Source organism: Methylomonas sp. PHL2-19, assembly GCF_059331595.1.
This window is the reverse complement of sequence record NZ_CP196839.1, coordinates 2,997,770-3,055,440: the sequence shown is the minus strand read 5'-3', so window position 1 is coordinate 3,055,440 and position 57,671 is coordinate 2,997,770. Positions and strand designations below refer to the sequence as shown.

Here is a 57,671-nt window from a genome sequence, read left to right as displayed (position 1 = left end):
TGCTCCAGCCGAACAGTTTTTCGGCGGCCGGATTGAACATCCGAATCAGCCCGCTGCTGTCGATGGAAATCACGCCATTCACGGCGGTTTGCACAATCGCTTTGACCTCGGTGGTGGCCATCGCTACAAGTTCTTCCAGGTGCTCGCGGTATTTCAGCAGCTCGGCTTCCGCTGCCTTGCGTTCGGTAATGTCGGTGATGGAGCCTACCATACGTACCGGCCGACCTTCGGCATCACGCAAGGCGTCGCCGCGATCCAGCACCCAGCGGTAGCTGCCGTCTTTGTGCCGCAGACGCAGTTCGGTAGTGTAACGCTCGTTATGTTCCAAGTGTTTGCGAAACGCTTCACTGGCGCGGGCTTTGTCATCGGGGTGGATTAATTCGAAGAAAATCGATTCCACGTTCGGCAATTCGCCGTCGGCATAACCCAGAATCTTGTTCCAGCGCGGTGATAAGTAGTATTCGTGATGCACGATGTCCCAGTCCCAGATACCGTCGTTAACAGCCCGCTCGGCAAGCATATAGCGTTCCTCGCTGGTACGCAGGGCGTGGGTGCGTTCGGCGATTTTCGCTTCCAAATTATGTTGGGCATCCGCCAGTGCATCGGTCATGTGATTGAAGGAGTTGGCCAATTCGGCGATTTCATCCAGACCTCGGACTTCTGCTCGCACCGACAAGTCGCCGTCGCGAATGCGTCGGGCGGTACAGGTCAGGCGCGAGATGGGCCGGACGATACGCCGGGCCAGGGCGTTGGCGATTATCGTCGTCAAGCCGACAAAAACCAGCACGGTGAGCAGCATTTGTTTTTCCAGGCGCTGAATGGGGGCCAGCGCCTCGGCCTGTTCGATATGCGCCATGATGCAGCCGCCGCCGATTTCCGGAATCGTACGGAAACCATGAATGACGGCACGCTCCCGGTAATCGCTGACCATCATTTCCGCGTTTTTCAGGGCCAGGCAGCTTTGCATGGGTTGCGCAGCGATAGCATGGCTATGGTCTTGTCGGCTGGCATAGCGCGGCTGGGTCACGAAAAAGCCGCTGCTGTCGGCCAGGAAAGATTCGCCGGATTTGCCCAAATCGGGGTGAGCCGTAAAAATACTTTGAATCAGGCTAACCGGATAGCTGATCAACAATTGCCAGGGCAGTTTGGCATCTTTGGCAATCACATAATAAAAACGTGGCTGGTCCGGAACCGGTTTGCTGAAGTCGGCCAGTTGTCCGGCTTGAAAATTTTTTAGGTCAGAAAGCGCTACCGGCTGCTCGCCGACGCTGACCGTGCCCGATTCGGAGTCGAGCCGGAAAAACACCGCGCCGGCAGCGCCTTCGGTGAGTAAATAGTCGTTTATGAAATCAGTGGCACAAGCGCGGTTCAATTGCTCCGCCGCCACGCATTTCATTAGCACCTCGGCCAGGAAGGCGTGGGCGCGGGTGTCGGCACGTGCCAGTACCAGTTTGAGTTGTTCATGGCGGTTATCCGCGACGCGGCTGACAATATTAAAGCGATCCGTGCGGATATTGTCGATGGCAAACCGATAGGCCATGTAACCGACCGATAAAGTCGGCAACAGGATCAGCAGCAACAGCAGGGCAATCAGGCGTTTTTGCAGCATGTTGGGCCTCCATGTCGGCAAGCAGGTCAGCCGACTTTATGCCATGGATGGTGGCGATGCGGCAATATCTTACGCCAGTCGACACTCACATAACGCTAAGATTCCTCGGGGTAGGGAATTGTCAAACTGTGGTGGTAAGGACACCTGGAACCAGAGAGCCCATCTTGTGATTGCTCCAAACTTAAAAGTCGCCGCTCCCGCGCAGGCGGGAGCAAAATTGTCGTAATCGATGCGCTCAGAGGCCCCAACTTTTGCGGAGAAAGCTGCGCAGCTTATTTGCGCAAGGCATTGAAAAAACTACACTCGGGTGCGCCGCCGTTACTGTCGAAAAACACAAAACAATCGTTAAACCATTTCACAAAACGGTCGGCGTGTTCGGCGCTGCCGATCGGGTATTGACGCATTTTCCAACGATTGCGGGCCGAGTCGTTACGATAGATGCCGCCTGCGTTGTAAGCGGTGCCGGCTTGAAGCGAATTGCAGGGGATTAAGGTCTCTAACTAGACTTGCCCGGCGCATGATATACCCCCTTATTTGCCGATCTGATATTTACGCTCCGCGACTGGTCGGTGTTCTTGAGTTTTTTAGTCTACAGTCTCGGGCTCGCGCGGCTGAGTTGGCGGTTTGTTGATGCTCATCATCGGCGAGGTCCATATCGGATGACGGCGCTCCTGGCGGTAATAGGTTTCGTAAAGCGCTTGATAAACCATTTCGGACGCGGCCCAACGTTCCTTGCAAAAACTGGAAAGCATTAATCCTGAAACGCCGCCGCATACCCATCCCAGTAATAGCAACTTCTCAATAAACAAGACCACAGTAAAAATGGCCAGTATCAAAGTCAGGCTGCGCGCTAATTTGGATTGCAATTGCAACGCCTCCACCTTGGCCACCACGGGGTTGTCGTTGTCCCTAAGTCTATCCAAGGCTTCGTGATATTGACTCAACAACGGGTCGTTGGTGGTTAAAGCCAGATTTTGCGCGCGCCGATACCAACTATCCGTTTTCTGGCGTTTGCGGTTTCGATATAAATAATCGTAAGCGGTGTTCAGTATGTCGTGCGACAAGCGTTTGACGATAAGGGAGATCGCCAGTGTCAGCAGCATAAAAATTAACGCACCCGCCGTGCTGGCGTCAAACGGGTCAGGCAAATCCTGCAATGCAGGGTGAATCTGTTCGCGGTAATTAAAGAATACGGCTACCAAAGTAGCGGACGGCAAAGCGATGCCGACTTGTTCGATCGGGTCTGTGAAAAGTTTGCCGATCAGCGTATTGAGCGGGTTTGACATTTTGTCCCTCCTTCTAAGTTGGGAAAAATGAGTTGCGGGACACGGTGCGCCCGGTTGCTTTGACAGTTGGTCATTAGATAGCAAACGCGGCGAAACAGCAACTCAATTGATGAACCCATTATGCCGACATTGGCTTGTATGAGGATGTACGTAAATACCCAAGCTTTGGATGCATTTTTCACTTTGCTAACGGCAAAAAATAGTGCATCGGACCTTAAATCATTAACCCGCGTCTCAAATGCCGGCGTTCGCTTGAAGCTGGGGCTAGAGGTAGTTGATATCCGGATTTCCGTATATTTAAGAAAATATTTCCGGCTCAGTACATTTGCTTACTCGTTAAAAACCGGTAAAACTGGCGTACAGTGAACGAACAAAGAGGCCCAAAACAGGTATCCCCATTTTGGCTGGAATGGCGGATTAGGGACCCTGCAATGGCCTCGATAACTACAAGAGGGGAGTGCGTCATGATAGACCAGCAAAAACTAACCGAGCTTTATCAGACTTTTATTAAATGGTTATGCGTGTTTTTGGCGTGGCTCAAATCGACGTGGCAAAGCCTATCCAAACCTAAACCGGGTACCGACCAGCCCGACGGCAGTGAGCCTAAGCGTTCGCCGATATGGTTATACGTGCTGTTGGGGATTTTTGTAATGTCGCTATTCGCCGGCGGCGAGCGCATCCAGGGCCAGGAAATACCGTACAGCCAGTTCTTAACTTTGGTTAATGACAATAAAGTCGAAAACGCCGTGGTTACCCAGCGATTCATCAACGGCACATTAAAAGAAGAAGATAAGAAAATCGGCAAGCATTTTTTCACCGTGCCCTTGTGGGACGAGTCGCTGGTTAAAAACCTGCAAGAGCATGAAGTCGAATACGTAGTCAGAAGCGGTGACAATTGGTTGAGCAATTTGCTGTTTAACTGGGTGATTCCGCTGGCGATTTTTGCCGGAATCTGGATTTGGCTATTGCCGAAAATGACCGGCGGAGCAGGGCGCGGCTTTTTGAACTTGGGCAATAAAATCCGTATTCAGCAGGAAACGTCTAAAACCACCTTCGACGACGTGGCCGGTGCGGAAAGCGCGAAGCAGGAATTGAAGGAAACCATCGAATTTTTAAAATCCCCGGAAAAACTGCAAAAGTTGGGTGGCCGCATGCCGAAAGGGGTGTTGCTGGTCGGCTCGCCGGGTACCGGTAAAACCCTGTTGGCCCGCGCGGTGTCCGGCGAAGCCGGAGTGCCGTTTTTTAACATCAGCGCCTCCGAGTTTATCGAAATGTTTGTCGGTATCGGCGCGGCGCGCGTGCGGGATTTATTCGAACAAGCCCGGCAAAAAGCCCCGTGCATTATCTTCATCGACGAACTGGATGCGATTGGCCGCTCGCGCGGCGGCCCGGCGATGCTGGGCGGCAACGACGAACGCGAGCAAACCTTGAATCAATTGTTGACCGAAATGGACGGCTTCGACGCCACCTCCGGCGTCGTGGTGATGGCAGCCACCAACAGGCCGGAAATCCTGGATAAAGCTTTGCTGCGTGCCGGCCGCTTCGACAGGCAAATTGTGGTGGATAAACCCGACCTGATCGACCGGGTGGCTATCCTGAAATTGCACAGCAAAGCCATGCAATTGGACAAAGATATCGACTTAAACACGGTTGCTAAACGCACACCCGGTTTCGTCGGCGCCGATCTGTCCAACATCGCCAACGAAGCGGCGATATTGGCTGCGCGCGGCGGCCGCGACACCGTCAACATGGCGGATTTCGAAGCCGCCATCGATAGAGTGATGGCCGGACCGGAAAAGAAAAACCGCATTCTCGGCCCGGACGAAAAGCGCCGAGTGGCTTATCACGAAGCCGGTCACGCACTCGTGGCGGAAAACGTGCCGACCGGACAGCCGGTGCATAAAATCTCCATCATCCCGCGTGGTGTCTCTGCGCTGGGGTTTACGTTGCAATTGCCGGTTGAGGAAAAATATCTTTCCACCGAAAACGAGCTGAAAGACCAATTAGCCATCCTGCTCGGCGGCCGGGTGGCCGAACAATTGGCGCTGCAAAGCGTCTCAACCGGTGCCCAGAACGACTTGGAAAAAGCCAGTGAAATTGCCCGCAACATGGTCTGTTACCTGGGCATGAGCAAAAAACTGGGTCCACAAATCTATGGCCAACGCCAGCAATTGCAATTTCTGCCCGGCGACGTCAACGAGCAACGCAACTACAGCGAAGAAACCGCTCGCTTAGTGGATGCCGAAATCAAAGCCTTAATTGAGGAGGCCGAGCGTCGCGCCCACAAAATACTCAGCGAAAAACGCGGCTACCTGGACAAACTGGCCGAGCTGCTGCAAGACAAAGAAGTCATTCAACGGGAGGAGATGCAGACCTTGTTTAGCAGTAAAAATTAAAGAAAACGGACTATCTGCTCAAAACATGCTGAGATACAGCCCTGTTTGCGTGCATCCAGCAGGGCAGTGAGGGATTCCGATCACCGTTTTATTTAGGAGATGAATGGGTTTAGCCTATTTCTGAATTACGGGTTATTCGGGTTTCCGCAGCGGCTGTCCCGACGTAACAACTGAGCATTAATCAGCTTTCGATAGCTAGTGGCGTGGTGCTGCAACAGAATGTCAGGCTGTTTACCGATTGTGTAGCAGTCGCCGCCTTCCTTGACACCGAAAACCGGTATCAATTGTCCGGCCAGCGTGTAATTCAGTGATTTGGCGTGGATTTCCGGGTTGTTGGCCGGCGCGTTGCCAAAATATTTGGCTACGCTGGCTTTTACACCGGTGTTTTCAAAGTCGTCGGCAACGTGCCCGGTAAATAACTCTGCTATTGAGCCCCGCACGGATTCCTTGGCGTCACCAAAGAAATCGGACACATGATTCAAAATCCCGCCGACGCTGACATTATCTTCCGTCACGAAACGGGTGACTTCGGATACGGTTTCCAAGCTTAAAGGTACTTGCGGCACTGGGTCGCGGTCGTTGTTGACCACAAAAGCGGTAGAACCGGCGATTCTTGCAAAGTCTTGGGCAAACTGTAAGTTGCCGGGTTTGGGCTGTGCAAATAGGTAGGATTTGAGTATCGGTTTACTCTTGAGCGGCAATTGATAGGGGTTCTGCTGATCGACGGTGGCGTAGTATAAAAAGGCGTGGATTAGCGTTGCGACCGCTGCACCTTGGCTGTGCCCGGTTACTGTAATTCGGTTTATCGGCTGCGTTGCCAAGCGCTGTTGCAGTTGCTCGAGAATGCCTCGCTGCTGATCGAATAGCAGCGAGAATGCGGCGTAGGCAAATCCTAAATGTACTTCCGCACTCGGTGTGGCGGCAAAGGCGATGGGCAGCGAGCGGTTTTTAGGGAGTTCAATGCCGCCGAATGCTGGGATGGTGCTGGCATAGGCATCAGCCAGGATGCTGGTCCATTCGGCTACCGTGCCGCGAATCGCTATCGCAATGTGTCCTGGATTTTGCTTGGATTCTGCCATGATCCAGGCATTATTCAGTGGTTTGAGACCGTTGGTTTTGATGTCGTTGGGATTCTCCCCTTCACCATTCCAAGACCAAACTTTGTTCCAATCGGCGTTGCCTGGGTAGCGACTGTCATAGACTAGCCGCCAATCATCGGGCTTGGCCTGAAATTGGCCCTCAGGATCTTTAAACTTGGGATTGTTGCGGTCGTCCTGGTTGTTCAGTTCGATGCATAGCTCCAATAACGAAGCAGCTTCCGCCGCCGAGAACTCGGCTGGAATGATATTGGAAACGACAGCCTGATCGCGTAAGTTTTGATAGGGTGCCAAGGAATGAGGCGTAGGTGCTGTAGCACAACCCGAGGCGAGCAAGGACAGGCCAAGACAAGTTAAAGGTAGCTGCGGGTGTGGATAGGTAAACCATTTCATCACTAGCCCCCTTGTTGCGCTTTTAAGCACCATTGACCGCGTTCCGTTATGTGGCGGGCGACGACGCCGGCGGCAGTTTCCGCCAGTTTGGCGACCGCTTCGTTGTTCAACGCACCCCACGCCCCCCCGCGGATGGCCTTGCCAACTGCCCCGGCGACACTGGCTTCAGCTTTACGGGCCTGGGCTTCGATCGCTTGGAAGCCGGCTTCGTCGATGGTAATAGTGGCAGAGGCACCGTCGCGGCGGTCGTAAACCCAGTGCACCGGTTTGTTGAAATCTATGACGTAATCTTTCAAGCTGGCGGCGGCGTTGGTATTCGGCAGAACCGGCAACGGCGCGTAATGGTCGCGGAAGGCTTCCAAGGTGATACGCAAGGTGTCGGCGGCGATTTGGCTGTGATCGATGCTGACTTGGTTGCCGGTTTCGACGATGCCGGGATAGCCGTATTGGGTACCGTCGCGGCCGACGAAGCCGCGGCTTTTTTGCGCCAGTTTGCCGGTGGCTTTGCCGAGTTGCTTGTCGAACAAGGCCAGAACTTTCTCCAGCTTGGGATCATCAGGGTTCAGCTTTAAAACTGACGCGGCTTGTTGCCGCAGCTCGGTTTGTTCGGCGGGGTTTTTAATGGCTTGGGACAACCATTGCGCGCCGCCTTTTATGAAATAGGCCTTTAGATAGTCTTCTTCGAGTTTCAGAACTTGCTCGGTGTCAGCGGCGAGCAGGGCGGTTTCGGTTTTCAGGCGCTCATGAAGCTGTTTGCGGTGCTCTGTCAGACCGGTTTTGATTTTGTCGGCCAGGCCGGCAGGGCCGTCGAAGTGCGGCGAGGTGGTCAAGTTGTCCAACAGATCGGAAATCAGCGATGGCTTGCCAAGCAGATTGGCATCGTCCAAGTCGTGCAGTTTGTCGAGTTCGGCTTTTAGATTGCCTAGTGCCTTGACCAATCCGGGTTCGAGGCGCGAAGTTAAAGGCGCCATGCAGCCGACGAATCCGGCGGCGTCGATATGGGTTACCGGTTTGGGTAGCGTCAGATTCAACGCCTGTAGTTTGTCTTTAATTTTCTCGAAGGCCGGTAGGTGGCTTACCGTGGCCACTGGCGCTTTCGGCGTCTCGGCGCAGCCGACGACCAGACCGGTGGAGGCTGCCAGCAGCCAGGGTAAAAGGCGTGTAGTGGAGAAATAGGCGTTGTCCATGGTTTGTCCTGTGGCGTGAGTCATTATTATTTCGACAACCGATAAGGCCGTTGCCGAATCCGTTCCGGCGCGGCGCCATTCATGATTGCGTCGCGCCGCGTTTAGGTTTCGCGCGGATCGAGTATAAAAGCACTATTGAAAACTGTCGGCTGGCTTACATTTAAATTGGTGCGCCAGCCTGGGTTGCCGGGCCTCCCAACCCTTGGGATTGCAATCCCAGGTTTGTACTTCTACGCAATCGAGAAAGGCGCACCGCCTAGTCTAGCTTCTGGGTAGGGCGCGCCGGGTGCGCTTTAGACACGCCTATCGCAATCCGCAGCAACCTGTTCTAGTGATCGCTCAGTTGGCCAGCCAATGCCCGATCACTTTTCCGCTTACTTCACTAAGGGCTTGATCGATCTATACAAAGCCAGACGATCTTGTAAGCCGGCGGTGCCACCGTTGATTTTCTTCGTGATGGAAGTGAAGTCCTCGATATCGTTATCGTTGGTTTCATCGTCTGCCAATGCGTTCAAGCCGTGGCCAAACCAAAAGTAGGCCGCGCTCAACGCTGCCCATTTCGGTTCAATCAGCAATTCTGGCTGAGCGATCAAATCGACGCCCAGGGCCTTGCCGACATCCGCGTAGTTGCTGCGGCCGGTGATTTGAATCAAGCCCCGGCCGCGAAACCGATAGCCGTCGCCCGAACTTTCCGGGCCGTTGCCGATGCGGTTGGCGTAGATGTAATTTGCTAATTTCTCTTCGTTGGCGACATAGGGAGACGCGACGGCTTCGGTCGGAAAACGCTTGGGCCAGACCGCCACCAATCGGGCGGCCGTTTTGTAGTAAAGGCCTTCGGTCAAACGGTTGAACTGGCTGGATTCGTGGCCGGTCTGGGCCAGAAAGCAGGCGATGCGGCCGGGATTGTTGATTTGAAATTGCTCCATGGCTGGATTCAACGCGTCGGCCCAGATGTCAGGGGTTTTGCATTGGGGGAGAGCGGTTTTAAGTAACGTGGCGTCTATCATATGGTTACCTCTCATTTCTGTGATCGATAGCCACCGAGCGTGTGGTTCGGCGGCTTGGCTCTAACGCTATAGCAGGTCCGTCATCTGCCGACAGATTTTGTCGAGCTTATTGACCAGACGTTTTCGAGTTTCCCTCATTGCCAACAAGACCGCGAGCATCAGCACCGATATCCACGGATGAACCTCGACCACGTAAGTAATGAAGTTTTCGAAATAGACGGGCGTGACATAGCGAAGCAGGTCGCCTAGCAAACGTAATGGCCTATTAGTCGCCGCCGCGCAGAATTTCGGCTCACTCTCGTCCCCACAAGCTTGGTACTGAACCGAGTCCGGCACGTCCAAGACTTTTTGCGTGATGCTGAAATAATCGTTACCGGCCAGCGACGCCTTGTCGCAGGTTTGATTGCCGGATTCGATGTGAATTCGGGCAATCTGAACATGGGTTGCTTCGCAGTCGTTTAGCTCGATAACAGACTCGGGCGGATTTTTCCAAAAAACACTGGCGACGATGATGATCAGCATCGTGATTTCAACGAACGCTCGGTAAAGGTATTTCCGGGATTGAATGATTTTATTGCCGGCCGCATCTAGCGTAGGCCAGTCCGGTTTGCTTTCGTGCTGCGGTTTAGCGTGATTTTCGAGGGCATCGGTGGTAAAGCGTTGTAGCTGGCCCGATGCATCAACCACATCGACTACATCGAAGCGGGCCGGCATGCCGTCCGGCGCGTAGCCTTCGCTGAATTCCTTGAGTTTGCGGTAGGCGCTGAAATGCACGGCGATATTGCCCTTCAGCATCGGTTCGTCGGTATCGGGGTCCAGCGATAGGGCGCGCAGGTTGCGCGGCCCGTAGCGGTAATACAAGCCAACGCCGTCGCGGGAGTCGTACAGTTTATCGTAGACGTTGGCGCTTTCCCGATACGAGGTCAGCACGTCGTCATAAACAATCAGTCCGTGGGCCATTGCTTTTTCCAGCATCCAGACCAGCGCGACATCCGACATGCCTGTGCGCGGGTAACCGCCGCCGACGTTGGAATGCACGCCGGCAAACCAGACCTGTTCGACAGTGTTGTTGAAATGGCGCTCATCCCAGACCAGCGGGTGAAAGGTTTGCCGCTCGTCGTCTATCGACAATGCGTGATAGGCGTTTTGTATCGAGTTATTTAGTTTGAAGTCGTAGAAGTTATGCGCCAGTTTCGGGAATTGGTCTGTGAATTTATCCAACGCGCCGAAGAGATATTCGAGCGCCCAACTGAAATCTTTCGGGAAACCCAACGCCGATACCGTATCCCAGACACCGATAAAATGAATCGCTAAATTGCCGCCGGGCGCGTAACCGTCACCGGCAAGCGCGTATTGGTCCTTGAAGGCTTGCTGCTTGGCGGCGTCCTTGCTTCGGTAACAAGCAAAAGCTTGGTTGACCAAGTCTTCGAACCGGTCGGAATCAAAGCCGCTAGGCCCTTGGGCATGGCGGATATCGACCAAGCCGCACGCATTCAGAAACCCGGCAAAGGCGCGTACTGTCGCGGCGCCCCGGCTGAAACCGAATAAAAAAATCTTGTCGCCCGGTTTATAGCTACGGGCCAGGAAGTGATAAAGATGCAAGACATTGTCGCGAAAACCGAAACCGAACGCGCCGGACATAGCGGTCCAATATTTGTTTTTGCTGGTGTCGCTTTTGTCGGTGCCGACGCCCTGGTCGTAGAAGGTATATTGATGGGCGTTGCCGCTGGTGACATCCACCGCCTTATAGGTTTTGTACACGTTGCTGTCGCTACCGTACCCGCCCTTGTTGCCGGTGCCGTCGGAACAGAGAACGATGTTTTTAGTGCTCATGGTATACCTCTCTTGAATTGGCGGGTTTGCCGTTATTATTATTGACCGAGGCCTTGCTTAAACTGTCCCATATGTACGTTCCGACTCGGCAACTGCGTTTGCCTGGAGATCATAAATTCTTCTCGATATTTTGAATATATCGGTCGATGAAATGATGTTCGATAAAGGATGGAATTAAATCGAGTTTTTGGTTTAGCGAGCCTTTAATCCGTTCCATGAATTTAAACCAGTAACCGACATCCTCGTGTAATTTGCCTTCCGAATCGAAGAAGCGAATACTGCCGCCTTCCTGATATTTGTTTAGCCGGTCGGGTACGCGCGGCACGATGTCGTTATCGTTAACAAAACGGAAATAGCGCGGCTTCAGGGCTTGGTCCATTTCGGTGACGAAGCGGCGGTCGCCGACCCGTGGCTGGCCGAAGGTATACAAACCGTTGATGGATTTGTAGATGCGTTGGTCGATGTCCAGCGTCAGACGCGCCGCCGCCAGCACCGCCAACGCGCCGCCCAGGCTATGGCCGGTCAGCCACAACGACTGGCCGTATTGATGGACGCTTTCCAGGGTATCGATCAAGGTATCCCAAATGGCGTCGAGAGCATCGTCGAAGCCAGTGTGGATGTTGCCGTGTGGCGTGGAGCGAAATGCCATCTTGGCGTCGGCGCACCAGTCTTCCGGCACTTTTTCGGTGCCGCGAAAGGCAATCACGATGACACTGCCGCTGTGGGCAATAAAGGCCTGGGTATCCTGGCTGGAGCCGGCGATTTTGCTGCCGTCGATAAATCGGCCGCTAAAGCCTTGCACCGACAGTTTGTTCAAAACCTCGGCTTCCGTGGCATACGCCAATTTGGAAGCTAAAGCCAGCGCATAGGCGTTCGGCAGCGAAAACTGGGTGTTGTTGGGTTCTATAGTGAGTTGTTTCATTTTGATCACCAAAGGTTGGAGTGTTGGCCTATCGCGATAGTCAAATTCAATCACTAGGCAGTTCGCCGAATGTTCGCCAACATGGGCGCATCGTGAACTCGGTAGTTATTGCAGTAAAACAGCCACAAGTCGTTGGCGAATAGACTGAGCTTACCGTTCGCTGTCATCGTGACTTCGGCTGATGCGCCGATCGGAAAATTGTTCTTTTCATTCTCGTCGATTGCACCGCACAAGTAAAACAAGTCGTAGTCCGGTAAACGGCTAAATCGTGCCACATACTGAGTCCAGTCTTCTCGCCAACCCGTGGGGCCGCAAATATGCGAAGCATCTCGCCAACTGCCGGACGCAGTAAATTGATATTTCTCACCAACAGCAACGTCCAAGCCGGTGGGGTAATTGCGGTGATGAGGATCAACGTCTACTTGATGGGTGTGGTTGGGTTCTAATTTCATGCTTGCTTAGGGTTTAATGTTCAAAAGTCAGCGGATGGTATGTAAATGTCGGTAGCCGTGCAGCCAAGGCGTTACGGATATTTTGCTTTTGGCAACTCGAAATGCGGACCGTCAATGAAGGCCTTTTTCCCTGCCTTTTTACGTAATGCCGTGTAATCGGCAACCAAGTCTTCCGGCGCTTCGTCGGTATTGGTTAAAGTGACATCCCAGGCACCACCCCAGCGGATCGGCACATTCAGTTCTTTCGCGGCAGTGCGCACCGCGTCGGCAATTTTGTAAATAGGCTCCCACTCCCAACGCAGTTTGCCGTTGATATATGGTACCAAATCGACCGCATGTCCGGTGATGTGCCGGGAATCCAACGTCTGGGACGCGCCGGATTGAACCAATTTTTGCTGTTCGGCCAGTGTCCTAATGCCGTCGTGAACGGAGAAGTCCTGGCTGGTGAGTTCTATGGCCCGTTTGACAACGGCCACCAAATCGGCATGGACGCCGTTAAGTTCTTTAAGGGATTTTTCGCCCAATTTAAATCCACTCATGATGGTTCCTTAAAAGTTGTTAAATAATGAATTTACAGCCCCCACTCTCGCAAAGCCGTTTTTAACCAATCGTTGATTTTGGTTTGTAAACCGTCCTTGGAATTTTCGAACAAAGGGGCCAGATAGAGCTGGGGAAATACACCGTGCGGACTAATGCGGCCTTTGGCTTTTTCAATCAAACGGGCGATACGTTTTGCCAAGGGGGCTTGAAAATCGGCGGCATCCAAGTCAAATTCGTCTTTTGGATAAGGCTCTGTCTGCTCGGGAAACTGGCTGCTACCGCAAAGAGGAATTAAGCTAATTTTACCGTTTGAAATTAATGAGCTGGCAGTATGAGCGTTTGCCCAGTCTTTGACCAATAAATTGGAAACCGGCAAATTGAAGGTGCTGATCAGAAAGTCCTGGCAGTTTTTACGGCCCAACAAGAAATCGTGACGGCGGAAACGCTCACTTAAAAATCCACCAAAAGCAGAAGCACATGCCGTGGCGATGGACTTACCCCCTGCGACCTCGCCGTCGCGTTTGGCGGTAATCATAAAACGGCTGAAAATGTTGCTGTCCGCAGCCAGCATCAGATCGCGGCTATCGTAGCGGACCTGATTTTTCCAAGCACTCAGCAGGGGGGGAATCGATTTCAATAGCTCGGGCTGATCCTTTGGACCCAGCGAAGCCTGGTCGGCAAAGGGATCAATCAAAATCAAGGCGCGATGTGCATCATCGCCGCCACGAGGGTTGGAATTTAAAAAACCTGCCAGTGCGGATCGGCACAATTCGATAGGTTCGTTGTTGGTCATGCCGCCGTCGGCGGCGGCAAAATGGTACTCATCAGCGACGACGTCGGCGACCATGCCCTGAGAAGTAGTGATCGGCTCAACAGCCAATTCGGTCCAGATCGGGTCGATATGGCGAATGGGATCATTCGAATTAGGCAAGATAATGGCGCGGTAGCGATAATGCGTGATCGGTCGTGACAAAGCGCGCAACGGAAATCCGAGCGGGAAAGCAGAGGTACCCAAAGCATATTGCACGGCCTGATCCCATGGAATGGCGTTTTTTGTGTTGCCGCCTACCGTAAACTCATCCGGGCGAACCTGATAATTAGGATTCAGCCCTTGACTAAAAACTGCCATCCGCACATGGTCGGCATGATTGACGTATTCCTGCTGCAGGCCATTATCGCCCATGTCGATCCGGTAAGGGATGCCGCGCAAGTTGGTCAGGGTCAGATAAATTGGTAGCGGATTTTCGATAAACTCGCGGGTTTTGGCTTTGAGCGTCAGGCTGGGGAAGGCCTTGTCAAAATTGGCGATCATCCAAGCGCAGTTATCGAGCACACGTGCATTCAACAAGGAAACCGTCGGCTCCGGGCCTTCGATATCAGCGGTATCCAGCATTTTATGAATATCGACTTCCTTGACCCAGATTCGGTAGAAAGGGTTAGCTTCTTGATCGCTAGGGCTTGACGCTTTACGAACCGGCGGAAAATCGAAGGACAATGCTCGCGCTAACAACGCAGCCGTGACCCCACCACCGGAAGTGCCGGTCACCACTTTGAGTTTGACCTTCCAGTCCGGTACGTCTTCACCGTTTTCTTTAGCGGTTTGCCAGTTGTCCAACGCTTCGATCAGGAAATCGATTACGCCTGCGGTATAGGCGCCTGACGACACCGTACCGCCCATGACCAACCCAATTTCGAAGGTTTTCGAGGCGGGGTCGTATTTGACAACATCGGGGAAGCATTGGTCGAAATCTGTTGGTTTTCCTTGCAGATCTTTGAAATTGGCCATGGTACCGTTGCCCTGTTAATGTCCGCGTAGAAATTAATATTAAATGAAAAAGATCGAAACTTTGTTTGCCAATAAACTCGAAATTACACGATAAAACCCAGTCGGGTAAGGTCTTGATTGCTTTGCCGCCTCTTTTATTAACCCGGTCCTTAGATTCCCTGGTTCCCTCATTCCCGCGGAAGCGGGAACCCACCTTGAAAATTGGGCCCCGCATACGCGGGGCGGCTATATTTGAGCGCCGGTTTAATAATAGCTTTTGAGTGCTTGCTCAGCCAGATGTGATAGCCGTGAGCACAGGCTAAGTCGAGCCGGCAGCCAAGTTGGCGATGGATACTTGCCATGTCGGTGCCTCTTTGGTTTTGCCTATAAGGATTCTGGCCCAACGCAATTCCCACTGCCACTTGTTTTCCGTACTAGTACAAGTGTACTGGGTCTATTGTGGGCTGTACGGGGTTACAATCCGCCAATCAGGCTTGCTACGGGGATGAAGACTGTGAATATTTTGTTAATCGACGACCACTTTTGCGCGCGCGAAGGGGTGGCCTGTTTGTTGAAACAGATTTACCCGGACGCGCAGGTGTTCGAGGCGGAGAGTTTCGCCGCCGGTCTGGCGATTGCGCGGGTTCAGACTTTGCATTTGGTATTGCTGGACTTGCAGCTGCCGGATCGAAGTGGTCTGGACGGTTTAACCGAGCTGAAACAGGTGTTTCCGGATTTGTGCGTGGTGATGTTCTCCGGGGTGGAAGACCGGGACGTGGTATTTCAAGCCCTGAAATCCGGAGCGATGGGGTTTGTGGTCAAGACTGTGTCGCGGCAGGCCTTTGTCGAGGCTTTGCGCGACGTGTTGTCCGGCAAGGTGTATTTGCCGGCGGCTATGGCTGGTAAGCCGTCGGTAGCCGCAAGCAGTGACGACTCAATGCCCGGCATTCAGCCAAAAACCAGTCCGACCAGCTTGGGTCTGACGCCGCGCGAATTTGAAATTCTGCGTTGGATTGCCTGCGGGCATACCAATAAGTCGATTGCCAAGCGGTTAAACATTCAGGAGCAGACGGTCAGGAATCATTTGCGGCCTATTTTCCAGAAATTCGGGGTGTCACGGCGGACCGAATTGCTGGTGAAGTTGTTCGAGCAAGGGATTGTGTTTGGGTTGACCGGAGCAGGATTGTAGAAAATCTCCCCCTTTTCCCTATTTTTATAAATGGGGGGGAATTGGCAGCGTTTTTGCGGTCGCGTAGAGACGTAGGCGCGATGGCAGGCTCAAATAAGTTGTGCATTCTCCGTCTCGCGCTCTAACGCCTTAACTATCGTCGCCATTAGCACATTGGACTTCGCCGGCTTGCGCAACAACTGAGTACCGGCCGGCCAGTGGGCTTTGTCCTCTTCGCAGATGCCTTCCGCCGACAGCACCAAGATCGGCACCGGACCGCAATCGGCGTGGACGGCGGCGATAATGTTGTGGGCGGTTTCGGTGTTACCCAGGTAAAAATCGGTAATCAGTAAGTCCGGCACTTGTAGAGTGTCGGCCAGAGCCAGTCGGGTTTCGACAAGCGAAGTCGCGGTTTGTACGTCGCAGCCCCAGGCTTGTAGTCGGCAGCTCAGAGCTTCGAGTGTTTCGGCGTCATCGTCCACAACCAGGATCAGACGGCCGGCAAAGTCGCCGATAGGCGCCGGTGATTCGAAATTGGTCAAACTGGGTTGAGCGATGGGTACGCTCAGTTTAAAGTCGCAGCCGCGTCCCGGTTTGGAATGCAATGCCAGTTCGTGATCGGGTAGATGTTGGACGGCGGTGGATACATAAGCCAGACCAATCCCCAAACCATGCGCGCTGGGGTCGTTATTGCGGCGCTGGCCGCGGACAAATTCCTTGAAGATGTCGCCGCGTATGTCCGTCGAGATACCGGGGCCACTATCGCGCACATGGATTTGCAAGCAGTCCGGGCCGATTTTGACGGCCGTCAGTATGATCCAGCCGCTATTGGTGTATTTGATCGCGTTATCCAGCAGGTTGCCGATGATCTGGCTCAAAATGCTGGCGTCGCTGTGGACGTTATAAGGTGGGCTTCGACGGAGATGCACGATCAAATTCAGGCCGCGTTTGGCGGCTTGTGGGGCAAACTGGTTTTCTAATGCGGCCAGCAACAAATTGATGTCGACGGTAGTCAGCAACGGACGTTGCGTGCCGTTTTCCAGGTTGCCAATGTCCAAAATATGGTTGACGGCGCGGTTCAGTTCATCAATCGCAAAGCCCATACGCCCGGCGATATGTTGCAATGATTGAGTGGCAGGGTCCATACAGGCTGCCTCCATGACGGAGGAATAGCAACTCAGGGCCTGCAGTGGTTGCCGCAAATTGTGGCTGAGCTGCCGCAAGAAGCGGCTCTTACGCTCGGCGACCAGTTCCACTTTGCGCTTTTCACTGAAGGATTTGCGGGCGTAAGCTTCCAATTGGCAACGAGTGCAGACGCCGAAGATATTGACGATGCAAAGATTCAGCATAGACGGGATCAAGTCAATCATGGTCAGTCCAAGCCAATAGCCGGCCAGCGGCATGGTCAGCGCAGTACTCCAGCCAAAACTTATTGTCGCTCGCAACGACATGAACATTTGCCCGTAACTGAAAAAATACATGGGCAATAGGGCCGGCCAGGTTTCGGCGTAGTAGCGAGGATTACCGTCGTATAGCAAGATGGCGATTAAATTGGCTGCGGACAGTCCGGCGCTGAGTTTGGCGATGGTGTTGATTTTTGCCGCCGCTTCTACGCAGACATTTAGGTATCTGAATAAGCCCAAAAGTACCAGGACTATAGGAAGTCTTAAGATGGCTTCTGCGGTTGAGGTATTACCAGTATGCAGATCCAGCAGGATATAGACCAGGAATGCGACGGCTCCCAAGCCTAACGCCCATTTGAGGGGGCTTAGTAATACTAGGTAACGTTCTTCCCAAAACTGCCGTTCGCTATCTTCATCGAACTGCGGGATGGCAAACAGTTTGGTGAGGCTGAGCGATAGTTTGGTATCGAGAAAACGTCGGAGCGGTTGGTGGGTGGGAGCGCGAAAAAAAGCCTTGCTGGCAAGATGTTCGATGAATGGATTTGGTTTGCGCATGCCGCCGGTCCCGGTCGCCACCATCGTACTCGGTGCGGCGCAAAGGGCGCATCAGTGTTTCCGATAGCCAAGTTATTGTTGTTTTTGTAGCTGGGCTTTATTTTCTCTATTCCGGTAGGCCTAAGCAAGAAAAGTTAGCTAACGCACCAACAAATTCTATCGGCCTTAAACACTTTGCCGCCAGCGTTGATAAAGCAGGCGTAAAATCAGCGCACATTGCAGCGCGGCAAAAGCTAACGCCGAGAATGCGGAATCCGCCCATAGTGGAAAGAATAAGGCTGAAACGCCGGTCATGCCGACTGCGCCGAACAGGCCGGGGAGAATGCCGTACAGCAGCGCTGCGGACAGTAAACTCAGACTAAACGCGCGTTGCGGATTTTTGCCGTAGCAAAAAAACAGGTAAACGGCGCAATCGCGTAGTACTAATAGTACGACAGCCAGTGGGTAGGCATGCAGGGAGATGTCCAGCCAGGCAAAGCGTTGCTCTTGGAAGCTCAGAAATATCGCAAACGGCAGGCTTAGCGCAAAACTCAATGCGCTCAAGGGTAGTTCCTCACCCACTCGGCGCCAATTCGCTTGTCGCCAATAATCCAGTAAGCGTTTGATGCGCATTGGCTCGTGCCGTTCGACGATGACGCCAATGTAAGTTAAAGCGCTGCAAACGGCTAAAGCAGCCAGGGAAAAGGAATAGTGGGTATTGGGAATAAAGCCGCCCAAATAGACAATCAAAAACAGCGTAAAACCCAGCCAGGCCCAGGGCAAATTTCGCAAACTCAAGTCTTGCGCCAGCAAGCGATAATTGCCCATGACGCACCAGAATAAGGCGCAAAGCAGGCTTATTTGGTGCAAAGTCTGTGGGTTAACGGTCAGGTTATACCAGGTGTTACTTTGAAAATGACCGGGCAAATAATTGGCCGTTTCGGTTAAATCAGTCAAAGACGGCATGAAAACGAGGAAGCCCACCAATACCAAAATGAGTATCGAACCGGTTTTTAGCTGGCCGCGTTGCACTGCCAGCAATCCCAACAAAAGCCCGGCGCTTTGTACCAGTAATGCAGTGCCAATGGCGTAAAAAAACAATAAGGGTAGGGCGGCCGGATTGTCGGTAGCCAGCGCATAGACCAGTAAACAAATGCCCGCGCAGTACCAGACCATGCTGGTACTGCCCAGCAGTTTGCCCCAGGCCATTTGCCAAGGCCCGAGAGCCGACAGGCGTTGCGTATCCCAGGTGCGGTCGCGGTATTCTTCAACAATGCTCTCCAGGCTTTGCCGGGTGCCCCATAGCAGCGTGATCAGCATGAATAGCGTCAAAGCGGCTTGCGCGGTGATGCTGCCCAGCCGGTAGTCGTCCAAAAAATAGCTTAAGGTAAACACCGTGCCCAGCACGATTGGCGCACCGACCAGCCGAGCTGGCGAGCATTCCAAAATCAGCTGGCGTTCAAATTCGGGATTCAGATTCATGAGCTGTGGCGGATAGTTTGTAGGTAAGCGTCTTGCAGATTGCTGGGAACCGGGGCGAATTCGCAGACCGGTAAATCCAGTGCGATGAGGGCTTTCAACACTTGGTGTTGTTGAGTCTTGTCGCCATTAAGTTGCAGTAAGGCTTGTTGTTTATCGTCGCTATTCAACACCTTAACATCGGGTAGCGATTGCAGGCGTTGCAGCAGGTTTTCTATTGGATATGCCAGCAGTAATTTAAAGGGTTTTAGTAAGGACGGCGCTTTCACCGCAACCTGTTCGACGATTTTGCCGTGACGCAGCACCAGCATATCGGTGCAATAGGCCTCCAGCTCGGCGAGGATATGCGAGGACACCAGCAGCGTCATGCCTTGGGCTTGCAAGTCTAAAAATAGCTCGGCCAGTTCATGGCGGGCTTCCGGGTCCAAGCCGGAGGCTGGTTCGTCCAGCAACACCACCGGTGGTTTGTGGATGATGGCTTGGGCGATGGCTACCCGTTGACGTAAGCCGCGCGATAGCTCGGCCGGGCTGTTTTCCAATCTATCTTGAATATGCAAACGCCGGCTGACAGCTTCGATGGCGGCGGGGCAATCAGTTGCAAAAATGCCCTGGGCGCGGGCCACGAAATGCAGGCATTGCCGCACCGTCAAGCGTTGATAAAGCCCAAAAAAATCCGATAAGTAGCCGATGATGCGATGGCACTCGCGCGGTTGTTCCAATACGTCGATGCCGGCGATATTGATCGCACCGCTGACCGGTTGATCCAGCGCCGCCATGCAGCGCAGCAGCGTGGTTTTGCCGGCGCCGTTGGGGCCGACCAGCGCGGTGATACTACCGGCGGCGATGTCGAACGACACATCGTCCAATGCGCGTAGGCCTGGGTATTCGAAAATCAGCTTATCGACGGAGATCATGTTTAGCTTTGATGAAGGCTTGGGTAAAAAATGATGCGGGTTCGATGATACCGCTTTTTGGTTTGCCGGACGCCGATTATCGGCTTAAGCTGCTTGGGTATGAATTTTGCTGCATTTCTGGGGTGAGTTTGGCTGATAAACTCCGAGTACGCCCGAAATTAAGGCCTACACCAATCCCGCTTGACCATGCGGCGGGGCGCGAAACTGTGTATTATTACTCGCAATAACGGTGCTTTATCACGCGAATGAGTAACGACTCAATCGCGATTCAGATGAGTGCACGCAAAGACTGGTTATTTTTAAACATCAAGTAGGAGAAATGAATGCATAACGTCACGTTGATTAAAGGTGATGGTATTGGCCCTTCGATCATGGACGCCGCGGTGGCGGTGATCAACGCTTCGGGTGCGAAAATTCATTGGCATGAGGCGGACGCCGGCATGTCGGCTTATGAAAGAACCGGCACGCCGCTGCCGGATGCGACGATGGAATCTATCGCCCAGACTCGGGTGGCGTTTAAAGGACCATTGACCACGATGGTGGGCGAGGGTTTTAGAAGCATCAACGTAGAACTGCGTAAACAATACGATCTTTATGCCAACGTGCGGCCGGCGAAAAGCTGGAAAGGCGTAAAAACCCGTTACGACGACGTTGATATTGTCATCGTGCGCGAGAATACCGAAGGCCTCTATGTCGGTTTGGAACATTATCTAACCCCGGCTAAGGACATCGCCGAAAGCTTGGCGGTGGTTACGAAGGCCGGTTCCGAACGCATTGTGGAATATGCCTTTAAGTATGCTATCGATAACAATCGTAAGAAAGTGACGGTCTGCCACAAAGCCAATATTTTGAAATACACCCAGGGCTTGTTCCTCAGAGCAGCACGGGAAGTGGCGGCCAAATATCCCGATATCGAGTTCGACGAAAAAATCGTCGATGCCGCCTGCATGCACATGGTGATGAAGCCGGAACAATTTGACGTTGTCGTTACTACCAATATGTTTGGCGATATTTTGTCGGATTTGACTGCCGGTTTGGTAGGTGGCTTGGGCTTGATCCCTGGTGCGAACATAGGTGCCGATGCAGCGCTATTCGAAGCGGTACACGGCAGTGCGCCGGACATCGTCGGCAAAAATATCGCCAACCCTACGGCGGTGATGATGGGGGGCGTGATGATGCTGAACCATTTGGGCGAACACGAAGCGGCTACCCGGATGCTGAACGCGATTGAAAAAGTCGTGAACGGCGGCGTCTATGTCACCCCAGATTTGAACCCGGACACCAAATACGGCACCCAGGAAATGGGTCAAGCCATCGTCGATGCGATGGAGTAATTAAGTAGCGGCGGAGGCAGTTATGAGCGCGCAACCTAGATTCGATAAGCCTTGGATGTCTGTTGAGGATTATCTGGCGGCGGAATTGCTTAGCGATATAAAGCACGAGTATGACGACGGCGAGCTGGTGGCAATGTCGGGTGCCAGCAAGAATCATGAGCGCATCAAGATGAGTTTGGCTCGACTGTTGGGTAATCATTTACAAGGCAAGCCTTGTGAACCCTTCAGTTCCGATGTCAAAGTCAAGATCGGCCAGTATCTGTTCTACCCTGATGCGATGGTGGTTTGCGAAGATACCTCGACCCACGACTATTATGCCGAAGCGCCAGTCTTGATCGTCGAAGTGCTGTCTAAATCCACCCGCCGCCGCGACGAAACCATCAAACGCCGGTTATACCAAACCATCCCCAGCTTGCTGGAATATGTGCTGATCGAACAGGACATCGTCGATGTTGAAGTCTGCCGGCGTAGCGAAGGCTGGGTGTCCAATCATTACTTTCTCGGCGATCAAGCCCGCTTCGAGTCAGTGGATTTCACGCTGGATGTTGCCGAGATTTATCAGCGGGTTGATAACGACGACATGCGCACTTTTATCGCCGAACAGGCCGCCGCAGCCAACGCATCCCAAGGTCAATAATTTTTACCGGAAATCATCATGCTAGAACAATACCGAAAACATGTCGCCGAACGCGCTGCCGAAGGCATCGTTCCCAAACCACTGGACGCCGAACAAGTTGCCGCGCTGGTTGAATTATTGAAACAGCCGCCTGCCGGCGAAGAAGCGTTTCTGCTGGATTTGCTGGCTAACCGTATTCCAGCTGGGGTAGACGAAGCCGCTTATGTCAAAGCCGGGTTTCTGACGGCGGTCGCCAAGGGCGAGGCGACTTCACCGCTGCTGACGCCGGAAAAAGCCACCGAATTGCTCGGCACGATGCTGGGTGGTTACAACGTCGCGCCGTTGATCGAATTGCTGGAAAGCGCCTCATTGGCGCCGATTGCCGCGAAAGCGCTGTCGCAAATTCTGCTGATATTCGACGCCTTTCACGATGTGCAGGAAAAAGCCCAAGCAGGCAACGCTTACGCCAAACAGGTACTGCAATCCTGGGCTGATGCCGAATGGTTTACCGCCAAGCCGGAAGTGCCGGAAAAACTCACCGTGACAGTGTTCAAAGTCACCGGTGAAACCAATACCGACGATCTGTCACCGGCGCCGGACGCCTGGTCCAGGCCGGACATCCCGTTGCACGCCAAGGCCATGCTGAAGATGCCGCGCGACGGCATCACCAATGCTGAGCAACAAATTACCGAACTGAAAGCCAAGGGCTTCCCGGTGGCCTATGTCGGCGACGTTGTCGGCACCGGCTCCTCGCGCAAATCCGCCACCAACTCGGTGTTGTGGTTCATGGGCGACGATATTCCGTATATCCCCAACAAGCGCGGCGGCGGTGTTTGTATCGGCGGTAAGATCGCGCCGATTTTCTTCAATACCATGGAAGATTCCGGCGCGTTGCCTATCGAGTGTGACGTCACCGGCATGGCGATGGGCGACGTGATTGATATTTATCCTTACCAGGGTGTCGTCAAGCGGCATGATACGGACGAAGTCGTCTGCGAGTTTGCGTTAAAAACCGAAGTGATCTTCGACGAAGTCCGCGCCGGTGGCCGGATTCCGTTGATCATTGGTCGCGGTTTGACCGACCGTGCCCGCCAATTCTTGGGCTTGCCTGCTTCTACGGTATTTCGCCGCTTAGGCGAAGCCGCCGATACCGGCAAAGGTTTTACCCTGGCGCAAAAAATCGTCGGCAAGGCTTGCGGCGTGGCCGGCGTGCGGCCTGGCAGCTATTGCGAACCGAAAATGACCACCGTCGGCTCGCAAGACACCACCGGACCAATGACCCGCGACGAACTCAAAGACCTGGCCTGCCTGGGTTTTTCCGCCGATCTGGTGATGCAGTCCTTCTGCCACACCGCCGCTTATCCCAAGCCGGTGGACGTGCAAATGCAGCACACCTTACCAGACTTCATCATGACCCGTGGCGGCGTCTCGCTGCGTCCCGGTGACGGTGTGATTCACTCCTGGTTGAACCGTATGTTATTGCCGGATACCGTCGGCACAGGCGGCGACTCGCACACCCGTTTTCCCATCGGCATTTCCTTCCCGGCCGGTTCCGGCTTAGTGGCGTTTGCCGCCGCGACCGGCGTAATGCCGCTGGATATGCCGGAATCGGTACTGGTGCGCTTCAAAGGCCAGATGCAACCTGGCATTACCTTGCGCGATTTAGTCAACGCTATTCCTTATGCGGCATTGAAAAGCGGTTCATTGACCGTCGCCAAGCAGGGCAAGAAGAACGTGTTTTCCGGGCGGATTTTGGAAATCGAAGGTTTGCCGGATTTGAAAGTCGAGCAAGCGTTCGAGTTGTCCGACGCCTCGGCCGAGCGCTCCGCCGGCGGCTGCACGATTAAGCTCAACGAGGCGCCGATTCGCGAGTATTTGAACTCCAACATCACCTTGCTGAAATGGATGATTGCCGAAAGTTACGGCGATGCCAGGACCATTCAGCGCCGCATCAAAGCGATGCAGGATTGGTTGGCGAACCCGGTATTGATGGAAGCGGATAAAGACGCGGAATATGCGGAAATCATTGAAATTGACCTAAATGAAATCACCGAGCCATTGTTAGCTTGCCCAAACGACCCGGATGACATCAAGCCTTTGTCGGAAGTGGCGGGCACCAAGATCGACGAGGTGTTCATCGGTTCCTGCATGACCAACATCGGCCACTTCCGCGCCGCCGGCAAGTTGCTGGAAAAAGCCGGGGCCTTACCCACACGCTTGTGGGTAGCACCACCGACCAAAATGGATCAAAACCAGTTGATCGAAGAAGGCTATTACGGCACCTTCGGCAAGGTCGGAGCGCGCACCGAAATGCCGGGCTGCTCCTTGTGCATGGGCAATCAGGCGCGAGTGGCGGAAGGTTCGACCGTGGTATCGACATCGACCCGCAACTTCCCCAACCGTTTGGGCAATGGCGCGAACGTCTATCTGTCCTCAGCGGAATTGGCAGCAGTGTGCTCGCTATTGGGCAAGATTCCGACGGTTGCCGAGTATATGCAATATGCCGCCAGCATCGAACAAACCAGCGCGGATACCTACCGTTATCTTAACTTCGATCAAATTGATAGTTATCAGGATAAGGCCAAGGAAGTCGCTTAGCCCGGCGTATTTTAGGCATCGTGCCGTAGCAGGCGTGGTAACCCGGTTTTAGCTGGGCTACCGCGCCGCATCAGGTGGGAAGATATGGCGCGGAAGGGTAAGCAATGAAAAAAAATTACAGGCTATCAATAATCTCCAGGCAGCGCTGAAAAGCACTACGGACGATGAAAAAGGTCATTGCAAGCGGGTAGGATAGATAGTGCTCAGGTAGTGCCAGACAAATGAGCACCAATACCGCAACGGCGCAGGAATCGAAGCGGGCCAAATATTTTTGCATATAGCGCAAGGATTCTTGGGATTCCCAATCAAACTGCGGACTTTTGTTGATTAAACCCAGTAGCATCCAACTGCTAAGCAAAGCAAAATAAACCGGAAACACGCTGAATTGCGGTGAGCCGTCGCTGAATTGCGGGCTCCAGTAACCGTACCAAGTCCATAAGCCAGCGGAGGCAAAACCATCGTGCCATATTTTGCTGGGTACTAATTTCAAACAACCACTCAATAGAAAAAGCACCGCAAGGCACGCTCCCGCACCCCATACGGCCTCTATATTCAGTAAGGGTAAAAATGCATTTTGGGTTAAGGTTAGGGGAGTTAAGATTAGACAGCAGACGATGAAAATAGGCATGGTAGTAACAATGGCTTTTTTAAGTTTTACGCAGTCTGCCATAAGCTCGACGGATTTGAGCAATCGATATAAGCGGCTTACCTGGCTCGAAATTTCCTGAGCTTCTGATGCGGGCTCAAACTGGAGTCACGATATTTGCAAGCGCCTGTCCTTACGTTGCGACCTTTTTGATTGTGACTTGCTTTTGCACCGAGCGTCAATCACACAATAATTGGGTTATTTCAGTTATTGCCTATTCTCGCTTGCTATCCCTAGCTAAAGATTCACTCAATTTTCAATTGATTAAATGCATCTGCAAAGCGGAACGGAGTTGGGTAATTCTTTGTTCGGCCTGATCGCCTGCATACGGCAGGCTGGCGAACTTTCCCCATACCGGCGCCGGCCAGGCTTTATCGGTTTGATAGCGCACCACATGGTGCAGATGCAATTGCGGGACGAGATTGCCGATTGCGGCAATATTGAGTTTGTCGGGGCGATAAATACTCGCCAGTGCCTCGGCAAGCAGACAGGACTCGCTTTGCAGAGCCTGTCTATCCGCCTGTCCAAGCTGATAAATTTCTCTGATATTGTGGCGCCTGGGCACCAGGATGAACCACGGGTATTGGCTGTCGTTCATCATTAACAATTCCGTTAGCGCAAAGCTCCCTACGTTAAAACAATCTTGCGCTAGTTGTTGATGAAGTACGAAATCGGGCATGGTGCTCTCAAATGAAGAATAAAATAATTAGCCGACTGATGCTGTAAAGGCCGATACGCCAATATCATCAAGGACGACTCAACAGCTGCTCGCACAATGCCGGTAACGGCGGTGGCGGCAGCGGCACGCTTTTCGACGGGGCTTTGGCTTCCGCGGAAAACCACCACGCCAAGCTGGCGTCGCAACCGTCGCCGGCAGGTAACGGCTCTTGCGAGTCGCAATGCGGACTATGCGGGGGGCATTTCAAGCGCACATGAAAATGATCGTCGTGTTTCCACCATGGGCGAATCTTCCTCAACCACTCGCCGGCTCCGGCACTTTTGGTGGTGCACAATTCTTGTTTGATGCTGGGGTTTACAAAAATCCTGTCGACCTCGGGTTGGCGTGCGGCGGCTTCCAGTACCTTTGCCAGGTCCGGCGACCAATGCCGGTAATCCATAGTATCGTTTTGCATGTTCACGACCGACGGTGCGCTCCAGGTTTCGCGTTCATTGGCTGTTAGCTGCCGGTTACTGGCTTGTTCCGATAATAAAAACCATATATCCACATCCAAGCCTGACTGATGGCTGCGATGTCCGCTCAAGGTAGGGCCGCCGCGCGGTTGGCCCAAATCGCCGATCAACAACGAGCCCAATTTATGCTCAGCGCTGAACTGGCCAAGATGCTGGATAAAGCCGATTAAGTTAGGATGCCCATAATAGCGGTGGCGCGATAAGCGCATCACTTGATAGCCTTGACCATCCTGAGGCAGGGTGGCCGCGCCGCTGATACAGCCGCTGGTATAGGTGCCTATGCTTTCGCTGGGTTCCTGGGTCGGTGTGGTGATTTTGGCCCAGTCTTGAGCGGTCGAGCCGGCCGTAGCGTCGATGTTAACGCCCAACGCGGCAACGCTTACTAAAATGGATGAAATGCTAGCTAGGCGCATGGTCAATTGGCAAGGAAATGGAATAACGGGCCGCGATTATACCGTTGGCTTGCCGATAGCGGCTATCGCATCGGTCACTCGCCGCCCCAAACTCATGCTGGGGATTTCCAGCCAATGATAAAACAACAAAGAAACCCCTTGCACGCAGCCGATAGTGATAAGCCAGCCGCCAAACCAAAGTGCCAGCCGGTTTTCGGTAAACCCTTCCAAAAATTTTAAAACCAGCGGCGTCAGACAAATCAGAATCGCCATGTGGCTGAGATAGGCGCTGTAAGACACTTTGCCGATTTGCCGTAACATCGGTTGCGATAGCACCTGCTGTGCATCTTTAGAACCTAGCACGAACATCAAAATCAAGCCGGCTCCCAAACCGGAACCCAGCCAGACTGCGGTATCGCCAAATATGTCCGACGGTACAAAAGTGCCGCAGGTATAAAACGTTAGGCCAGTCAACAGCAACAAACGCCGTTGCCAGCGGCGGCCGGACAGGTAACGGGTCAGATCGGTGTAGTGTCTGGCAATGGTCATGCCCAATAGAAAATGCAGCAAGAAAATTGATACGCCTAATAGGCTAGTCGCCAACAAGCCAAAAAATACCAGCCAAGAACTGCCGCGTCCCGCCAGCAATAAGCCTACCGGTAGTAGCAAAGACAGTACCAATTCGATACTTAAAGTCCACGCTTGCGGCAACAGTACGATTAAGGCGGGCAATTTCAATAAAAAACTCTCGCGTAGCATGTCAGAGGGCGTTAACGGAAATTTATGCCACATGCCGGTTATCCAGTCAGTCGCCGGCAGACTGGTCTTCAGTATCGCGCTGTCGAAGGTGTTCAGAAACAGGCAGGCGCTGATCAGCAAAACCAACAAGTACGGCAACCAGATCCGAAACATCCGATTGATCAAGAAACGCGCCAAATGAAACTCGCTGAGATCAGGTATGTGCCCTGCACGAAAATAGCGCAAAGACAGCACCACGCCACTGAGCACGAAAAACATCGATACCGCCGCCGAGCCGTCCCACCAAATGTGTAGCGGCGAGAAATCCAATAGTTGCTGGCAAAGTGGCGTTTCGCAGGGTAGGCCATAGGCGATCACAAAATGTTCGCTGATAACGGCCAAGGCCGCCAGGCCGCGAATGGTGTCCAGATAACTGATATGTGTTTTAGGTGCCACAGGCGAATCTTATTTTGGAGTAGTCAGTGTCGGCTGGCATAGGTATAGCAGGCTTTGGCGATTCGGCTATCGAGCGCTGTTATATTTGCTGGGTTGCGAAAGCAGACGCTGTTAAGTTGCTGATCATCCGTCTTCAGCCGTCATCCCCGCGTCGGCAGGGATGCGGGAATGCCGTCAGAAAAACCAAGCAAAACCGCTGCGCAAGGCTTTAAACTAATTCCATTGCGATTTGCGCACGTTGAAATTGCGGCCCTTGATTTTACCGGCCCGCAAGCAAGTCAAAGCCCTATCCGCACTGCCGCGTTTCACGGCAACATAGGCGTGTTTATCGAAGATGTCGATTTTGCCCACTTCGCCGCCGGCTATGCCGTTAGCGCCGGTGAGTGCGCCCAAAATATCGCCCGGCCGCATCTTGTCCTTGCGGCCGCCGTCTATCCATAGCGTGACCATCGGCGGCTCGAAGCGGTGTTCGCTGCTGAGTTTAAACGGGGCGATTTCGTCCCATTTTACGGAACCTGCCATATAGTCTTCGATGGCTTTGACTCTGTTCAACTCCGCTTCGCTGACTAAACTCAGCGCTAAACCTTTCGCGCCAGCTCGGCCGGTACGGCCAATTCGGTGCACGTACACTTCCGGGTCCCAAGGCAGTTCGTAATTGATCACCGCTTGCATATCTTTGATGTCGAGGCCGCGCGCGGCAACATCGGTGGCGACCAGAATCGAACAGCTTTTATTGGCAAAGCGCACCAATACTTGATCGCGGTCTTTTTGTTCCAAATCGCCATGCAAGGCCTGCACGGAAAAACCGCAATTGCTCAATGTGTCCGCCACATCCTGGCATTCACGCTTGGTATTGCAAAACACCACCGTGGATTCCGGGCGATGATAAGCCAGCAAATAACCTAGCGCATTCAGGCGCTTGGCTTTGTCTACCTGATGAAAACGTTGTTCGATAGGGTTGTCGAGATGGCTGGTTTCGACGCTGACCGAGATCGGTTTGAATTGAAATTTCTGGCTTAGGGCGCGAATCGGCTCGGCATAAGTTGCCGAGAACAGTAGGGTTTGCCGATGTGTCGGCGCGTAGGAAATTACGTCGGAGATGATGTCGGCAAAGCCCATGTCCAGCATGCGGTCGGCCTCGTCCAGTACCAATACTTTTAAATGATCCAGGCGCAAGCTGGCTTTTTGCAGATGTTCCTGCAAGCGGCCCGGCGTCCCCACTACTACATGCACGCCGTGCTCCAGCGAACTGCGCTGCGGCGCGAACGGCGTGCCGCCGCACAAGGCCAGCACTTTAATATTTTGCGTGAAGCGTGCTAATTGGCGGATTTCTTTGCAAACCTGATCAGCCAACTCGCGGGTAGGGCAGATCACCATGGCTTGCACTTTAAAGCTGCTCAAATCCAGCCGCGACAACAAGCCAATGCCAAACGCCGCCGTCTTGCCGCTGCCGGTCTTAGCTTGGGCGATCACATCCTTGCCCTCCAGAATATGCGGCAGACTTTCGGCCTGGATCGGTGTCAGGTGGGTGTAACCCAGCGATTCGATGTTTTCCAGCAGGGCGGGTTTTAACGGCAAGGACGAAAATTCGGGTGTATTCACAAAGGCTCTAATCGATATGATGCGGCGCGCTTGCCGACATGCGGGAGGCCATGATACCAGAGTTGCACATTGGGTCCTTGCCGAATCAACGGGCTGCCAGCTTGCCATTCGCGGTCGATTTTTGCACTTATCGGCTGATAAACAAAATTGTCCGCCGTTCAAGCATTAAAAATATCGATCATTCGCTCGAAGCCGGAGGCAGACAAGCGCAATTAAAGCTTGGATCCAAACGACGATGAAAAACACGATTGAGTTGCTGGCCTCGGTTTTGATCATGCCCGGTGCCAAGCTGTGGACGTTGGACAAGTGGCTGGCGAAACTGGCCGATCGCTTTGGTATTGCCTATCAGGCTTCGCCGACCGCGAATTGCTTTACATTTGTTCCGTGCGGTTCGTGACCTCACCTGGTAATGGACGCTGGAGCGTCCGAGGAATCGTTCCCACGCGGAGCGTGGGAACGATTAAAAAAGCTTGGCGTGGAATTATGAAAAATTATAGATTTAAATAGCTATTGCATCCTTAATGCGAGTGTAATCGGATAATGCCGGTTCAAAATTAATCAAGTTATTGCGTTCATCGTCATGGACGTTACATAGCATCAAAAATTCTTCAAGATTTTTTGATTTTTCAAGATTGGTAAAAATATCTGCTAAGCTGATTTTTTCATCCTTTTTCGAAAAATCTGAGAAAGTAATTATATGCTGGATTAATGCTTCAGACTTCAGTCTAGTTAACATTCGTTCGACAAGGCGATTGTTTGATGCCCTAATTACTTCATCGGAACTTTCAGGCTCTAGTTTTTTCATAATTGATTCGGTATATTCTTTCAAAACAGTGCTTACATCCTTTAACAGGCTGGTGAAAAACTCGAAAAGCCAAGTAAGCTAAGGCATAGATGAGCGGCTAACTGTTAAAATAGGCTACCTAAATTTGGAGCCTTTCAATGCGCGGACACGATGCCATTCAAAACAGCTGGTTCAGCTATGTTAGCCTGGAAGACCGTATTCCCAAACAGCATCCGTTGCGTCGTTTACGGCTACTGGTTGATGGCGTATTGGCCTCAATGGATGCCGTCTTTGCCGAGCGTTACTCGCACACAGGCCGTCCCTCGATTGCCCCTGAAAAACTGCTGCGCGCCTTGCTGTTGCAAGTGCTGTACACCGTTCGCAGTGAGCGTCAGTTGATGGAACAACTGGACTACAACCTGTTGTTTCGCTGGTTTGTCGGTCTGGGCATCGACGACGCCGTGTGGGAACGCACAGTGTTCAGTGCCAACCGCGAACGCCTGCTGTCCGAAGCCCTGAGTCGCGAATTTTTTGAGCGGGTACTGGCCATAGCCGAATGGCAAAATCTGGTGTCCGACGAACACTTCAGTGTCGACGGTAGCCTCATTGAAGCCTGGGCCTCGCACAAAAGCTTCGTCAAAAAAGATGGTAGTGGTCCCGATAAACCCGCCGGCCGCAATCCCGAGATCGACTTCAGTGGCGAAAAGCGCAGCAACGCCACCCATCAAAGTACAACCGATCCCGAAGCCCGGCTTTACAAGAAAGGCGAATACACCGAGGCCAAACTGCGTTACATCACCCATGCCTTGTCCGAGAATCGCAACGGCCTGATTGTCGATGTCGAAACCACTCAAGCCACCGGCACCGCCGAAATCGAAGCCGCGCAAAAAATGATCAAACGCCGCGTGCCCCAAGGTGGCAGCGTCGGTGCCGACAAAGGCTATGACCAACCGGCGTTCGTCAACGGACTCGAGTCCCGTGATATCAAAGCCCATGTGGCCCGCAAAAAGATTGGCAGTGCCGTCGACGGCCGCACCGCGCGCGGCAAAGGTTACGCCCAAAGTCTCAAGCGCCGCAAAATCGTCGAAGAAGCCTTTGGCTGGGTCAAAACGGTCGGCGGCCTGCGCAAAACCCGTCACATCGGCTTAGCCAAAGTCGCGGGTCAGGCCTTGTTTTGCTTTGCCGCCTACAACCTGACGCGCATGCTCAACCTATTGGTGTTCACGCCGAAACCGGCGTGGAGTGCACCCGCCTAGGGTGAAGTTCGCCTGAAAACCGTCCACAGACGGCTTCAGGCGAATAAAAAGCCCTTGAAACCGGGGCAAAACGCTTGAAACTCGATGTCATGACCGATTTCAACTCGAAAAAATCACGAACATCGTGGGTAAGGGGAAATATCGGCGGGTTTTTCACCAGCCTGTTAAGCCGCTTATCTGAGTTGCAAGATCAACTAAATCCTGAACATTTTTCTTTCTGAGTAAAGAATCAGCAAATAGACCTGCCCATTGATCCCGTAGCCAGTCCACAATCTCATCCAGTTTTTCGAAGTCTCGAATCAGATTATTTCTCTTTTGAGTATATATATCATCAACAAGCTTAAATATAGAAACATTATCTACATGAGCGTATTCTATAGAGTTATTGTTTCTATTTTTCTTGTACGTGTGATATTCAGCCATTACATTTTTTTCAACAAAAATAAATATTGGTAAATCTTGTTTACGAGCAGTTTCATATTCCTTTCTTGTTATTGAGTTATAAAAATCGATTTGCTTGTCAATATCATAAATAGTGTCTGAAGAAGCACTACCATATCGCCCTCCAATTATCAAAACAAGAATATGGCATTTTTTAATTTCATCATAACAAGATATGTCGAGTGGGGCATCGTGATGAAAAGGGATGTCACCCTCTTCAAATAACACAGCCTCATACCCGAACGACTCAATAAAATCACGAAGACTATTACGTATATGTTTTAAATCATAGTAAGTAGAGCTTACAAAAATTCTCGGTTTCGCCATATTAATCCTCTGTTTAATACATAAATTAGTTTTCGTGCTTTTCTAAAAGTCGATAGCTCTTAAACATGCAGCAAACAAAGTTCGCTGCATTGATCACGTTTAATTGGAATCAAATCATAATAATTAAATCAATACGCCTGCACCCCAAACCTCAGCAACAACCTCGGTAAAATATCATCCAAATTCAGCACATCCTTATCGGTCAGTTCAATCAAATTAAAATTATATTTCTGATAAATGGCGAGTTTTTCTTGTTTTCGGGCCTGGTATTTGGCGTCGTTTTCATAACCCCAAAATTCGATATAGACCTTGCCGGTGGGGATGTAGAAGTCGCAGTACATTTCTTCTTCAATCGGCAGTTTGCGTTCGTAGGCGTGGACGATTTCCGCCATGTACAGCCAATTGTCGATCAGCATTTCCGCCTTGGAGCGGACGAAGTGGCCGTCGGTGGTGCGGTGGGTGGCTTCAAATTTGTGGCGGAAGCTGTCCATTTTGTCGGTTTCCGTTTTGGGTTTATCGACGCCCTTGATGTTATCGACGTTGTCTTTCAACGCCCGATTGCGGGTGATTTTTTCCGGCCAGCGCACGTAAGGAATGCCGGATCGGCTGTCTTCGCCTTGTTCGGCGCCCATTGCCAAACCTTGCTCGGTGACCAGCCAGCCTTTCAAGCCTTTTTTGATCCAGCCGAGTTCTGAAAGGATGTAGTTCATTTTGTTGGCGGACAGATCAAACTGTTGCCCCAACACGGTGGCGGTCAACAGCTTAGCCGCTTCCGGTTTGGCAGCGGCGTTTGGCACTTGGAAATCCTCGGGCCAGGCGACGTATTGGCCGTATTTACCGGTTAGATAGACACCGCCGGCGGCAGTGCCTGCGTCGGTTAACTGCCATTTGTCTTCTTGTTTTTCGATCAGGCCCAGTGCAGTCAACTGCCCGAACATTTGCTCTTGGGACACCCCGCGCAATTTGGCCAATTGGGTGGTGGATAGGCGTTTTTCTTCACTCATCTCTGTAGTTCTCTGGTTAGACCGGACCAAGTTTAGACCATGTTCTGAGCCGCTCTTAAGCGGCGTTGACGGTTGATTTGACCTTGGCGGCCTGCAAATCGATAAATTGCTCGGTATGAGAACAGGAAAACGCTGCGTTTTTTCGGTAATGCGAGCAGCCCCAAAATTGGCCATGCGGTCCTTTGCGCAGCACCATGGCGCCTTGACAGCGCGGGCAGACCGGTTCGACGAAGTCGCAACGGCGATTTTCACAAACACGAAAACGGCCTTGGGTTTTCAAGCTGCCGCCACACCATTGACAAGCCCGTTGCGTGTGATTGCAGAGTGGATATTGATTACAGCCAAAAAAGCTGCCGTACTGGCTGTCTCTGGGTACCATCCAGCCGGTTTTGCACGCTGGACAAGGAATATCGGCGATCTGCTCTTGAAAGCCGGGTCCGGTAAATTCGTCGACCGTAACGGCATAGTCGCCGTCGATTAATTCCCTGACAAACGGCGACGGGTTCAGGCCGTTGGTGACTAAATAGACGTGATGCCTTGCCCGAGTCAGAGCCACGTAGAACAGGCGACGCTCTTCGGCATGCGCGAAGGCTTCGGCTTGAGGCAGCAACAATTCCAGCAATGGATGGGTGGCTTTTTCCGACGGAAAGCCGTGTTCGCCCTTCTCCAAGCCAAACACGATCACGTAATCGGCTTCTTTGCCTTTGGAGGCGTGTACAGTCATGAATTGCAGTGACAGATGGGGATAACGGCGCTTTAAGGCGGCGATATCGGGTCGTTTGAAATTGAAGCGCGCTAATAGCAACACGCTGGCAGATGGGTTGGCCTTGCCGGCGACGGCGTCGAGTGCCGCCTGTATGCCCGTTAAATCCTGATCGGTTTTGATGAGGGATACGGCAACCTGCTCGACAAGCCGCAGGCTACGAATCTGTTTGTCGATCTGGCTGGGGTTTTTGATGACGAAACGTGACGCCACTTCACCGATTTTGTTGTTGAAGCGAAAGGTTTGATCCAGCACGCTGGTTGCCGTGTCGCCGAAGTAGGCTTGAAAGTCTTTGGTCAGTGCGACATCGCTGCCGGTAAAACGGTATATGGATTGCCAGTCGTCGCCAACGCCAAATAAGCTGGCCTCCGGTTGCTGCGCCATCAAGGCTTTCAGTAAGCGTGCCCGGCTGGCGGAAATATCCTGAAACTCGTCCACCAGCAAATATCGGTACGGCGATGAAAAGCGTCCGGTTTCGACGTATTCGATTGCACGGCCTATCATGTCGTCAAAATCGATGGTGGCGTTGTCGCGCAGCCGTTGCTGGTAGGCTTGGTAGATGGGTTCAAATAAATGCGCGGCGGCGCGCATGCGTTCCTGGTCTTCATGCTTGTCCGCCTTTTCGACCAGTTGTTTGATGCTGAGGTAAGCGGCTTTGAACAGGCTGAGGATTTGCGCCATCAGTTTGCTGAACTCCGATACACGGCCCAGCTGATTCAGTTGGTCGAGTAACTCGTTTTGCGGCAAGGGTTTGAACCGAACCCCGGCAGCCAGTAATTTTTCGCTCAATACCTCCGTCAATCGCCCTTGTTGTTTCAGGTAGCTATAGGTTTCGATCAGCGGAGTTTGATATTTTTCATGCAAAGCCCGCTTCCAAGCCATGCCGGCCAGGTAGGTTGTTTGGTCGATAAAGGGTGGCGTTTGATTAAACTCGTTGACCGCAAAATGTTCGATATAAATGCCGTAAGCCGGTAGGAAAAAATCCGGTTGGTAGACACGGTAGTCCGGGCCGGAGGTATTGACCTGATAATTGGCTTCGTATTGGTAGGCAATGCCTTGTCGATACAAGAAATTGGCAATCTCGCATTCCTCGTAGCTTTTGACGAGTTCGCCTTGCAGCGTACGAATATCGTTTTCAAGGATATACGCGTTGTAGTCACCCAAACTCTTGAAATTGAATTGGCTTTTATAGGGATAGGCAAAGCGCAAAAAATAGGTCAACAGCCGCGAGCGATAACGTTCATCCTCCAGCAAGCTTTGAATTTGGCTATCGACAAACGCGGCGCGCAAGGTATCGTCTTCGGCCATTTTGTCGATGGCCGGCATGGTACCTTCAACCTGGCTAATGATGTCTAAACCCAGGGCATGAAAGGTTTTCACCGTCAGGTTTTGAATCCCCAGTTTGGACTGGATGCGCTCTTCCATTTCTTGTGCCGCTTTGCGGGCATACGCCAGCATCAATATCTGTTCGGGTTTTGCCAGACCGGCGTTGATCAGGTAACCCGCGCGGCCAATCATGGTGCTGGTCTTGCCGGTACCCGCGCCGGCCAGCACCAAGTTATGCTGCTCGTCGATGATGCAAGCGTTACGTTGCGCTTCGGTCAGCGGATTGGTTTCGACCTGATCAAAGAAGTCTTTGAATTGCTGAGCCTGTCGAGCGATAAAGGTTTGATTGAGTTTGGCAACCTGCTGATGTGCGTCGTCCAATAGAGGCCGAATAGCGAGATAATCCTGATGAAGCTCGGCTGGCAAACGCTGCAGACAATCCGTTCTTTTAAGTCCCGCCGCCAACCACAAATGATTGCCTATCCACTGTTCAGCTATGGATCGGCGAATGTATTTTTTATTGGAAAGCAACAATCTGGCTTCTTGGGATGCTTGTATCAGTGCGGGTACTAACTGCTGGTAAAACCTATGAATGCGTTGATTAACATAGCGTTTCATCGAGACCTGCAAAAACGCCGACTGTTCTTTATTGACGCCGCCAAAGCGTAGCGTTTGGCCATCATTTAACGTAAACAACAAAGTGTCCCAAAACCAACCGGAGTCGATGCCAATTCCAGGCTGAAGGTTCAAGATTTGGAGCTTGAGTTGCTTATGGTGCTCATCGATTAACACCAATTTTTCTTGCTCGAGAACAAAGGCGTGAAAGCGGCGATCCTTAGCAAACCACTTGGCCCAACGACTGAGTTGATAACGTGGTGACTGCGTGGTGGTTGGTGTCTGCATGTTTCCTTACTAAATCAAAATCCTAATGTCGAATCAGGACTACCAAGTAAATCGAGTGGCCAAAACATGGAAATTAACATTTTTAGGCCGAAGCAAGCAAAGTAAAAGCCGTCGCGAATCGATTTTGCCGGACTTTGTTGATAGCGGTTTTAGTCATCTGTGCCATCTGAAATTGTTTTGACTATGCACATCGGTTTGGGTGGCTGCCCCGGTTTGTCAGTCCATTCCCAGATCACGCATAACGCCAGCCAATAGGCATGGGCGGTTTTTGGCGCCAGGTCGCGGTGGGCTTTCCAGAAGGCGATGACATAACGCTTGCCGATTTCGTGCAGGTTATGCGGTCGTTCGGTCTGCTTGATGAATTCGACGAACTTGATCATCCGGCCAACCTGCAAGCGACGATGGGCGTTGGCGTCTTGGCGGGCTTACTGGTGGGCCAGGGCCTGGATGTGTTGACACGCACCACCTCCAGACGCTCGTGAGACAGGATGCTGCAGGCGTGTTGATCTAATACTTCAGAGGCGTCCAGGCTAATGTTGAGTTGTGTTGGGAAACAAGCGATCTTACGAAGTCAGTTTCAATTGCCGAGTGCGGGAGCAGGTATCGGATCTATTTTTGGTGGAAGCCTTGGCGGTAACCTCCACTCGATGTTATGTGCTTCGAGTAAAGCAATCAGCCTTGCGTTATTAGTTTGAAGATCGGATAAAAGCGCATTACTAGTCATCAATGTCATATTCGGATAACAATACTGCCATATCTTCGCCAACACCCCAGCCGACGTTCCGGCCTTGCAGCGCAACTTGCTCGAGTCTGTCTATAAACGGCGAGCGTTTGGCTTCCGGCAATGCCATGACATATTTCAACGCTTGTTCGAACATTCGCACCAAGGCATCAAAATACCCTTCATCGTCCATGCCGCAGTAGCCCAGGAAAACAAATACTTCTTCGCAATAGAAAATTGACAGTTCGGCCAGTCCTTCAGGTTGACCGACCGCTTTTTTGTAATCGGTAATCGCTTTCTTCGCTTTGGCCACTGAAATAGGTTGATTACGCATGACATCCGGGCAAATCCAGCGGGAAATCGTGTCCTTATAGGGTTTGAGAATATCCTCACCCAACCCGAATCGGGCATGCAGAAACGTTTGATTATCTTTATTGGCTGAGTATAGGTCTTGTATCAGCCCGATCAGACCAATTCGATCAACGTCAGCCAATTTGGATTTAACGTCGCTCCAGCTTGCTTTGGATTTTTTCTGTTTGCTAGTCATTTGCTGTCGGTTATTGTTTGGTTTGTACTTGCAGTTAGCCTAAGTTATATCATCAGCATTCAGCGCTAACCATCACAGTCAGACCGAGCTGAATAGAGCTGACACTGAAAGGGGTTATTTTTCCCGAACGGGAACTTCAATGCTTGTCTATCGTAAATTCTAAATTAAATTTCCCGTTCGGGAAATTAAACTTGTATGTTGGTTGTTTTCGCCTAATAATTTCCCGAACGGGAAAAACCTCATGATCAACATCCAATCTACACAACAACTTGGCCAAGCGCTACGCTCTGCCCGCAAACAACTCGAATTAACTCAATCCGAACTAGCGTTGGCGGCAGGTGTTGGCGTTCGCTTTATCGTCGACCTCGAAGCCGGCAAGCCGACCGTGCGTCTGGAAACGGTGATGCGCGTGATTGAAGCGCTGGGTGGGCAGGTCATGCTCGATGGCCTGCCGGATATAACCCAAACACCATGAGCTATTTGCTTGCTGTCTATTTATTCGAACGCCGGGTGGGGGATTTGGCCCTGGTTGACGGCAGACTGCAATTTTGCTACTGCGCCGACTGGCTGCAACATGCCGACGCCGTCCCTTTGTCCTGCTCGTTACCGTTGCAAGTTGAGCCGTTCAGCGACCAACAGACACGGCCGTTCTTTGCCGGCCTGTTACCGGAAGGCAAATTACGCCAACTGATTGCTCGCCAGTTTCAGGTCTCGAAGCAGAACGACTTTGCCTTGCTCGATCATATCGGCGGCGAATGCGCTGGTGCCGTTTCGCTGTTGTCGCCAGACCGATTACCCGCTGTATCTGAACCAGCGAATGAAATCGACTGGCTATCCGACTCTGACGTAGTGGCCTTGCTGGATGAATTGCCGCAGCGGCCGATGCTGGCCGGTCAGGATGGTTTGCGCCTGTCGTTGGCGGGCGCTCAGGATAAGTTGCCGGTGGTGTTCGATGGTCAACGAATCGGTCTGCCACGCAATGGCGCACCCAGTAGCCACATTCTCAAACCGGCCATCGCTGCCGTTGCAGACAGTGTAATCAACGAAGGTTTCTGTCTGGCATTAGCGGGTGCGATGCAATTCCAGACCGCACAGTCGAGGATTTGTGCCATTCGCGACCGCTCATTTCTGCTGGTTGAGCGTTATGACAGAACTCAAGCTGCAAATGGCCAATGCGTGCGTCTGCATCAGGAAGATTTCTGCCAGGCACTGGGCGTGGTACCGGAACTGAAATATCAGAACGAGGGTGGGCCGGGTTTGGAACAGTGCTTTGATTTGGTCCGCCGCCTGACCCGACCGAGTGCGCCGCAGGTGTTGCGACTGCTGGATGCGGTCATTTTCAATGCCTTGATTGGCAACCACGACGCCCATGCCAAGAACTTTTCTATCTTGTATGCCGACAAGGGTGCCGTTCTGGCGCCACTTTATGACGTCCTGTCAACCGCCGTTTATCCCAACCTGACGCCCAAGATGGCAATGCAGTTGGGTGGCAAATACAATTTCAGCGAAGTGCAGGCAAGACACTGGGACCGCTTTGCCCAAGCGGCGGGTTTGTCGGTGGCGCAAACCCGAAAACGTATTCTTGGTTTATGCCAACGGCTACCGCATGTCGCGCATACTTTGCAGGCTTCGGTGGATCATGAATTTGCTGGAAACCCAGTGGTTGGACAAATCGTAGAGCTGATCGAGCAACGCGCGGCGTTGACAGTCAGGCGGTTCGCCGGGTTTGATTAAACTGCAAAGCTCTTGGATACGCGACACAGACTATAGCAAGGCCGGTGACTGTCACTTATTGAAATGCTTGGGGTGATCTAATTGATATTTGGAAAAATAGGATAGCTCGCTTTCCTCTGGTGATGCAGAGGGCAGATGAGAATAGAGCTTGTTGACCACATTTTTGAACCACAGTGGTCTGTAGATTAAGACAAATATCAGGATTGAGTCGGTGACCGGGACCGGGAGTATTTCCAAGCAGCCGATGGTGACTAAAACTAGAAACCACTTGAGGCGCCATAGCAGCGGCGGATTTCTGCGTTTAAAGTGAAATATTTTCTTCATGTTCAACCAGTTTTACCGAGGCGTTATTCAAAGGGAACGTGGCAATCATTAGGCATAAAAAAAGGACCAGGTGTAAACCAAAGTCCTTAATTTTTATGGTGCCTCAGACCGGAATCGAACCGGTACGACCTTTCGGTCGCGAGATTTTAAGTCTCGTGCGTCTACCTATTTCGCCACCGAGGCCTTCTTACTGATGAAGTGCGAAGGCCGCGAATTGTATAGCATTGATTAAATTTGTCAATTGAAAAATGGCAAATTAATGTCGGTTTATCCGTTCGCGATGACAAATCCTAATAGGCCTTAAACCGCTTGTTTGATTCTGAGTAAGGCATTTTCCAGATTGGTCATGCTGGTGGCAATGGAGATTCTAATGTGGCCCGGACAGCCAAATGCCGAACCCGGCACCAAGGCCACGCCGGCTTTTTCGATTAGGTATTCGGCAAACTCTAGATCGTCGTTGATGCCATCCAGTCGACTCAACAGCTTTTCCACATTCGGGAACACGTAGAAGGTGCCGTCGGTAGGTAAGCATTCAATACCATCAATGCTGTTCAGTTCGGCAACCACGTAATCGTGGCGCTTTTTAAATTCCACCATCATCGTGTCGATGCAACCTTGGTCGCCGTTCAGCGCTTCTTCCGCTGCCACTTGGGAAATCGATGTGGGGTTAGAAGTGCTTTGCGATTGGATGATGCACATGGCTTCGATCAACGGTGCCGGGCCGGCGGCATAGCCGATCCGCCAACCGGTCATGGAATAGGCTTTGGATACACCGTTTAAGACGATGGTGCGATCATAAAAGCCGGGGTGGGCATTCAGAATGTTGACGAATTCGCCTTTATTCCAGAGGATCAATTCGTACATGTCGTCGGTTGCGATCAACACCTCAGGAAAATCCAATAACACGTCGCCCAGTGCTTTTAATTCTTCCAGGCTATACGCAGCGCCCGTTGGGTTGGAAGGACTGTTAATGACCAATAGGCGGGTTTTGGGGGTAATCGCGGCGCGCAGTTGTGCCGGGGTGATTTTAAAGTTTTGCGCTTGTCCGGCTTCTAAAATCACCGGGACGCCATCGGCCAGCAGCACCATATCCGGGTAGGACACCCAGTAAGGGGCAGGGATGATGACTTCGTCGCCGGGATTGAGCAGCGCTTGCGCCAGGTTGAAAAAACTTTGTTTGCCGCCGCAGGACACCAGGATTTGATTAGCTTGGTAATCCAAACCGTTATCGCGCTTGAACTTGGCAATGATGGCTTTTTTTAAGCCGGCCGTACCGTCAACGGCGGTGTATTTGGTAAATCCGGAGTTGATGGCTTTAATGGCGGCGGCTTTAATATGCTCCGGCGTATCGAAATCCGGCTCGCCGGCGCCCAGGCCGATAATGTCTTTGCCGGCGGCGCGCATCGCAGCGGCACGGGCGGTAATGGCCAGGGTAGGGGAGGGTTTGACCGCTTTTACGCGGTTAGACAGGTTAATGCTCATGATGCCTCGGTCGAAATTCACTCAAATGGTCGCCATTATACGGCATAACGCTAAAAGCGCCTTATTCCTGAAACGATCTGCTGGCTTTTAAATCGTTAAAAACATCAATTCGAAAATTTTAAGCGTCACTCTTCCGCATAGGCTGCCAAATCGTTCAGTATCGATTGATTTACATTTGGCTCGTCCCGCAGTAGTTTAATTTTGGCGTTGAACTGCTCCAGCGTCAGTCCCCCGGTCGCCAGTGTGCCGTTTAGCTTGTCCCGGCAATATTGCTTCCAGAGTTGGACGTCTTCCATGGAAAGGGTATGCGGATAATTCCGGGCGCGATAGCGAAACAGCATTTCCGGCAAACGGACATCGTCGAAATCGGTGTCAAATTCGGATAGCTCGCTGGGTTTGGCTTGCCTGATCCGGGCGATGGCCGCCTTGTCTTTGTTGCTGAAAAAACCGCCACTGTAAATCATCAAATCAGGATCGGTAGGTGAGTCTTGATATTGCCGGGTAAAGACTTGCGACAGCTTTTCCGCTAGAGATGGCGCAGTCTGAATCCGCTGCAAATGGGATAGACACAAGTCCAAGTCGAGTTGCAAGCGTTCGGCATCGGCCGGGCGTATCACCGACAATGGCGCCAACACCGGCGATTTGTTGATATGTACGGTTTTTAAGGGAATTCTGGCAATGCCTTCCGGTAGTGCTTCGGCGGCAACAAACAGCCGCTGTTGAATCTCTTCCGCACTTAACTCAAGCAAAGGTGCCGGATCGACGGAAAGATCGTAAACGATGACTTCGTTGTTATTGCTTGGATGCTGCACTAAGGGCAAAATCACCGCAAGACTATTATTCCGGGCCGAAAAACGGCCGGAGACATGAATTAAGGGCTTAAAGCTGCCGAGTTGCAACAGGTTTAGTGCGGTGTTTTTATAGCGATTGTTCAGTAAATAGTTGAATAGTTTTGGCTGCCGCTCCCTGATTAATTTAGCCATTGCGATGGTTGCATACACATCCGATAACGCATCATGGGCAGCTTCATGGGCGATACCGTTAGCCTTGGTGAGTTCTTCCAATTTAAAGCTGGCAACACCGTCGGCATTAACCGGCCACTCGATGCCTTCAGGCCTTAAGGCTTTGGCGGCGCGCACTACATCGATAATATCCCAGCGCGAGTTGCCGTTTTGCCATTCGCGCGCATAGGGATCGTAAAAATTCCGGTAAAGCAGGTTGCGAGTCACTTCATCGTCGAAACGGATGCTGTTGTAACCGACGCCGCAGGTGCTGGGTTCAGCGAGTTGCCGGTTAATAATGGCGGCAAACGCAGCTTCGCAAACGCCTTTTTCGGCCGCCAATTGCGGGGTAATACCGGTTATCAGGCAGGCTTCCGGGTGTGGCAAGTAATCGTCGGCGGGCTGGCAGTAGGCCATGACGGGCTGGCCGATGATGTTGAAATCCACATCCGTGCGGATGCCGGCAAACTGACAAGGCCGGTCGCGTTGCGGATCGATGCCGAAGGTTTCGTAATCGTGCCAGAAAAAAGTAGCTGTAGTCATTAAATACGTGCGGGTAGGATGGCAGAGTCGGGAAAATTTCCGCAAACATGCTTTTGCGAATACTTGCGGACGGATTTTATTTTATAATCGCCCGCTCCATTTTATGTGTCCATCATAGGAAAGTGTTATGAAAAAAACCTCGTTGCTCGTTTCAACCGTTTTATTTTTGTTCGCCGGTTTTGCCCATGCTCATGGTCCGGTTAGAGCAAAAATGACAGCCACCATCACTGTTGATGCCCCAGCGGCCAAAGTGTGGGATTTGATCAAGAACTACGATGATATGTCTTGGCACCCAGGCATTAAAAGCGTGAAAGGCGACGGCACCAATAACAAAGGCGCTATCCGCGTGTTGACTTTGGCGAACGGTACCATCACAGAAGAATTAAAGGCCTATGACGCAGCGAAATTCTCTTACAAATACAAAATCACCGATATGAGCTCAACCGGCACCATTAAACACGCCGGTCAAGACGAGCCGCTGCCAGTATTGCCAGTGGGTAACTATGCGGCAGAATTGTCCGTGAACGACAAAGGCGGAAAAGCCGAAATCGAGTGGGTAGCCACTTATTACCGTGCCTATGTTAACAACAACCCACCAGCGGAGTTGAACGAAGAAACTGCCGATAAAGCGGTTAGCAATGTTTTGAAAACCGGTCTGGAAGCGATTGCCAAGAAAGTTGGCTCTGGTTCCGCCGCAGTTGAGATCGATATTAAACGCTAAGCTTTTGTTATTCGGTTCTCGGTCATTCGCGCCGAGAACCCTCGCCCCCCATTCCTGTCATTCTCACCATGCGCATCAGATATTCGTTGTTGGCTTTTTCATTGCTCGGTGCATCCGCATCCGGCGTTAGCGCTGATTCGCGCGCTTTTATTACCAATCAGTTGGATAATTCGGTATCTGTTATCGATACCAAAAGCCAACAGGTCATTGAAACGATCAAAGTGGAAGGTAAGCCGGCTGGCGTTGCGCTGAATCAACCGAAGAAACAGGTATATATCAGCACCCCGGAAGGTGGCGGATTTGCGGTTTTGGATAGCGAAAAACTCACTAAATTGACCAAGGTTAAGGTCGGCGGCGCTTCTCTAGGGATCACCGCGGACAGAAAGGGCGAGCAGGTATTTGTCGCTGATTGGTATGAAAATTCTGTGACGGTTTTTGATACCAAAAACTTCGCGAAAATTAAAACGCTTACGGTCGGCAAATCGCCGTCCGGCATGACCGTTAGTCCGGACAACCGCTGGTTATACGTTGCCAATCGTATCGACGATTCGATTTCGCAAATCGATTTAAGCAAACTGACTATCCGTAATACCACCAAAGTCGGCGCGCATCCGTTTGGCATAGCGGTGGATAGTCAGGGTAAGCGTTTGTATTCCGCTAACGTGGAAAGTGACAATGTGACCGTTTTGGACGCCCGCAGTCTAAAGCGTTTGGCTACCATCAAGGTTGGCGCCAGGCCGTATGCGGTTGCACTGGCGTTGAACGATAGCCTGCTGTTTGTTACTAATCAGGACGATAGCACCGTATCGGTCGTTGATACCACCACATATAAGCAAATTGACGTGGTCGCAGTCGGCGATAAGCCGGAAGGCATCAGCACGCATCCGGACGACCAGAACGTCTATGTTGCCAACTGGTTTGACAATAATGTGTCCGTCATCGACGCTAAAACCCTGAAAGTGGTGAACACGATCAAAACGGGGGAGGGCAGCCGTGCTTTTGGCGAGTTCATTGCGCGCTAGGTGATTCGGCATTTTGATGGTCGCGCATGTATGGTAGACTGCGCGCCGTTGCTAACCTCATTGAGAAATATATGGCTGAAACCGTTGAAGATTTAACCATTAGTTACGAAGACGGCGGCGTTGAAACTGTCAAAGAACTGGACAAAAAAGTCCTGAGCAAGGGCGCTTGGGCGACGGTTATTTACCGTTATCAGGATTGGGAGCCGGCTAAAAATCAATATAGCCAGGATAGATTTAGCATTCGCCGCTATCAAAAACGCAACGGCGAATATCAGCAAAAATCTAAATTCAATATTTCCAGCGAAAAACAAGCGCAAGAGTTAATCGACGCGCTACAGGGTTGGTTGGCGGAAGCCAAATAAACCGCTTCAGTTTAGCGAGGCGTTTGTTTAATAAGCCTCGCTATACTAATCCACCCATTCATATATCTCTGTCAAAGCCGGATCGCATTTGCAGCAACTAGTGCCGCAGGAAGCGCCGACAGGACTTAATCGTACTTTGCCTTTGTTGATCCACTTGCCCAGCATGCCGCGTAAAGCGTCGGCATCCATGTGAAAGTGCAACACAAGATCACTCAAAGTGACTCGGCGTTTTTCCTGCAAATAACTGCGTAAGTCGGACAATATCATTGCGGGACGCCACTGGCTTGGCGCACGCCGTAAAATCGCAACAGGAATAGTACTCCGGCAAAGATAAGCGTTAATGCCAATATCCAGACGACAGCTGAATCGGGGTGCTGGGCATAAGTCATGCCTTGGTAGAAGAGGGTAGCGGTCAAGTAAGCCACAAAAGTAGTCCAGCACACCACAAACAAAGCCCAGCTGCCGTTGGTTTCTTTGTATATTGCCGCAGTGGCGGCTACGCAGGGCGCATACAATAATATAAACAGCAAATAGGCGAAGGCACCGATCTGACCATCAAAATGGGCTTGCATGACGCCGAAAGTATCGAGTTTGACTTGCTGCTGTTCCGCTGCCGCAGCCTGATCGGAGATATTGGCGATACCCAATCCCAATGGGTCCAGCAGCTTGTCGGCAATGGCCGTCAGGTTGTCCGGTACCGTTTGACAAGCCTCTAACAGGGCTTGCTGTAAATCAAAGCTTTTTTCTTCTTCGGTATGATCGGAAACGGCCATTTGACTGTACAACGCATCCAACGTCCCGACTACGGCTTCCTTAGCCAACACGCCGGTAAAGATGCCGACGGTCGCCGGCCAGTTATCGTGGGCGATACCCATGGGGTGGAATACAGGTGTCAATGCGCGGCCGATTTCGCTTAGTACTGATTTATCGCTATTTTCCTGTCCGAAACTACCGTCCGTACCCAAAGAATTTAATACATTTAACACCAGTACCATAGGCACGATGACTTTGCCTGCGTTGAAGATAAAGGTTTTCAAGCGTTCCCAGGTTTTGGTGTAGACACCTTGCAAAGTGGGCAAATGGTATGCGGGTAGTTCCATCAAAAAAGGAGTAGGGGAGCCGCGCAGCAAGGTGTGACGCATGATTAAACCGGTCAATACCGCCACCACAATCCCGAATAAATACAAACCAAACACCAGATTCTGACCGCCGACAGGAAAGAAGGCTGCGGCAAACAAGGCATAAACGGGCAGGCGGGCGCCGCAGGACATGAACGGATTCATCAAATTGGTCAATACCCGGTCACGCTGATTATCCAGCGTCCGGGTCGCGATAATGGCCGGTACATTGCAGCCAAAACCGACGATCATCGGCACAAACGATTTGCCGGGCAGGCCGATGATGCACATGAACCGGTCCATTACAAATGCAGCTCTGGACATGTAGCCGGAATCTTCCAGCATCGATAAAAATATGAATAAAAAGCCGACAATGGGGATAAAGGTAGACACCACTTGAATACCGCCGCCGATGCCGCTGCTGATCAACACCACCAGCCAAGCAGGCCAATTCATGCCGGTTAATAGTTCGCTTAAACCGTCCACCAGTAACGCACCGACCGCTTTGTCGAAAAAGTCAACGAAAGCACTGCCGATGTTGATGGTAAACATGAACATGGCATACATGACCAACAAGAAAATCGGAATCCCCAAAAATCGATTTAACACCACGCTGTCGATTTTATCGGTGGTGCTGCGGGAAACCTCGTTAAGTTTGCAGACGCTGGTTTGTACCAGTTGATTAACCAAACCGTAGCGCGCGTCGGCCGCGAGTATGTCGATTTCATCTTGAGTTTGCGTTTCGATATCGGCGCGGAATTGTTCGGCAATTTTTTGTAGTTCAGGGCCGGCAAGTTGTTTTGCCAAGGTATCATTTTCAAGTAAGCGCAAGGCAAGCCAGCGGCTGTCACAAATTAAATCGACAGATTGCTGAGCCAATAGGGGCTGTAATTGACTGACAGCTTGTTCTATAGCTGGATGGTAATTGACTTGTAATGCGGGAATGGGCTTGCTGAGGCAGGCTTTATTGATAAGGTCGCGTAATTCCTTAATGCCGGAACCCGTAGCGGCGGTAACCGGTACTACCGGGCAAGCCATTTGTTTGGTAAGCAGTTCGATGTCGATCTTGATGCCGCGCTTTTTTACCGCATCCATCATGTTCAGTACCAAAATCATCGGCACCCGCATTTCTATCAATTGCGAGGTTAGATATAGGTTTCGTTCTATATTGGAGGCATCGACGATGTTAATGATTAAATCAGCTTGGCGGGAAGCGACGTAATCTCGCGCGACTTTTTCGTCCAGGGAGATACTGTCGTCGTCGGCTTCTAATGAATAAGTGCCGGGTAGATCAACCAGGCTTATCTGTTTGCCTTGGTGCGCGTATTCGCCGGTTTTTTGTTCAACAGTCACACCAGGCCAATTGCCGACGTGTTGCCTGGAGCCGGTCAGTGCATTGAACAGTGTGGTTTTTCCGCAATTTGGGTTACCAACTACGCCAACAGTAAAATCCATACTCATATTTTTTCTATAAGTAAGACGGAGGCCTCGTTTTTACGCAACGACAATGAAAAGCCGCGAATTTTGATTTCAACCGGATCGCCCATCGGTGCAAATCGCGTAATTGTAAATTCAGTGCCTGGCGTTAAACCCATGGCCAACAATTTCTTGCGATAAACGCCACCCGATTGATCGAATCCAACTATACGGCCTGTATCGCCAGTCGCCAGCGCTTTAAGATATGTCGACATGCAAACTAATTAATAATTGTTCTCATTAAGTTGCAATATAGCACATCATCCCAAAGGGATGACAATATTAGTTTACCGAATAACTACAGATTGCAATAAGTTCGCATAATGTATATTATGTTAAATTATATGGATTGCGAAAACACGCTTTTGCCACGATGCCAAATTTTATCGGTAATTCGCTATTTTTGAATTGCGCAAGCATACACTACACTACACTAATCCAGGAATTTCCACGCCGTTCTGGTAGCGCGGAAACACGTTCTGGTCAACAAAGGAGTTAGCGCATGACGACACTGGAAACAGCTTTACCAGCGGTTATCTCACCACTGAGCCAAAAAGAACTAAAAGGCATCAACGCCTATTGGCGAGCCTGCAATTATTTAGCGGCCGGCATGATTTATCTACGCGATAACCCTTTATTAAAAGAATCGCTGAAACCGGACCACATCAAAAACCGGCTGCTCGGCCACTGGGGTTCCAGTCCCGGTTTGAGCTTTATCTACGTACATCTCAACCGGCTGATCAAACAATACGATCTTAACGCGATATTTCTGGCTGGCCCTGGTCACGGTGCGCCGGGAGTGTTGGCACCAGTCTATCTCGAAGGCACTTACGCGGAAATCTACCCAAACAAAGGCGAAGACGAAGAAGGTCTATTGCAGTTTTTTAAAGAATTTTCGTTCCCAGGTGGCATCGGCAGCCACTGCACCCCGGAGACGCCGGGCTCGATCCATGAAGGCGGCGAGTTGGGTTACAGCATTTCCCATGCTTATGGCGCCGCTTACGATAATCCGGATTTGCTGGTGGCGGTGGTGGTCGGCGACGGCGAAGCCGAAACCGGGCCGCTCGCTACATCGTGGCATTCGAATAAATTTCTGAATCCGATCCGCGACGGCGCGGTGTTGCCCATCCTGCATCTAAACGGCTACAAGATCAACAATCCGACTTTGTTATCACGGATTCCTCATGAAGAGCTGGAACAACTGTTTCGCGGCTACGGCTATACGCCCTATTTCGTCGAAGGTAGCGATCCCGAAACCATGCATCAGCTGATGGCTGGTGTACTGGAAACTTGCGTACTGGAGATTCGGCGGATCCAGCAAGAAGCCCGCGCAAGCGGCATCCCTACCCGGCCGCATTGGCCGATGATTATCTTACGCAGCCCGAAAGGCTGGACCGGGCCGAAAGACGTGGATGGGCATAAAGTCGAAGCCTTTTGGCGCTCCCATCAAGTACCGCTGGCCGGCGTGAAAGACAACCCGGCGCATATGCAATTATTGTCTGACTGGCTGCACAGTTACAAACCGGAAGAATTGTTCGATGAGAATGGCAAGCTGATTCCCGAATTAAAAGCCCTGGCTCCACAAGGCAGCCGGCGGATGAGCGCGAACCCACATGCCAACGGTGGTCTGTTGCGTAAGGCTTTACGGATGCCGGATTTTCAAGATTATGCCTTGGCGTTGGACGGCCACGGTAAAGTGTCGGCGGAAAATACCCGGCCGCTGGGCAAGTTTTTGCGCGACATCATGAACGCCAATATGCACAACTTTCGGGTGTTTGGCCCCGACGAAAACAGCTCCAATAAACTGGATGATGTTTACAAAGCCAGTAAGAAAACCTGGCTGGCGGATTATCTGCCGGAAGATGCCGACGGCGGCGAACTGGCGACGGATGGCCGGGTGATGGAAATGCTCTCTGAACATACTCTGGAAGGCTGGCTGGAAGGCTATTTACTAACCGGACGCCACGGCTTTTTTTCGTCCTACGAAGCCTTTGTACATGTCATAGATTCCATGTTCAATCAACACGCCAAGTGGCTGGCGATGTCCAAGGCCGTGTCCTGGCGGGCGCCGGTGTCATCATTGAATTTGCTGATTACTTCCACGGTCTGGCGGCAGGATCACAATGGCTTTACGCATCAAGACCCCGGCTTTTTGGACTTGGTCGTCAACAAAAGCCCGTCGGTAACGCGCATCTATTTGCCGCCCGATGTTAACTGCCTGCTGTCTGTTGCCAACCATTGTTTGCAAAGTACCGACTACATTAACGTGATAGTTTGCGACAAACAAAAACATCTGCAATACCTGGATATGGACGCGGCGATCAAACATTGCACCAAGGGCATCGGTATTTGGGAATGGGCCAGTAATGACGATGGTGCCGAGCCCGATCTGGTGATGGCCAGCGCCGGCGACATTCCCACCAAGGAAGCCTTGGCTGCGGTGGTTTTGTTGCGAGAGCACTTTCCCCAATTGAAAATTCGTTTCATCAACGTGGTGGATTTGTACAAGCTAGTGCCGGCCAGCGAGCATCCGCACGGTCTGTCGGATCGGGATTTCGACAGTTTGTTTACCGTCGATAAACCGGTGATCTTCAACTTCCACGGTTATCCCTGGCTAATTCATAGGCTGGCCTATCGGCGCCATAACCATAGTAATCTGCATGTACGTGGCTACAAGGAAAAAGGCAGTATTAACACCCCGTTGGAACTAGCCATTCAAAACGAAACCGACCGTTTCAGCCTGGCAATCGATGCGATAGATCGGATTCCGGCCTTGCAAGTATCCGGTGCCCACGTCAAGGAAAAACTGCGTGACCGGAAAATCGATTGCCGCAACTACGCTTACGAGCACGGCATAGACCGGCCGGAAGACGACCAATGGCACTGGCCGTATTAAAGTTGACGATAAATTGTGCGGTACAACTGCCGCATGCGCCGAATATGCGCGTCCGCTAACGGTTTATCGCCGTAACGGGCCGCTTCGAACAAACCGGTGATTTCCGCCGCACTGCGTCGCGCATCGCGATGCCGACGACTGATTTGCGCCAGATATTCGCGGGTGTTGGCGGTATCGGCGCGAGGCACGTCGTGCAATGCAAACAGCCGCGCCATGGCTCGGTAATACTGGCGAGCTGCGGGTTCGCCGCCGGCATGGCGGCCGATCACCCCCAAACGCAGATAGTCCCATTGGGTTATTAGCCAAAGTACCCAAGGGATTTCCCGCAATAACGCCCCGAACGCCAGTAAAATGGCCAGTAAAATCAAAGCCAGCAAACCCAATATGGCCGCCAGCCAGTGCTCGCGCAGCCATTGTTTCAACCACTCCCACCAGTCGAAAATCACCGCAACGGCAGGAACCAAAGTTTGTTGTGCCGATTCACTAAGGTCGGCAATGCCGTCGATCGCCGCCGCCTGCCAGGCCGGCATATTCACTCGCTTAGCGGCGGCACGCATGTCCTCTGGGCTCGGCCAACGGCTGCCGGTCTGCCATTTTTGGCCTGTGCCCTCTCCTCCTCCCGCAGCTTGTTGTTGCTCGCCACCCGCTTTTTCGGCTGGCTGATCGGAACCGGTTTGGCCGCCGCTGCCGGCTTGTTCGATATCGCCGCCGGGATTTTGCAAGCTGACCTGGCCGAAACGCCACTCCAGATAAGGCCAGTTGATTTGCGGCGTTATCAGATAAAGCCCGCCACCGATCAGCACGATGGCGGCGGTGGCCGCCAAAATGGCCGCGCCCTGCCCTTGGCTGCTGGGCCGGCCTAGACTCAAACGCTGCAGGTCCGCACCGCGCCGCTGAACTTGTTCGGCAAGCAGACAAAACACCACCGTCACGATATAAGGCGCTAGATAAAACAACATGGTCCAGTCGGCGCGGTAATGCGAGGCGGCAAACAATACTATCGCCAGCGACACCAACAACCCCAGATTCATCTCGCGCCGGCCGGTGGTGACGCAATTGTAGGAAGCCTGCAACATCGCCAATAGATACAACCCGGCGCGCGGCATACCCCAAATCGGCATAAATACCAATACGAACAATAAGAAACCGATAAACAACACGGCCTTTTGCCACACCTTGCCCGCTCCCGAAAGCCAGTGGTTTTGTCGCCAGCCGACAATGGACGTGCCACCGAATACGATAGCCCAGAACAGCATTTCCCGCGCAAAGCTGCCGTATTGGATATCCAAAAACGCATTACAGGCGACGGCCAGCCATTGCGCTAGAAACAATCCCACATAGACTGGAAAACTCAGCGGAGAGGCGGTCATCGGTTAAACAGCGCCGTTAAGTCGTCGCCTCGTCGTACCGTGACGCAATGCGCGCCCAATTCCAGTAAACCGGCGTTCAATGTCCGGTCGCTGCTGTCGCGACGGGTCCAACTGGCGGCGTTTAGAAAGCTGTCACGTTCAAACAATACCGCGAACAAATACACGCCCTTGGCCCGCAGCAAAGCCAGCGCCTGCAGGGTTTTGGTATTGCGGTGCGGCGGCTCGGCCAATAACAGCACGACCGTTTCGCCGCGCACGCAATTCAACGCAATCTCGGTCAGTAATTTGGCATACGGCGTGTCGCCGTCGGCCTCCGCGATTGCCAGCGCATCCAGGATGGCTTGGTAATGAAAATCGCCTTTGCCGGACAAAATCCGCAAAGGCTGTGCGGCATCAGCCAACACGCGGCTGTGCATATTCTGGCTACAGGCATAAGCCGCCACGGAGGCGGCGATGCGTATCGCGTATTCCAGGGTACTGTGCTTGCCGCGGCCGATATTGGCGTCCTTGGCCAAATCCAGGGCGATGCAGATGCAGGCCGACGCCAAAGGTTCGAACTCCTTGACCATCAACTCATTCAAGCGCGCCGTAGTCGGCCAATGGATATGCCGAGGGTTGTCGCCGCGCCGGTATTCGCGCAGCCCGGAGAATTCCGCCGCACCGGCGCCTTCCGGCAGACAATAACCACCGCGGTGAATCTGACTGGGCGCGCCGAACAGCGGCAGCGATAGAATCGGAAAGACCTTCGGATATATGGTCAGGGTTTGCCGGGAACGGTCGGCGCGGCTGCGCGCCTCTGCTAAGCCCAACGGAAAACCGGACGCCAAGCCCATTGGCCCCAGTTTATAAAAGCCGCGTTTTTCACACAGCAAGGGTACGTCGAAACTGCGCACGCCGCGACCTGGCACGTAGGCAACGCTGCCCAGCAATTTATCACCGTCGTTGGCGCCCTGTTCGGCGGCATCGACGAAAGGCAAGCGGTCGACCAACTCCACCATGAAGCGCGGCAGCCAGCCGCGATTTTGTACGTCGACCCGGAACACGATGGTTTCACCTTCCAACGCCCGTTGCGGTCCGACCCGTCGCACCGATAAGCGTTGCAGCAACCAACGCGGCCAAAGCATGCCGGTCAATAAGGCGGCACTGAGCAATGCAGCGAGCAGCCAAGGCAAGCTCTGTTCGCGGCTGATCGCCGCCAGATACGCGGCCAGCGTAAAGCCGCACAAGATTAAAAATTTCAGCCTCAGCGCCATTGTGGTCTAGCGATCAAACTACCGGCGGTGGCAGCCGGTCGAGAATTTCCGCGAGAATTTCGCCGGCATTGCGCCCCAGCACCGCGGCCTGCGGTTTGACGATCAGGCGGTGTTCCAAAATAGCCGGCGCGATGATTTTCACCAAATCCGGCGACACGAAATCCCGGCCGCGTAAATAAGCCAAGCCTTGTGCACCGCGCGCCAAGGCCAAGGTACCGCGCGGACTGATACCCAAGCGCAAATCGCTATGCTGGCGGCTGGCGGCGCTGATACCGACCATATACTTAGCCACGTCCATACTAATATGCACCGCCTTGACCTGCGCGCGCGCGGCCAGAATGTCGGCTTCGGACGTGACGGCCGGCAAGCTGTCGATAGGATGAGTCTGGGTTTGCGCCGCCAGTATCCGCATTTCCTGTTCGATATTGGGGTACTCCATCCGCAAGCGCATGAAAAACCGGTCCAATTGTGCTTCGGGCAAGGCGTGGGTGCCGGCCATATCGATTGGGTTTTGGGTGGCCAGCACCATAAACAGCTTGGGCAGTTCATGTGTATACCCGTCCACGCTGACATGAAATTCTTCCATGCATTCCAACAACGCCGATTGCGCGCGCGGTGTGGCTCGGTTGATTTCGTCGGCTAGCAGCAGATGGGTAAATACCGGCCCCGGCCGGAATTCGAAATCGGCGGTTTTTTGATTGTAGATAGCGACACCGGTAATGTCCGACGGTAATAAATCCGAGGTGCATTGCAGGCGTTTCATGTCCACCGCCACCGAACGGGCCAATGCCCTGGCCAACATGGTCTTGCCGGTCCCCGGCACATCCTCCAGCAACACGTGGCCGCGGCACAGCATCGCGACCACGGCCAATTCGATGACCGACCGTTTGCCGATAATGACTTTTTCGACGTTTTCAATTAAAGAAAGCATGGCATCCATTAGCTGAGGATTGTCCTGTTAAAGATATGAGCGGGAAATGGGAGAGCCAAGCTTAGCAGAGCCTGGCCGTTTGTCATTCCGGACTACGAGTTAAGGCGCTTGGCAGTAAATTCGGTATCGGAAAATAGGGCCAACACCGCGAATATCACAATCGCCACCAGCGTCGTGCCCGCAGCGGCGACAGATAAGCCAAAAAACGTCAACCAGGAAACAAAAGCATAATAAATGGCCGGCATGACGGCGTTATAACCAAGCGATAGGCCTATGACTCCGAGCAATAACCAGATCGCAAAATTCAAACCAACGCTAATTCGCGCCAAGTAATAAACCGGTTTAACGATACGCTCCTTACGCTTGCCCAGTCCGAAAAATACCAGGCCATAGAGCACGATCAAAGCCGAACCGTAAACGAACAGTTCCGGGTGCTGGGCCGCCGACGTCGCTTGATCGAATACATAAAGCACGCTTGCATTTATGTTGCTCTGCGCCAGCAGATGGTTTGCCAATGTCCCGGGATTCGCGGACTCCGCAGTGTCGGGAATAAAATCCGGGAAAAAGAAAACGGCTTGTTGCGGCACGATTAACGTCGAATTGGGCAATGCACTCAGCGGATATTTACCGGCCGGTTTGCCATTAACCGACAATATGCCCGCCGCAAAACCGACTTCATCGCCGGGCATACCGACGATTCTGCTGATCTGCATTTTGCCGGCCGCATCGTCAAAGCTGATCAAGCGTCCGGCTGCCAAATCCACTTTAGCGGACATTACCATAAAAGCGTTCTTGGACAACTCCTTGTATAAGGGATTGGCCGATGCCATGCGGCTGATCGGGTGGTACATAACGGTATAAATGATCGGTAAGCCGAAAACGACCACCGCCAGCAGGCTGAGCAGCGTTGGCCCCAATGAAGATCGATTAACGCGCATAGTGATTCGTCCAAGTCAAAAGCCCTAAAGACTAGCACAGCCTGAAAACCGTGCATGTTGGCGACGCGGATAGATGGATGATCGGGTTGGGATGTGCCCAATCTTTGGCATTGCATCAACAACGCAGAGTTAAATTCGATGCAGTGGCTGTTGGCTGAGAAGGTTTGGAAAAGTAAAAATGCTGCTTAGCTGGCAAAGGCTGGAAATTTCCGGAAAAACTAACTTACACTGCGGCGACCAGCCAGCAGGCTTTGTTGCAGTTTGTTGTCGTCTACCCATAAATCGCCGGCCAACAGTTGCGCGATCTGGGCTTTCAAATCCGGATCGCGGTCGGCTTCGAAAAACAAGTTATGGACAATATTGGATTGATAAAAACGTTCGACGAATAATCGCATCGTATTAAAACCCAGCAAGTACTGGTCATCGTCCTCGGTGTGCAGCTCCGGATCGGCTTCCCGCCCGTCGCTTAGCCCAAAATGGACGCGGTCGGCAACCCGGGCGGCGCTGGTGAAGGCTAAAAATACGCCGGACGAAAACACCGGATCGAGGAAGCCAGCCGCATCGCCGCAGCAAGCATAGCGGACGCCGTAGCGGCTTTGGTTGGTGTAACTGAAATCCGCTTCAACTCGCACCGGCGCGAATTGCGCCGCTCCTGTTATCAAACGACTCAGGAGCGGCGATGCCGCCAGATAACGGCGCAACAATTCTTCCGCATCGCAGTCCTTGGGACGCTCTTTCTGTACCACCAAGCCCACGCTCAAACGGCGTCCAGCCAACGGAATGATCCAGATCCAGCCGATGTCTACGACCGGCACGTATATATTGCCGGAACGGAACAATTCATCGGCCTCCTCGCCCGCTTGAATATTCTCGAAGTGGGTATACACCGCAAATTTGCCCAAATTTTCGATACGCTTGATGGCTTTGTCTTTCCTGCCCATTAACGCGCTGCGGCCCGTGGCATCGATCAGATAACGGCAGCAGTATTGGCCTTTATCGGACACGACGTCCACCCCTGCCGGTTGGCAGGCAACGTCCAGTACTTTTTCGTCCTGATGGGTATCGACGCCGTGTTTGCCGGCGTTTTCAAACAGCATCTGATCGAATGGGGCACGTTCGATCTGGTAGGTCTTGCGATTGATTGCCAACGGAAAATACATACGTTGTTCGGTAGCTTCGTCGATGAACACCGCTCCGCTTTTCGATAGGTTGCCAGCGCTCCAATCTATCCCCAAGCGTTCGACGACCGGTTCGCTGAACGGCAGCATGGATTCGCCAATGTGAAAACGCGGATGCCTGCCGCTCTCCAACAGCAAAACCTTGTGGCCATATTGCGCCAGCAAGGTCGCGGCCGTCGAGCCGGCCGGACCGCCACCGACAACGACCACATCATGGTCAAAAGGGTTTTGCTGGTTGTCTATCATCTTTAAAGATTAACGCATTAGTCGTTTGGATAACCGTCTTCGGCTGCATTGTAAATGGCCCGAAACACAGTCCAATGCACGCCACCGATACCGGCACCGGTGTAAGTAATGATGCCTACGCCTTTGTAAAACTCATCGGTCCGCATCACGTCCGGACCGAAATAAAACGGAATCCAGGCTTTGCCGGTTTGGTAAGACTTGGTATCTGTGGGTTGGCCGAGAATTTCATGGACTTGGCCCTGAGTCATCCCCAGCTTGAGTTTGGCGAATGGGCTATTGGCCGGAAAATTACCGTCAATCCGCGATTCCGGGGCGGTGCTTGATTGAGCCGCCGGCGTGCCTGCTTGCGCGGGCGCCTTATTGCTGGATGCGCAGCCGGCAGCCAGCGCCAGAGTCGCGAAGAATGCCAAAGTTTTATAGTGTTTCACGGAAATACCTTTTGCTTAGTTTTGGTAGCGGTCAATAGTAGTTCAGTTGCCGCAGTTTTTCAGCCTTGTCTGTTTTTGGATAATAAAAGCCATTACTTCCAACTACCTAAATCAACTTGCCAGCCCGCCGTATTCGGCGTTAGCGCTATAGCTTGCGCTCCTGACTTAACTGAAGCGGCTTCAAGCAAGGGAATGGCGCCTAAAATGGGCATGCTATCCGCGGATTTTGTCCAGGCTGATGGAAAAATGGCCTCGCCAGGTTGTGGCCTGCCTAGTTGCAAGGAACTACCCACCACCGCACCTGCCGCCAATACCAACGCGCAGGCAAAAGCCGGACTGCCCTTACCGGACGCCAGATATTCCGGCCAAATTTCATCGTAACAAACCAATAGCAGTTCACCACCCTGGCAAGCCAACTGGCACCAGGCTTCCAGCATGGCCATCGCAAAGGTGTCGGTCCCGGCGGCTATGGCGCTGGCAGGCTGAGTGCATTGTTGGGCGATGCTCCAATAACCGGCCGCGGTGTTTTGCACGGAATTATGAAAAGCAGCCGGAGAAATCACACCATCCGCTTTGACCAATTCGCTGCAGAGTTGATCGGTGGTCTTTATTTCGCCGGCCACACTGGCAAATATCGAGGGTAGCGTCGCGGGCGAACGCCGGGCATGCCCGCAAGCCGCAGTAGCAGCGCTAAACGCCATTTGCATCGCTTGGCTACTGCGCCGGCGCAACAGCGGCGGAATCGCTTCGCGGTCAATATCAAAGGCTGGAAACGGCAGACTGGCCCTAAACTCGGCGTCCGGCGCACAGGCTCCAAAGCCAAGCAGGCTCATGCAGTCCATCACGCGGCCTCCAGTAACACGCTGGCGTTGTTGCCGCCAAAGCCAAACGCATTACTCAAGATCAGTCGCGGGCTAATTTCCAGGTTCGGTGCATCGACCACCGGGAACAGGCATACCGGATCCGGTTGCCGCAAGCCGCAGGTACCGGGTAGAAACCCATGCTCCAAAGCCAGTAG

51 protein-coding genes and 1 tRNA gene (2 of these 52 running past the window's edge) are annotated in these 57,671 nt (G+C 52.4%); 14 read left to right on the top strand and 38 right to left on the bottom strand.

Features of this window, described 5'->3' with window-relative positions; genetic code table 11:
- From ACR02O_RS14015 to ACR02O_RS14005, 3 genes are all read right to left on the bottom strand, one after another.
- Positions 1-1,609 carry the 5' end (the start) of a PAS domain S-box protein gene (locus ACR02O_RS14015; RefSeq protein ID WP_494521872.1) on the bottom strand. 2,081 nt of this gene lie to the left of the window's left edge, so only the first 1,609 of its 3,690 coding nucleotides appear in the window; its start codon is at positions 1,607-1,609; the stop codon falls past the left edge of the window.
- 272 nt (positions 1,610-1,881) lie between these two features.
- Positions 1,882-2,013 (bottom strand): hypothetical protein, encoded by a 132-nt coding sequence (locus ACR02O_RS14010; protein ID WP_319960832.1) that lies wholly within the window; start codon positions 2,011-2,013, stop codon positions 1,882-1,884.
- A gap of 180 nt (positions 2,014-2,193) precedes the next feature.
- Entirely contained in the window at positions 2,194-2,895 is a 702-nt protein-coding gene (locus ACR02O_RS14005; RefSeq protein ID WP_458137496.1) for a hypothetical protein, read from the bottom strand.
- Positions 2,896-3,359: 464 nt separating this feature from the next.
- Between ACR02O_RS14005 and ftsH the strand changes: the two genes are divergently transcribed.
- Positions 3,360-5,291 (top strand): ATP-dependent zinc metalloprotease FtsH, encoded by a 1,932-nt coding sequence (ftsH, locus tag ACR02O_RS14000; protein WP_494521871.1) that lies wholly within the window; start codon positions 3,360-3,362, stop codon positions 5,289-5,291.
- A 125-nt stretch (positions 5,292-5,416) separates the two neighbouring features.
- Here ftsH and ACR02O_RS13995 read toward each other — a convergent pair whose 3' ends face one another.
- The 8 genes from ACR02O_RS13995 to ACR02O_RS13960 form a co-directional block, all read right to left on the bottom strand.
- The gene (locus ACR02O_RS13995) at positions 5,417-6,781 is read right to left on the bottom strand and encodes a lipase family protein (RefSeq protein WP_494521870.1); all 1,365 of its coding nucleotides are present in this window, start codon (positions 6,779-6,781) and stop codon (positions 5,417-5,419) included.
- A 2-nt stretch (positions 6,782-6,783) separates the two neighbouring features.
- On the bottom strand, positions 6,784-7,968 hold the full coding sequence (locus ACR02O_RS13990; protein WP_494521869.1) for a hypothetical protein: 1,185 nt from the start codon (positions 7,966-7,968) through the stop codon (positions 6,784-6,786).
- A gap of 374 nt (positions 7,969-8,342) precedes the next feature.
- Positions 8,343-8,975 carry a glycoside hydrolase family 19 protein gene (locus ACR02O_RS13985; protein WP_458137492.1) on the bottom strand — a complete coding sequence of 211 codons (633 nt, stop codon included), beginning with the start codon at positions 8,973-8,975 and terminating at the stop codon, positions 8,343-8,345.
- A gap of 66 nt (positions 8,976-9,041) precedes the next feature.
- On the bottom strand, positions 9,042-10,808 hold the full coding sequence (locus ACR02O_RS13980; RefSeq protein ID WP_458137491.1) for a T6SS phospholipase effector Tle1-like catalytic domain-containing protein: 1,767 nt from the start codon (positions 10,806-10,808) through the stop codon (positions 9,042-9,044).
- Between the two features lie 109 nt (positions 10,809-10,917).
- Positions 10,918-11,730, bottom strand: a complete 813-nt coding sequence (locus ACR02O_RS13975; protein WP_458137490.1) for a lipase family protein — start codon at positions 11,728-11,730, stop codon at positions 10,918-10,920.
- 53 nt (positions 11,731-11,783) lie between these two features.
- Positions 11,784-12,182 (bottom strand): hypothetical protein, encoded by a 399-nt coding sequence (locus tag ACR02O_RS13970; RefSeq protein WP_494521868.1) that lies wholly within the window; start codon positions 12,180-12,182, stop codon positions 11,784-11,786.
- A gap of 71 nt (positions 12,183-12,253) precedes the next feature.
- Positions 12,254-12,721: a M15 family metallopeptidase gene (locus tag ACR02O_RS13965; protein WP_319960841.1), complete on the bottom strand. Its 468-nt coding sequence runs from the start codon at positions 12,719-12,721 to the stop codon at positions 12,254-12,256.
- Between the two features lie 32 nt (positions 12,722-12,753).
- Positions 12,754-14,508, bottom strand: a complete 1,755-nt coding sequence (locus tag ACR02O_RS13960; RefSeq protein WP_458137488.1) for a patatin-like phospholipase family protein — start codon at positions 14,506-14,508, stop codon at positions 12,754-12,756.
- 493 nt (positions 14,509-15,001) lie between these two features.
- On the opposite strand from ACR02O_RS13960, the gene ACR02O_RS13955 reads away from it, so the two are divergent.
- On the top strand, positions 15,002-15,676 hold the full coding sequence (locus ACR02O_RS13955; protein ID WP_494521867.1) for a response regulator: 675 nt from the start codon (positions 15,002-15,004) through the stop codon (positions 15,674-15,676).
- A gap of 89 nt (positions 15,677-15,765) precedes the next feature.
- On the opposite strand, the gene ACR02O_RS13950 is transcribed toward ACR02O_RS13955, so the two are convergent.
- The 3 genes from ACR02O_RS13950 to ACR02O_RS13940 form a co-directional block, all read right to left on the bottom strand.
- Positions 15,766-17,613: an ATP-binding response regulator gene (locus ACR02O_RS13950; protein WP_494521866.1), complete on the bottom strand. Its 1,848-nt coding sequence runs from the start codon at positions 17,611-17,613 to the stop codon at positions 15,766-15,768.
- Between the two features lie 165 nt (positions 17,614-17,778).
- On the bottom strand, positions 17,779-19,074 hold the full coding sequence (locus ACR02O_RS13945; protein WP_494521865.1) for an ABC transporter permease: 1,296 nt from the start codon (positions 19,072-19,074) through the stop codon (positions 17,779-17,781).
- Positions 19,071-19,985 (bottom strand): ABC transporter ATP-binding protein, encoded by a 915-nt coding sequence (locus tag ACR02O_RS13940; protein ID WP_494521864.1) that lies wholly within the window; start codon positions 19,983-19,985, stop codon positions 19,071-19,073. The genes ACR02O_RS13945 and ACR02O_RS13940 overlap by 4 nt, the downstream gene beginning before the upstream one ends.
- 323 nt (positions 19,986-20,308) lie before the next feature.
- Between ACR02O_RS13940 and ACR02O_RS13935 the strand changes: the two genes are divergently transcribed.
- From ACR02O_RS13935 to acnB, 3 genes are read left to right on the top strand one after another with little or no spacing between them, the layout of a single operon-like run.
- Positions 20,309-21,319 (top strand): isocitrate/isopropylmalate dehydrogenase family protein, encoded by a 1,011-nt coding sequence (locus ACR02O_RS13935; protein ID WP_319963047.1) that lies wholly within the window; start codon positions 20,309-20,311, stop codon positions 21,317-21,319.
- Between the two features lie 22 nt (positions 21,320-21,341).
- Positions 21,342-21,956 carry a Uma2 family endonuclease gene (locus ACR02O_RS13930; protein WP_494521863.1) on the top strand — a complete coding sequence of 205 codons (615 nt, stop codon included), beginning with the start codon at positions 21,342-21,344 and terminating at the stop codon, positions 21,954-21,956.
- 18 nt (positions 21,957-21,974) lie between these two features.
- Positions 21,975-24,533 carry a bifunctional aconitate hydratase 2/2-methylisocitrate dehydratase gene (gene acnB / locus ACR02O_RS13925; RefSeq protein WP_494521862.1) on the top strand — a complete coding sequence of 853 codons (2,559 nt, stop codon included), beginning with the start codon at positions 21,975-21,977 and terminating at the stop codon, positions 24,531-24,533.
- 115 nt (positions 24,534-24,648) lie between these two features.
- On the opposite strand, the gene ACR02O_RS13920 is transcribed toward acnB, so the two are convergent.
- The 5 genes from ACR02O_RS13920 to dbpA form a co-directional block, all read right to left on the bottom strand.
- The gene (locus ACR02O_RS13920) at positions 24,649-25,023 is read right to left on the bottom strand and encodes a hypothetical protein (RefSeq protein ID WP_225587603.1); all 375 of its coding nucleotides are present in this window, start codon (positions 25,021-25,023) and stop codon (positions 24,649-24,651) included.
- 412 nt (positions 25,024-25,435) lie between these two features.
- Positions 25,436-25,858, bottom strand: coding sequence for an HIT domain-containing protein (locus ACR02O_RS13915; RefSeq protein WP_171695390.1), 423 nt, complete (start codon positions 25,856-25,858; stop codon positions 25,436-25,438).
- Positions 25,859-25,925: 67 nt separating this feature from the next.
- The gene (gene mepA / locus ACR02O_RS13910; RefSeq protein ID WP_494521861.1) at positions 25,926-26,783 is read right to left on the bottom strand and encodes a penicillin-insensitive murein endopeptidase; all 858 of its coding nucleotides are present in this window, start codon (positions 26,781-26,783) and stop codon (positions 25,926-25,928) included.
- A gap of 36 nt (positions 26,784-26,819) precedes the next feature.
- Positions 26,820-27,956, bottom strand: coding sequence for an acyltransferase family protein (locus tag ACR02O_RS13905; RefSeq protein WP_494521860.1), 1,137 nt, complete (start codon positions 27,954-27,956; stop codon positions 26,820-26,822).
- 213 nt (positions 27,957-28,169) lie between these two features.
- Positions 28,170-29,558: an ATP-dependent RNA helicase DbpA gene (gene dbpA, locus ACR02O_RS13900; protein ID WP_494521859.1), complete on the bottom strand. Its 1,389-nt coding sequence runs from the start codon at positions 29,556-29,558 to the stop codon at positions 28,170-28,172.
- 235 nt (positions 29,559-29,793) lie between these two features.
- Between dbpA and ACR02O_RS13895 the strand changes: the two genes are divergently transcribed.
- Positions 29,794-29,955: a hypothetical protein gene (locus tag ACR02O_RS13895; RefSeq protein WP_494521858.1), complete on the top strand. Its 162-nt coding sequence runs from the start codon at positions 29,794-29,796 to the stop codon at positions 29,953-29,955.
- Between the two features lie 102 nt (positions 29,956-30,057).
- Here the strand turns inward: ACR02O_RS13895 and ACR02O_RS13890 are convergent, their stop codons facing one another.
- Entirely contained in the window at positions 30,058-30,363 is a 306-nt protein-coding gene (locus ACR02O_RS13890; RefSeq protein ID WP_494521857.1) for a hypothetical protein, read from the bottom strand.
- A 137-nt stretch (positions 30,364-30,500) separates the two neighbouring features.
- Here ACR02O_RS13890 and ACR02O_RS13885 point away from each other — a divergent pair, with 137 nt between their 5' ends.
- Complete coding sequence (locus ACR02O_RS13885) at positions 30,501-31,598, top strand: IS5 family transposase (RefSeq protein ID WP_415878136.1); 1,098 nt, start codon at positions 30,501-30,503, stop codon at positions 31,596-31,598.
- Between the two features lie 153 nt (positions 31,599-31,751).
- Here ACR02O_RS13885 and ACR02O_RS13880 read toward each other — a convergent pair whose 3' ends face one another.
- The 3 genes from ACR02O_RS13880 to ACR02O_RS13870 all read right to left on the bottom strand — a co-directional run bounded on the left by ACR02O_RS13880 (position 31,752) and on the right by ACR02O_RS13870 (position 36,362).
- Positions 31,752-32,366: a DUF4062 domain-containing protein gene (locus ACR02O_RS13880; RefSeq protein WP_494521856.1), complete on the bottom strand. Its 615-nt coding sequence runs from the start codon at positions 32,364-32,366 to the stop codon at positions 31,752-31,754.
- 128 nt (positions 32,367-32,494) lie between these two features.
- Positions 32,495-33,370, bottom strand: a complete 876-nt coding sequence (locus ACR02O_RS13875; RefSeq protein WP_494521855.1) for a glycerol kinase — start codon at positions 33,368-33,370, stop codon at positions 32,495-32,497.
- Between the two features lie 55 nt (positions 33,371-33,425).
- Positions 33,426-36,362 carry a UvrD-helicase domain-containing protein gene (locus tag ACR02O_RS13870; protein ID WP_494521854.1) on the bottom strand — a complete coding sequence of 979 codons (2,937 nt, stop codon included), beginning with the start codon at positions 36,360-36,362 and terminating at the stop codon, positions 33,426-33,428.
- A 257-nt stretch (positions 36,363-36,619) separates the two neighbouring features.
- Between ACR02O_RS13870 and ACR02O_RS13865 the strand changes: the two genes are divergently transcribed.
- Positions 36,620-36,844, top strand: a complete 225-nt coding sequence (locus ACR02O_RS13865; RefSeq protein ID WP_458137473.1) for a hypothetical protein — start codon at positions 36,620-36,622, stop codon at positions 36,842-36,844.
- Positions 36,845-37,078: 234 nt separating this feature from the next.
- On the opposite strand, the gene ACR02O_RS13860 is transcribed toward ACR02O_RS13865, so the two are convergent.
- Positions 37,079-37,630 (bottom strand): hypothetical protein, encoded by a 552-nt coding sequence (locus ACR02O_RS13860; RefSeq protein WP_458137472.1) that lies wholly within the window; start codon positions 37,628-37,630, stop codon positions 37,079-37,081.
- A gap of 241 nt (positions 37,631-37,871) precedes the next feature.
- Here ACR02O_RS13860 and ACR02O_RS13855 point away from each other — a divergent pair, with 241 nt between their 5' ends.
- Both ACR02O_RS13855 and ACR02O_RS13850 read left to right on the top strand, forming a co-directional pair.
- On the top strand, positions 37,872-38,105 hold the full coding sequence (locus tag ACR02O_RS13855; RefSeq protein ID WP_458137471.1) for a helix-turn-helix transcriptional regulator: 234 nt from the start codon (positions 37,872-37,874) through the stop codon (positions 38,103-38,105).
- On the top strand, positions 38,102-39,364 hold the full coding sequence (locus tag ACR02O_RS13850) for a type II toxin-antitoxin system HipA family toxin (protein WP_458137470.1): 1,263 nt from the start codon (positions 38,102-38,104) through the stop codon (positions 39,362-39,364). Before ACR02O_RS13855 ends, ACR02O_RS13850 begins: the two co-directional genes overlap by 4 nt.
- Positions 39,365-39,784: 420 nt before the next feature.
- Here the strand turns inward: ACR02O_RS13850 and ACR02O_RS13845 are convergent.
- The 3 genes from ACR02O_RS13845 to sbcB all read right to left on the bottom strand — a co-directional run bounded on the left by ACR02O_RS13845 (position 39,785) and on the right by sbcB (position 42,714).
- A tRNA-Leu gene (locus ACR02O_RS13845) sits at positions 39,785-39,871 on the bottom strand.
- Between the two features lie 117 nt (positions 39,872-39,988).
- Complete coding sequence (locus ACR02O_RS13840; protein WP_494521853.1) at positions 39,989-41,170, bottom strand: pyridoxal phosphate-dependent aminotransferase; 1,182 nt, start codon at positions 41,168-41,170, stop codon at positions 39,989-39,991.
- Between the two features lie 125 nt (positions 41,171-41,295).
- Positions 41,296-42,714, bottom strand: coding sequence for an exodeoxyribonuclease I (gene sbcB / locus ACR02O_RS13835; RefSeq protein ID WP_101052323.1), 1,419 nt, complete (start codon positions 42,712-42,714; stop codon positions 41,296-41,298).
- A 127-nt stretch (positions 42,715-42,841) separates the two neighbouring features.
- Here sbcB and ACR02O_RS13830 point away from each other — a divergent pair, with 127 nt between their 5' ends.
- The 3 genes from ACR02O_RS13830 to ACR02O_RS13820 all read left to right on the top strand — a co-directional run bounded on the left by ACR02O_RS13830 (position 42,842) and on the right by ACR02O_RS13820 (position 44,819).
- A complete protein-coding gene (locus ACR02O_RS13830) occupies positions 42,842-43,435 on the top strand; it encodes an SRPBCC family protein (RefSeq protein WP_033156245.1) in 594 nt (197 codons plus the stop codon).
- Positions 43,436-43,503: 68 nt separating this feature from the next.
- Positions 43,504-44,457 (top strand): YVTN family beta-propeller repeat protein, encoded by a 954-nt coding sequence (locus tag ACR02O_RS13825; protein ID WP_458137467.1) that lies wholly within the window; start codon positions 43,504-43,506, stop codon positions 44,455-44,457.
- Between the two features lie 71 nt (positions 44,458-44,528).
- On the top strand, positions 44,529-44,819 hold the full coding sequence (locus ACR02O_RS13820) for a hypothetical protein (RefSeq protein WP_458137466.1): 291 nt from the start codon (positions 44,529-44,531) through the stop codon (positions 44,817-44,819).
- Between the two features lie 45 nt (positions 44,820-44,864).
- Here ACR02O_RS13820 and ACR02O_RS13815 read toward each other — a convergent pair whose 3' ends face one another.
- From ACR02O_RS13815 to ACR02O_RS13805, 3 genes are read right to left on the bottom strand one after another with little or no spacing between them, the layout of a single operon-like run.
- Positions 44,865-45,086: a FeoC-like transcriptional regulator gene (locus tag ACR02O_RS13815; protein WP_033156247.1), complete on the bottom strand. Its 222-nt coding sequence runs from the start codon at positions 45,084-45,086 to the stop codon at positions 44,865-44,867.
- Positions 45,083-47,398, bottom strand: a complete 2,316-nt coding sequence (feoB, locus tag ACR02O_RS13810; protein WP_494521852.1) for a Fe(2+) transporter permease subunit FeoB — start codon at positions 47,396-47,398, stop codon at positions 45,083-45,085. The genes ACR02O_RS13815 and feoB overlap by 4 nt, the downstream gene beginning before the upstream one ends.
- A complete protein-coding gene (locus ACR02O_RS13805; protein ID WP_033156249.1) occupies positions 47,395-47,628 on the bottom strand; it encodes a FeoA family protein in 234 nt (77 codons plus the stop codon). The genes feoB and ACR02O_RS13805 overlap by 4 nt, the downstream gene beginning before the upstream one ends.
- A gap of 287 nt (positions 47,629-47,915) precedes the next feature.
- Between ACR02O_RS13805 and ACR02O_RS13800 the strand changes: the two genes are divergently transcribed.
- A complete protein-coding gene (locus ACR02O_RS13800; protein WP_494521851.1) occupies positions 47,916-50,309 on the top strand; it encodes a phosphoketolase family protein in 2,394 nt (797 codons plus the stop codon).
- Here the strand turns inward: ACR02O_RS13800 and ACR02O_RS13795 are convergent.
- The 8 genes from ACR02O_RS13795 to ACR02O_RS13760 form a co-directional block, all read right to left on the bottom strand.
- Positions 50,306-51,679 (bottom strand): DUF4129 domain-containing protein, encoded by a 1,374-nt coding sequence (locus ACR02O_RS13795; RefSeq protein WP_494521850.1) that lies wholly within the window; start codon positions 51,677-51,679, stop codon positions 50,306-50,308. The two genes, ACR02O_RS13800 and ACR02O_RS13795, sit on opposite strands and share 4 nt — an antisense overlap.
- On the bottom strand, positions 51,676-52,932 hold the full coding sequence (locus ACR02O_RS13790) for a DUF58 domain-containing protein (protein ID WP_494521849.1): 1,257 nt from the start codon (positions 52,930-52,932) through the stop codon (positions 51,676-51,678). Before ACR02O_RS13790 ends, ACR02O_RS13795 begins: the two co-directional genes overlap by 4 nt.
- A gap of 13 nt (positions 52,933-52,945) precedes the next feature.
- The gene (locus tag ACR02O_RS13785; RefSeq protein ID WP_240347948.1) at positions 52,946-53,863 is read right to left on the bottom strand and encodes an AAA family ATPase; all 918 of its coding nucleotides are present in this window, start codon (positions 53,861-53,863) and stop codon (positions 52,946-52,948) included.
- A 92-nt stretch (positions 53,864-53,955) separates the two neighbouring features.
- On the bottom strand, positions 53,956-54,801 hold the full coding sequence (locus ACR02O_RS13780; RefSeq protein ID WP_205450207.1) for a S26 family signal peptidase: 846 nt from the start codon (positions 54,799-54,801) through the stop codon (positions 53,956-53,958).
- 218 nt (positions 54,802-55,019) lie between these two features.
- Positions 55,020-56,225, bottom strand: a complete 1,206-nt coding sequence (locus tag ACR02O_RS13775; RefSeq protein ID WP_205450206.1) for an NAD(P)/FAD-dependent oxidoreductase — start codon at positions 56,223-56,225, stop codon at positions 55,020-55,022.
- 17 nt (positions 56,226-56,242) lie between these two features.
- A complete protein-coding gene (bamE, locus tag ACR02O_RS13770) occupies positions 56,243-56,653 on the bottom strand; it encodes an outer membrane protein assembly factor BamE domain-containing protein (RefSeq protein WP_101052315.1) in 411 nt (136 codons plus the stop codon).
- Between the two features lie 92 nt (positions 56,654-56,745).
- Positions 56,746-57,495 carry a beta-ketoacyl synthase chain length factor gene (locus tag ACR02O_RS13765; RefSeq protein WP_458139240.1) on the bottom strand — a complete coding sequence of 250 codons (750 nt, stop codon included), beginning with the start codon at positions 57,493-57,495 and terminating at the stop codon, positions 56,746-56,748.
- Positions 57,495-57,671, bottom strand: the end of a protein-coding gene (locus ACR02O_RS13760) for a beta-ketoacyl-ACP synthase (RefSeq protein ID WP_458137459.1). Its footprint extends 1,026 nt past the window's final position; 177 of the gene's 1,203 nt are visible here — the last part of the coding sequence; the start codon falls outside the window, past its right edge — the gene reads right to left on this strand; it ends in the stop codon at positions 57,495-57,497. The genes ACR02O_RS13765 and ACR02O_RS13760 overlap by 1 nt, the downstream gene beginning before the upstream one ends.

Coding starts and splice junctions, on each gene's coding strand:
- ACR02O_RS14010 (WP_319960832.1), bottom strand. CDS start 2,013: ATGCGTCAATACCCGATCGGCAGCGCCGAACACGCCGACCGTTTTGTG.
- ACR02O_RS14005 (WP_458137496.1), bottom strand. CDS start 2,895: ATGTCAAACCCGCTCAATACGCTGATCGGCAAACTTTTCACAGACCCG.
- ftsH (WP_494521871.1), top strand. CDS start 3,360: ATGATAGACCAGCAAAAACTAACCGAGCTTTATCAGACTTTTATTAAA.
- ACR02O_RS13995 (WP_494521870.1), bottom strand. CDS start 6,781: ATGAAATGGTTTACCTATCCACACCCGCAGCTACCTTTAACTTGTCTT.
- ACR02O_RS13990 (WP_494521869.1), bottom strand. CDS start 7,968: ATGGACAACGCCTATTTCTCCACTACACGCCTTTTACCCTGGCTGCTG.
- ACR02O_RS13985 (WP_458137492.1), bottom strand. CDS start 8,975: ATGATAGACGCCACGTTACTTAAAACCGCTCTCCCCCAATGCAAAACC.
- ACR02O_RS13980 (WP_458137491.1), bottom strand. CDS start 10,808: ATGAGCACTAAAAACATCGTTCTCTGTTCCGACGGCACCGGCAACAAG.
- ACR02O_RS13975 (WP_458137490.1), bottom strand. CDS start 11,730: ATGAAACAACTCACTATAGAACCCAACAACACCCAGTTTTCGCTGCCG.
- ACR02O_RS13970 (WP_494521868.1), bottom strand. CDS start 12,182: ATGAAATTAGAACCCAACCACACCCATCAAGTAGACGTTGATCCTCAT.
- ACR02O_RS13965 (WP_319960841.1), bottom strand. CDS start 12,721: ATGAGTGGATTTAAATTGGGCGAAAAATCCCTTAAAGAACTTAACGGC.
- ACR02O_RS13960 (WP_458137488.1), bottom strand. CDS start 14,508: ATGGCCAATTTCAAAGATCTGCAAGGAAAACCAACAGATTTCGACCAA.
- ACR02O_RS13950 (WP_494521866.1), bottom strand. CDS start 17,613: ATGCGCAAACCAAATCCATTCATCGAACATCTTGCCAGCAAGGCTTTT.
- ACR02O_RS13945 (WP_494521865.1), bottom strand. CDS start 19,074: ATGAATCTGAATCCCGAATTTGAACGCCAGCTGATTTTGGAATGCTCG.
- ACR02O_RS13940 (WP_494521864.1), bottom strand. CDS start 19,985: ATGATCTCCGTCGATAAGCTGATTTTCGAATACCCAGGCCTACGCGCA.
- ACR02O_RS13935 (WP_319963047.1), top strand. CDS start 20,309: ATGCATAACGTCACGTTGATTAAAGGTGATGGTATTGGCCCTTCGATC.
- ACR02O_RS13930 (WP_494521863.1), top strand. CDS start 21,342: ATGAGCGCGCAACCTAGATTCGATAAGCCTTGGATGTCTGTTGAGGAT.
- acnB (WP_494521862.1), top strand. CDS start 21,975: ATGCTAGAACAATACCGAAAACATGTCGCCGAACGCGCTGCCGAAGGC.
- ACR02O_RS13915 (WP_171695390.1), bottom strand. CDS start 25,858: ATGCCCGATTTCGTACTTCATCAACAACTAGCGCAAGATTGTTTTAAC.
- mepA (WP_494521861.1), bottom strand. CDS start 26,783: ATGCGCCTAGCTAGCATTTCATCCATTTTAGTAAGCGTTGCCGCGTTG.
- ACR02O_RS13895 (WP_494521858.1), top strand. CDS start 29,794: ATGAAAAACACGATTGAGTTGCTGGCCTCGGTTTTGATCATGCCCGGT.
- ACR02O_RS13890 (WP_494521857.1), bottom strand. CDS start 30,363: ATGAAAAAACTAGAGCCTGAAAGTTCCGATGAAGTAATTAGGGCATCA.
- ACR02O_RS13885 (WP_415878136.1), top strand. CDS start 30,501: ATGCGCGGACACGATGCCATTCAAAACAGCTGGTTCAGCTATGTTAGC.
- ACR02O_RS13880 (WP_494521856.1), bottom strand. CDS start 32,366: ATGGCGAAACCGAGAATTTTTGTAAGCTCTACTTACTATGATTTAAAA.
- ACR02O_RS13875 (WP_494521855.1), bottom strand. CDS start 33,370: ATGAGTGAAGAAAAACGCCTATCCACCACCCAATTGGCCAAATTGCGC.
- ACR02O_RS13870 (WP_494521854.1), bottom strand. CDS start 36,362: ATGCAGACACCAACCACCACGCAGTCACCACGTTATCAACTCAGTCGT.
- ACR02O_RS13865 (WP_458137473.1), top strand. CDS start 36,620: ATGGGCGGTTTTTGGCGCCAGGTCGCGGTGGGCTTTCCAGAAGGCGAT.
- ACR02O_RS13860 (WP_458137472.1), bottom strand. CDS start 37,630: ATGACTAGCAAACAGAAAAAATCCAAAGCAAGCTGGAGCGACGTTAAA.
- ACR02O_RS13855 (WP_458137471.1), top strand. CDS start 37,872: ATGATCAACATCCAATCTACACAACAACTTGGCCAAGCGCTACGCTCT.
- ACR02O_RS13850 (WP_458137470.1), top strand. CDS start 38,102: ATGAGCTATTTGCTTGCTGTCTATTTATTCGAACGCCGGGTGGGGGAT.
- ACR02O_RS13840 (WP_494521853.1), bottom strand. CDS start 41,170: ATGAGCATTAACCTGTCTAACCGCGTAAAAGCGGTCAAACCCTCCCCT.
- sbcB (WP_101052323.1), bottom strand. CDS start 42,714: ATGACTACAGCTACTTTTTTCTGGCACGATTACGAAACCTTCGGCATC.
- ACR02O_RS13830 (WP_033156245.1), top strand. CDS start 42,842: ATGAAAAAAACCTCGTTGCTCGTTTCAACCGTTTTATTTTTGTTCGCC.
- ACR02O_RS13825 (WP_458137467.1), top strand. CDS start 43,504: ATGCGCATCAGATATTCGTTGTTGGCTTTTTCATTGCTCGGTGCATCC.
- ACR02O_RS13820 (WP_458137466.1), top strand. CDS start 44,529: ATGGCTGAAACCGTTGAAGATTTAACCATTAGTTACGAAGACGGCGGC.
- ACR02O_RS13815 (WP_033156247.1), bottom strand. CDS start 45,086: ATGATATTGTCCGACTTACGCAGTTATTTGCAGGAAAAACGCCGAGTC.
- feoB (WP_494521852.1), bottom strand. CDS start 47,398: ATGAGTATGGATTTTACTGTTGGCGTAGTTGGTAACCCAAATTGCGGA.
- ACR02O_RS13805 (WP_033156249.1), bottom strand. CDS start 47,628: ATGTCGACATATCTTAAAGCGCTGGCGACTGGCGATACAGGCCGTATA.
- ACR02O_RS13800 (WP_494521851.1), top strand. CDS start 47,916: ATGACGACACTGGAAACAGCTTTACCAGCGGTTATCTCACCACTGAGC.
- ACR02O_RS13795 (WP_494521850.1), bottom strand. CDS start 51,679: ATGACCGCCTCTCCGCTGAGTTTTCCAGTCTATGTGGGATTGTTTCTA.
- ACR02O_RS13790 (WP_494521849.1), bottom strand. CDS start 52,932: ATGGCGCTGAGGCTGAAATTTTTAATCTTGTGCGGCTTTACGCTGGCC.
- ACR02O_RS13785 (WP_240347948.1), bottom strand. CDS start 53,863: ATGCTTTCTTTAATTGAAAACGTCGAAAAAGTCATTATCGGCAAACGG.
- ACR02O_RS13780 (WP_205450207.1), bottom strand. CDS start 54,801: ATGCGCGTTAATCGATCTTCATTGGGGCCAACGCTGCTCAGCCTGCTG.
- ACR02O_RS13775 (WP_205450206.1), bottom strand. CDS start 56,225: ATGATAGACAACCAGCAAAACCCTTTTGACCATGATGTGGTCGTTGTC.
- ACR02O_RS13765 (WP_458139240.1), bottom strand. CDS start 57,495: ATGGACTGCATGAGCCTGCTTGGCTTTGGAGCCTGTGCGCCGGACGCC.